Genomic DNA, 57,671 nt, shown 5'->3' on the forward strand with positions numbered 1-57,671 from the left:
GGCGCGGGTTGATCGTCCACAGCCGCTCGCGCTCGCCCGCCTCGCGCCATTTCAGCGCGCAGGGGGTACCCATCAGCCGCTTGAAGATCTTGGAGAAATGGCCGGAATGCAGCACGAGAAGGCCCATGCCCTCCCAGACGCGCCTGGCGACACGTTCGACGACGACGTCTGAGACCGCACCGTGATCCTTGTGGCCCCACCAGGTCAAGACATCGGTTTCGGCAAGCCGGGCCTCGCTCAGCCCGTGTTCCGGCTCCTGCAGCGTCGCCGTGCTCGCCGAGATGCCGGCATCGGTATTCAGCGCATTGGCGATCGTCGTATGCATGCCTTCAGGGTAGATGCCCCGGACGATCGCATTGGTATTCTCGTGGATGTTTTCACCCCACACAACGGTGCGTATAGTCACGTCTTTCTCCTTGTAGCTGAAGCGGATCGAGCCTGGGAAGGACATCGAGCCTGAAAGATCAGGCAGCCCGCATGGATTCACGTTCGAGCGCCCGGCCCGACCGGTCGAAACGGTGGATGTGACCGGCAAGTGGCGCGAGGCCAAGCGTTTGGCCCGGCTCATGTCCAGAGACGCCGGCCTCCCGCACGACAAGCGGTTCATCGGCCCCGATATCCAAGTAAACGAAGCTATCGGAACCGAGGATTTCGGAATGGATGACCGTGCCACTCCAAACCGGCGACTCCGCCGTGACGCGCACATGCTCTGCGCGCACACCGATCGTATGGCTGTGATAGGGCTGCGCCTGCCCGCCCGACAGGAAGTTCATTTTCGGCGAACCGATGAAACCGGCGACGAAGACCGAATTCGGGCTTTCGTAAAGTTCCAGCGGCGTGCCGATCTGCTCGACGACGCCGTCCCTCAACACGCAGATCCGATCGGCCAGCGTCATGGCCTCGACCTGATCATGCGTTACATAGATCATCGTCGTGCCGTGCATGCTGCGATGAAGCTTGGCGATCTCGAGCCTCGTCGCGACGCGAAGCGCCGCATCGAGGTTGGACAGCGGCTCGTCGAAGAGGAAAACCTTGGGATCGCGCACGATCGCCCGGCCGATGGCGACGCGCTGACGCTGTCCGCCGGAAAGCTGTCGCGGCAAGCGGTCCAGGAAGGACGAGAGCTGCAGCATACCGGCCGCCTGCTCAACGCGCCGGCGGCATTCGTCTCTGTTGCTCCCGGAAAGCTTCATGCCGAAAGCCATGTTGTCGAAGACCGTCATATGCGGGTAGAGCGCGTAGGACTGGAACACCATGGCGATCCCTCTCTTCGACGGCGCGTGCCGGTTTACCGTCTCACCGTCGAAAGCGAGGGTTCCCGAGGTGATGTCCTCGAGCCCGGAGATGAGCCGCAGCAGCGTGGACTTGCCACATCCAGACGGCCCCACGAACACCATGAACTCGCCCCTGCGGATCTCCATCGTCACACCCTTGATCACCTCGAAAGCGCCGAAGCTCTTGCGGATATTTTCCAATCGGATTTCTGCCATGTCCTACTCCCTCAACCCTTGACGCCGCCGGCGGTCAGCCCCGAAATGATCCGGCGCTGGAATATCAAAACAAGCACGACAACCGGCACGGTGACGATCACCGAAGCCGCCATGATGTTGCCCCAGGGAATTTCGAATTCGCTGTTGCCCGACAGCAGAGCGATGGCGACCGGCACGGTCCGCTGCGTATCCGAGGATGTGAACGTCAGCGCGAAAAGAAACTCGTTCCAGGCGGCGATGAAAGCGAGCAGACCGGTCGTCACCAGCGCCGGCCACATCAGCGGCATGAACACCTGGGTGACGATGACCCATGGCGAGGCGCCGTCGACGATCGCCGCCTCCTCGATCTCGATCGGCAATTCCCGCATGAAGGTCGTCAGCACCCAGACGGTGAAGGGCAGCGTGAAGATCACGTAGGAAAAGATCAGCGCGAAGGGCGTGTTGAAGACGCCGATCCATCGGATGAGTTCGAAGAGGCCGGCAAGAACAGCAATCTGCGGAAACATCGACACCGAAAGGATAGTCAGCATCAACAGTGCCCGTCCGCGAAAATTCACCCGGGCCAAAGCGAACGAAGCGGTGATCGAAAGCAACAGCGATGCTGACACCACGACGCAGGCGATCATCGCGGAATTTGCAAGACTGCGGACGAAGCTACCTTGGCCCATCACGGAAGCATAGTTGCCGAAGGAGATCGAGGTCGGCCAATAATCAACTTGGAAAAGGGCCGTGCCGGTCTTCAGGCTGGTGAGGATCGCATAGTAGAACGGGAAAACCGCAATGATGACGATGATCGTCACGAGCAGGTAGAAGAGTGTGTTCTTGGTGATCGAAAGCAGCATCAGCGTTCCTCCCCGCCGAGCTTGACGCGGCCGAGCCAGATATAGAAGACGGTGACGGACGCGATGATGAGGAAGAGCACCGTCGAGGCGGTGGCGCCATAGGCGAACTTATCGAAGTCGAACAGGTTCTCGCGCGCCATGACCGACATCGTCTTCGTCTGCGCATTGTTGGGCGTCAGAACATAGATCAGGTCGAAGATGCGCATCGCATCCAGCATCCGAAAAATCACGGCAACCATGATGGCAGGCCGGATAAGCGGCAGCGTCAGACGCCAGAAAACCTTGACTGGATTGACGCCGTCGATCTTGGCGGCCTCATAGATGTCTCCCGGCACCATCTGCAGCCCGGCAAGGATCAGAAGCGCCATGAACGGTGTCGTCTTCCAGACGTCGACGATCAACACGGCGATCATCGCCGTTTCGGGATTGGCGGTCCAGGCGATCTTCTCGCTGATCAGGCCGAAACCGAGCAGAACATCATTGAGAATGCCGAACTGGTCGTTGAGCATCCAGGCCCACATCTTGGCCGAAACGATGGTCGGGATCGCCCACGGAATGAGGATTGCGGCCCGAACGATTCCACGCCCAACGAACTGTGCGTTCAGCACCAGTGCGACGATCAGCCCGAGCATAGTCTCGATCGCGACGGAAAGGAGGGTGAATTTGGCCGTGTTCCAGACGGCATTCCACCAGACCGGATCGGCCAGCAACCCCCGATAGACGGTCCTTCCGCTCTTCAACGTCACCCACGACAGATAATTGGCAAAGCCGACGAATTGCGCATTGCCGAGGTCGTTGAGTGACGCATTGGTAAAGCTGAAATAGATGGTTCTGAAGAGTGGCCACCCGGCGACGATTGCCAGGATCAACAGCGTCGGCGCCAGAAACACCCAGGCCGATCGAATGCGCTCGGATCGCAGTTCCGTAGAGGCTCTGAGGTTGGAAACCCTTTGTTCGACTGCTTGTGGAGCTACGATTTCAGTCATGAAACGCCTTCCCGTTTAGCGCTGCGGAGACTGGACCGACGACCTCTCGGCCGCCGGTCCCGCTACTCACCAGGCATCGCCCTTGAGGGTCGTCAGGTCGGCTTCGAGGAGCTCGAGGTTCTCGGCAGCCGAGCCGCTGCCGGACAGCGTGTTGTGCACGGCCGTCCAGAACTTCGAGGACACTTCGTTGTACTTTACCTTGGCAGTCGCCGAAGGACGCGGCACCGCATCCTGGAAAATGGGTTTCCAGTTCGGCATGAAGGGCTGTGCGGTGGCGACATCCTTGTCGTCATAAAGGTCGCTCAGGGTCGGCAGATTGGACAGCTCGATGGCGCGAGCCTTTTGCACATTCTTCGACGCCAGGAATTTCACGAGCGCGATGGCCGCTTCCTGTTTTTCGGAATATTTCGACACCGCCAGGTTCCAGCCGCCGAGTGTCGAGGATGGCTTGTCGCCGGCGGCCGCAACCGGCAGCGTCATCACGTCGAACTTGCCCTTGACGGCACTATCGGCTCCGTTGCCGAGGGAATAGGCATAGGGCCAGTTGCGCATGAAGACGGCGTTGCCGGTCTGCCAGACGCCGCGCGATTCTTCTTCCTGATAGGCGAGCACGCCGGGCGGCGAGATCGTGCCGATCCACCCCTTGGCGCGTTCGAGCGCTGCTGCCGCCTTGTCGTTGTTGATCGAGATCGTCCCGTCCGGCTCAACGATCTGGCCGCCCCCCGACGACTTCACCCATTCCAGCGCGTTGCAGGTCAGGCCCTCGTAGGAGTTGCCCTGGAAGACATAGCCCCAGAGGTCCTTCTGGCCCGCCTGGCGTTCCTTGTCCTGAATCTCCTTGGCGGTTGCGGCCATCTCGTCCCAGGTCTTCGGCGGCTGCTTGTCATATTTCTCGAGCAGGTCCTTTCGATAAAACAGCGCCGGAGCATCGGTAAATAACGGCAGCGCCACGAGCCGGCCGTTCACAGTCTGCGAGGCGATGATCGACGAGAAGAACTGGCCGGCCACGTCTTTGGTGGCCTCCTTCAGATCAATGAACTGATCGGCAAGCTGCGGCGCCCAGATGACATCGGTCTGATAGACGTCGATATCCTTGTTGCCTGCGGCAAGCCACAAGCGATATTGCGAGAACTGCTCGCTGCTCGATGACGGCATGGTGACGAGCTTCACCTGATTGCCGGTCTCCTTCTCAAAAATCGCAAGCTGCTTGTTCAGGAATTCGACGTTTTTCCCGGTGGTGTTCGCGGCAAACGAAATTTCTGCGGCGTGGATGGGGCCGGCCGCGATAGCGAGGCCAAGCGCGGACAAGGCCAGAGCAAACTGTTTCATAATCTCCTCCCAGAAATTGAAATCGATTTGGCAAACGAAACATTGCAGAAGGCTTTGATGACGTCAAGACACCAAAACCAGCTTCTGCTGGTTGTATTTGTATGATAATAATGGCCATGCTGCGCGGAAAAGGGCGTAAATTCGGCATTTGCAGCCGAAACAGCAACGCCAAATAATTGAAATCGGTTTCAATATGAACTGAAACGGCACTTGCCCGTTGCGCATCATCAACGCATCGTCCATTGATTTCCCAGACAAAGAAGACAACGATGAAACTTCGCGAATTTGCAAAGCAGCTTGGGCTTTCTCCGACAACGGTCAGCCGTGCACTCAGCGGCTATCCGGAGGTGAGCGAAGCCACGCGCGCCCGGGTTGCAAGCGAAGCAATGCGGCTTGGCTATCGCCCCGATATCAATGCCGTGCGCCTGAAGACCGGGCGAGCCGGAGCGATCGGCGTCATGATGGGGCGTTCGGGAGAAATTCATTTCGCAGAATTCGTGTCAGGCATGGCGCAACGCCTGGAAACGACCGATACGGATATTCTCATCACACCGATTACCGCGCATAATGACGAGGACGAGATACAGGCCTACCGGCGCCTGGTCGAAAGCCGCCGGGTGGACGCCGTGATCATTCATTCGCCCCGCCCCAGGGACCCTCGGATCGAGATGCTGAACAGCTTGGGCGTGCCGTTTCTGGTCCACGGCCGCTCGGAGACCGATCACGTTCATGCGTGGCTCGATATCGACAATGAAAATGCCGTGCGCAGAGTGACCGAACACCTGCTCGATCTCGGGCACCGCCGCATTGCGATGATCAATGGGCTGCGGGGCAAGACCTATTCGATTCATCGAGAACAGGGTTTTCGGATCGCCCATCAGGAGCGTGGGCTCACCGCAGATCCCAACCTCATGGTCTGCGACAAATTCTCCGACGAGAGCGGCTTTCGCCATGCCCGCTCTTTTCTGGAGAGCGCCAATGCCCCGACCGCCATCGTTGCCGGTTCCACGATGACGGCGCTTGGTGTCTACCGCGCCGTCCGTTCGCTTGGAATGACGGTGGGGCAGGATGTTTCCGTCATCGCCCATGACGACGTCTTTCCCTATCTGACGGCTGAAAATATGGTCCCGTCGCTCTCGACCACACGATCCTCCATGCGTGCCGCGGGCACACGTTGCGCCGAGCTGACGCTACAGCTTATCGCCGGGCGCGCCGCGGACGAGATCCACGAATTGTGGCCGGTCGAGCTGATCCTGCGGGAAAGTACCGCGCCGCCGCGTTGACCGACCAACTTCCGATGCACGCGCGGCCTAGCAGCCGAAGTCCGTCAGCCGGCATCGCGCCGCACTCCACCATTTGCCCGCACCAGGGCCATCAGCATCGGGCCGATCGCAAATTCGCCTCTCTCGGTCCTCCGGGTGAGATCGCGGAGATAACCGCCGGGCGAATTGATGTGTCCGCCCCTTTCCAGAATGCAGGCGATCACCGTCGCGGCGTTTTCCGGCCCCATGCCGGCGCAGGCTTCTTCATAGGCCGAGGGGCTGACGCCGAGCATCGAGCGGACGACGACGGCAGCCGACATCAGGTCGCGCCAATTGCCGATCGTTCCACCCGGCCCATAATCGAGAATTTGCGGGCAGGCCTGAAGAACCAGACCAAGCGGGAAGGATTTCAGCGTATGTCCCGCCGCCGGTTCAGCCGCGCCGGATCTCCTGCCGCTCATTGCTCCCGCCGATGCCGGATGTCTCAATCTTTGCTCGTCCTGCGGCCCGGCGACCCGGTTAATATCGGTCGTCAGCTTCGCGCCCTGCTTCGTTTCGAAGCTTGGTTCAAGTTCAGACGTAGAATAGGGGTTTGAATTCTGTTTGTGGCGCTCAGTTTGAGACTCATTGGCGTCTATTTTTTGTGATTTTATATGTCTTTCCAGCAAGTTGACGGCTTCATCGCGCAACAGGCCCATCTCGTCGAGCAAGGAAGCCAATTCCTCGCGACCCGCCACGCGCGGAATCCTGCACACGAGATCGCGAAACATCAACGACATCTGCTCCCAGTCGCCGGGCACAGCCTCATCGAGCGCTGCTGCGATCAGCTTGGAAATATCGCGCCGGCATACGGTGAGGCGCTCCCTGGTCACCCGGATAAGTTCTCGGTCAGCAACCACCTCGGCGGCCAGGGTTTCGATCTCTGCCGCGCGCGCCAGCAGTGGCGCGACGCTGAAGCCGAAGGCCTCACCGATCTCCCCTTCCCTGTCGCGGCGCGCATAACGCTTTCCGTTCGGGCTGTCCTTGCGCAGGATCAGGCCGGCCTCGACCAGCACGGCAAGATGCCGCCGCAGCGTCGCCGGCGTCATACCCCGGGCGCGAAGCGAAAGCTGCGCATTCGAGGGAAAGACGATCAGGCCTTTCTCCTCGGAAATCTCGTCATCGGGATAGAAGGTCAGCAGCGCATCGAGCACCGTCAGCGCCCGATCGGTCACGCCAAGCGCCGGCCGCGCCTCGCAGATCGCCCTGAACAGTTTCCACTTGCTGCGTTTCATCCCCGGCTCGATCGTCTCGGCCAGTTGCTGGCTTGCCAGCATGCCGAGCGACATCGGCCGCCGCCCAAAGGGCGTCGTCACATATCCACTCTCCATTTGCCTTCACCTTCGTTCAGGCAAAAGAAAACAGTCCACCACTTTGGTGCCTAAGACGCTTGACTGTGATTCGTGGAAATGCGATTCTCGATGTGCTTAAGATCTGAGAAGGGCTTCCACGACGGCGTCGTTGGGGGCCTTTTTCTTTTGCGCGCTACGCTCCTCTGTACTTTTTGAACTCCTGGAACAGGCCTTGCAGCCGCTCCTGGACGAATTGGTCGAACCCGGGCGCGGTCTTGCCGTCGAAGACGAAAGTGGCGCCGGACCCTGTCTTTTTGACCATTACCGGCACGCCGCTGATTTCTGATTTACTCGCCGCCGGCTTCGGTGCCGCAGCCTTCTTCGTTGCCAGAACGAATGCCCGGTGAAACCGCTCGTCACTCGAAATTCCGCGCGCGTCGTCCGCGGACAACTCCGCGATGATCTTATCGACATCGGCATTTTCCAGCCGCTCGCCGAGTTCCAGCCAGCGTCGGCGGCCAATATCAGGCGCAGCGCCGATGGCGTTGATGAGCGCCAGGGGCACCTGCCGTATCACGATCAGCATTCTCGACAGCGCCGCCTTGTCGACGCTCAGCGCCGCCATGATGACGTCGCGGGCAAAGCCGCGTTCCTCGAGCCGCGACGCGAAAAGCGCACGCTCGATATAGGAGAGATTGGTGCGGGCGCTGTTTTCCTGCCCCTGGCTGACGACCAGCTGGCCGTCGGTCAGGTCGCGGACGACCGCGCGCACCCTGATGCCGATCTCTCTCGTGGCCGCCAGGCGGCGATGGCCATAGGCGACCTGATAGCGGCCCCTGGCTTCCGGATGCGGACGCACGAGGATCGGAACCTGCTGCCCATGCTCGCGGATCTGCTCGACCAGCTCGGCGAGTTCAGCCGCATCGATCGCCAGGCGGTCGCTGACGAAGGAGCCGTCGATGAGCCCGGGATCGAGCTCGACGATCATCTGGCCGGCCGCAAGCTGCCGTTCCAACTCGCTCGCCCGCTCCATCTTCTCGGTAATGTTGCCGAGCGTCTTGGTGATGCCGCCGACCGGCCCGCCACTGCGCTCCTGCGGCACGAAGCCGGCAATCGGACGATTGTCGCGCGGCGCGACCGCTTCCACCCTTGCCGGACTCGGCGCGGAAATTTCGATGAGGTTCTTGCGCGCCATCCTATCTCCTTCCCCAGGTGGAGCGAATATGCGCTTCGATCTCACCATTCACGAGGTTCAGCGACTCCAGCGCGCGATCATAGGTTCCGCGTGTGAACTGCGAACGCTCGACTTCGTAGAGTGTCTGCTTGGTGACGCCGGCATCGGAAACGGCCGTCGATTTCACCATGGCGTTGTGGAGCATGCGATTGCCGAAGATCGCCCGCATGAAGCCGGTCATCTGGCTTTGCGGCCCGTCATTCGGCTCGAACCGCGTCACGAGATAGCGCATCCAGTCATAGCTGGTGCGCCCGCCGGCCTTCTCGACGACCGACATCAATTCACTCGTCATCGTCAGGAACTGCGACATCGACATGACGTCGAGCATCTGCGGGTGAACCGTAATCAGCACCGAGGTCGCGGCGCAGAGCGCCGACATCGTCAGGAAGCCGAGCTGCGGCGGGCAGTCGACGACGACGATGTCATAAAGGCTTTCGATATTGGTCAGCACCTCGCCGATGCGGGCGAAGAACATCGTCTCCGCCGTGCCCGATGCCATGGCCTTCGGCGTCTCGTGCTCGAACTCCATGAGTTCGAGATTTCCGGGAATGAGATGCAGGTTCGGCGTATAGGTGGCGCGCACGATGTCGGCGATCGAGCGCGGATCGTCATAGCGGATCGCACCGTAGATCGTTTCGCCCTCGCCGACGTCGAACTCCGGCTGATGGCCAAACAAAGCAGACAGGGAGGCCTGCGGGTCGAGGTCGACGGCGAGTACGCGGTAGCCCCGGAGCGCCATGAACTGCGCGAAGTGGGCGGCGGTCGTGGTCTTGCCCGAGCCGCCCTTGAAATTCATCACGGAAACGATCTGGAGTTTTTCGCCCGGCCTGCGGGCCGGCACGTATTTCGGCGTCCCGTTCCGCTCGTCGAGGACCCGGCGGATCCGGTCCATGTCGGTTGCGCTATAGAGCCGGCGTCCGTTTGCCAGCGGATCCGGTCCATGGCCGTCAGCGGCCACCTGCCGGAGATAACCTTCGCCTATGCCGATGAAGGCCGCAGCCTCCGCCGGAGAAAATGTCCTGATCGTCTTTTGCGACAGAGGGGGAAAGATTTTGGCCTGATGCTGCTGAAGTTGATAGGATAACTCCTTCGCATCCGTTGCCAGAAGCGACGGAAGGTGCTCTTGATCATCTTGAAGAGCAAGACTCGGTTGCATGATCTCTTTCCTGCGTAACTGCGCAATTTTGAACGAAAGCGCTTCAGTTGCGCAGTTACTATATGCCGCGATTCGTGACCGAATTACAAATGCTTAACCAAAACGCGCATCAGAGCCGGCAAAACAGGCTCCGAAAAACGCAGGTTTGGCAGCTTGGATGGCGGTGATTCGCGCCGCCCGAGATGCCGACAGGCATGGCCTGCATGCTCAACATGCATATGAATTTCCGCGCTCCAGCCAACCGATTCGGCTCCACCCGGCCGATCGGACGTGGCCGGCCGGGGGAGTGTCGGGTTTTATTTACCCATCATCTGCTTGGCGTTATCAGGCGTAATCGCGGTGGTGTCGACTGTTACGGTTGCCGGCACCGACGAGGCGCAATCGAGTAATATCGACTTTGCCATGTCGATCGCTTCCTTCGCGCCCGTGGGATAGGTAAAGGTCGCGGACCAATCACCCTTCGCGACCGCTTCAATCCCGCCGGCAGGGCCAGGCAAGCCGTCGGTGCCGATGATCTTCACGCTCTTGCCGGCGCCTTTTGCAGCAAGCAGCGCACCGGCCGCCATCATGTCGTTGCTGGCATAGACCATCTTGATATCGGGATGAGCCTGCAACATAGCCGCGAAAGCCGTTTGCGCTTTGTCCGGCAGCCAGTCAGCTGCCTGTTCTGCAACGATCTGAATCTTAGGATTGGCCTTCACACCATCTTTGAAGCCGTTCAGCCGTTCGACGGCCGGTGTCGAACTCGGCAGCCCCTCCAGCACGGCAGCCTCGCCGCCATCTGGAAGAAGCGTCTTGCTCGTATATTCGCCGGCTGCCAAAGCAATCTTGTAATTATCGCCACCGATGAAAGCTGTGTAGTCCTTGCCGGCTTCACCGTTCGTCTTACGATCGAGTTCGATGACCGGGATACCCGCGTCCATTGCCCGCTTGACGGCAGGGGTAAGCGGAGCCGCTTCGAAAGGCGATATCAACAGGAGGTCAACCTTTTGCGTTATGAAATTGTCGACCTGTGATGTCTGAGTGTTCACATTGCCGGCCCCGTCGGCAATCTGCAGCGTAAACTGAGGGACCGCCTTGGCGGCCGCCTCCAGCTCATCGTTGACATGCTGGCGGTATGGCTCAGCGTTGTTGGCTTGCGAGAAGCCGATGACGAATTCGCCGTCTTTGGCGCAAGCCTTCACGAGCGGATCGGCAGCTTGGGCCACGCTCACAGAACCGACGCAAGAGCAGGCCAGTAGCAGGATTCGCCAGGTATTTGATGACTGAAATGTAGTCCGTATCATTGCTTTCTCCTCCACATTGATCCCGGATCCACCTTCCGGGAGGTGCCGCCACATTACCTGCCCAACCCTTCGCGGCGACGAACGAGGGATTGAAGGACTGCCGCCAAGACAATGATTGCCGCCGTGGCAAGCAATTGCATCGCTGGCGTGATGTTGTTGAGCTGCAGAATATTGGCTAAGGCACCCAGCATGATCGTGCCGGCGATCGTTCCGACCATGGAACCCGCGCCGCCAAACAGACTGGTTCCTCCAATCACCACGGCGGCGATGGCAGTCAATTCGTATCCGGTGCCATCATTGGCGCTACCGAAGTTGAATTGGCCGGCGTGGACGATGCCGGCTAGCGCGGATGCAAAGCCTGTTATGGCATAGACGGCGATCTTGATCGCCGAGACAGGAACGCCCGATATGCGGGCGGCACGCTCATTTCCGCCAACCGCATAGACGTAACGGCCGAACCGCGTTGTATTGAGAAGGATCGTGGCGATGAAGGCGAAAATCAGAAAGACGATGGTGGCCACCGGAACGACGTTGCCGAACAGACGGCCGCCCAGGATTGCGAAGATCGGCGGAGCAAGGCCTGGCCCCTCGCCATACGATATATTGATGTATTGATTTCCCGAGACCACGAGTGCCAGGCCTCGAGCAGCCTGCAGCCCCGCAAGGGTCACGATGAATGCTTCGAGCCGAAACTTGCTTGAGATTGCTCCTTGGACCAACCCGAAACAAGTTCCCATCAGGAGCACCGCCACAACCGTCGTAATTAGCCCGAAGCCACCAGAGACCATCAACGTTGCAGTAACAACGCTCGCAAGACCAAGGGTCGCCCCGACCGATAGATCGATCCCGGCGGTGATGATCACAAACGTCATCCCGATCGCGATGATGCCGGTTTCGGATACCGCGCGGACGATGTTGGCGATGTTGTCGGGCTGGAGAAACAGGATAACGCCGTGCCGGCGGGGAGAGAATATGATGCCGCCGGCAAAGACCAGCACAAGGCCGATCAGGCTTTGGAAGCGCACTATCACAGCAAGCGGATCAATACGCTTAGCAGGCTGTATCGCTGGATTGGACGTGATCTGCTGTTCGGACATCATCCCTCCCTCCCGTTGGCAGCGGCCAGAACCTCATGCTCGCCCACGCCGCCGGAAAATTCGGCAACGCTGCAGCCGTCGCGGAGAACCACTATTCGGTCGCATAAGCCGATCAGCTCCGGCATTTCGCTTGAAGCGACAAGGATGCCCAATCCGTCCGAGGCAAATTTGCGCAGGCGAGTGTAAATCTCCCCCTTCGCTCCGACGTCAACACCACGGGTCGGCTCGTCGAGAAGCAACAAGCTGGGATTGCCCAATACCTCCTTCGCAAGGACGACCTTCTGTTGATTGCCGCCAGAAAGAGCACCCACCGCGATCCGGGGGTTCTTCGGACGAATGTCGAAATTCCCGAACGAGTTCTTAATCGCATCGTCCTGTCGACGCGCAGACAACAAGCCATTCGGCGATATCCGCCGAATGATCGACATCACCAGATTGAGGCCAACAGACATACGCAACATAAGTCCGGCACCGCGCCGATCATCGGTTACGAATGCGAGACCAACTCTGCGCGCAGCGGCGATGGATCTGAGCCTTGCCGGTTTGCCGTCAATTGTAACCTCGCCCTGCCATCTTCCCGGCACGCCCGTCCCGTACAGAGCGCTCAGAAGCTCCGTCCGGCCCGCGCCCATCACACCAGCCAAACCGACAATTTCACCGCGGTGAACATCCAGATCAATTTTAGATGGGGCCCGCCACCCGGGTGACGGCCGATGCGGACGGAAGGACGCCTGCCGCATCCGCAGAAGCACATCTCCGACATGACCGGATCGAGGCGGGTAAAGCTCGCTCAATGGACGGCCGACGAGAAGCTGTACCAACTTGGCCTGCGGCGCGTTCGGTTCGGTAACGCCAGCTACTCTACCGTCGCGCATCACCGTCACTCGATCGGCAATCTGCGGGACTTCCTCAAGCCGATGCGAAATATAGACGATACCTACGCCTGATGATGCGAGTCCGCGCATGATTTCGAACAAGCGATCGACTTCCCCAGCGGTCAAGGCAGCTGTTGGCTCGTCCATAATCAGAGCACGCGACGCATAAGACAGCGCCTTGACAATGGCGACAACCTGGCGCTGGCCGATTGAAAGTTCGCTTACGAGCTGAGCCGGATCAATTGAACGGTCAATCGCTTCCAGTCTGTTGCGGGCTTCGCGCAACATCGCCTTTCCGTCCAGCATGCCGTGTCGATGGACCAACTCGCGACCAAGAAAGAGATTGGCCGCGACGCTCAAACTCGAAACGAGATCCAATTCCTGGAAGATCGTCGCGATTCCTGCGGCTTGTGCATCGCGGGGGGTGTAAAATCGCGCGGGGTTTCCGTTGATGAAGATCTCTCCCCGATCCGGCGTATGCACCCCCGACATCAGGTTCATCAATGTTGATTTGCCCGCGCCGTTCTCCCCAAGCAGGGCATGAATCTCTCCAACTTTGAGATCGAAATCCACGCCACGTAGCGCTTGAACACCGCCGAAATGCTTGGTGACCCCTTTCGCCGAAAGAACAACCTGATTATTCATGCTGCTTCTCCACACGATTGACGGATACGCAGGACTGGCGACAGGCGCACGGTCTGCCGAGGTAGATGTTTATCGCCGATCCGTTGGATCAGGAGATCCGCTGCTTTGTAACCAATCTCGTCACAAGGCTGGGCCATGAGCGTCAGGCGCGGTTCGAAATAATCCGCCCATTCGAAATCATCGATTCCGAGCACGGATATGTCCACGGGAACGCGTAGACCGCGTTCCCGAATGGCTCTCATGGTGCCGATCATCGCAAGATTATTTGAGGCCAGGATTGCTGTGGGTGGCTCCTTCAGCTCCAGCAACCGGTGCGTCGAAGCCGTGGCGTCTGCGGTGCTGCTATTGCCATTGCTGATGAAAGCAGGCGGCACCTCTATCCCCTTCTCCGCCATGGCAGCCCGGAAAGCCTTCGTGCGCTCCACGGTCGTCGCAAATCCCGGCTGACCCAGGATGATTCCGATCCGTTCGTGATGGAGTGCAACGAGATGATCGACCAGCATGCGAATAGCCGCCGTGTTATCGGTCCCGACCTGATCGAAACGATCATCGGAGAGCCTGTCGACGAGCACGCAGGGAAGATTGCAGTCGATAAGGTAGTCCAACGATCTTTTTGGATCGCCCGAAGGGGCAAGAATAATCCCATCGACGCGGCGCCGATGCAAATGCCGGACGAGCTCCAGTTCTCGATCTGGATCGTCCTGAGTGTCACACAAAAATGCGATCAAGCCTCTCTTGGAACACTCGGCTTCGATCGCGCAAATGATGTCGCTGAAATAAGGGTTCGAGATCGCGGAAATCGCCAAGCCGACTGTACCTGTCGAGGAGAGTTTGAGCGAGCGCGCAACGGCGTTTGGAATGTAGCCAATCGCGTCCACAGCCTCCATGACGAGCTTCGCCTTTTCGGGCGACACGTAGCGGGTCTTGTTAAGAACGTGCGAAACCGTGGAGACAGAAACTCCGGCCGCCCTTGCGACCGCGGAAATAGTGGTCATGCGTGCCCTCCGGCTTTCGCCAGCAGCACTACAAGGAAGCTGCTCAAATTATCCTCCCAAGCGGAACCAACTCGAACAGGCTTTCCCGGGATCCGCGAATATGATCACGCTAACGTCATCGAAACGTTTGCGCAATCGATTTCGTATGGATATCTCTCAAGCCGCACCCCCTCCTTGGAAGGAAGGTACACGTGAAAAGATGTTCCGCGTTCACGGTCGACCAATGTTGGTCATGGCTTCAATGGTCATGACATGAGCTCCAGAAACGAGCAGGCGATCAACTCTTCGCCGAGTGTGGCCGCATCTATTCCCGGTTAGCAACCACCGGCAAGGTTCCTTCGTTTGGACGACGGGATTCAGTCTGCCGTGCGGCGGAGACGAGGCGTCGCTTTGCGCGGATAGAATGCCATTGTTGGTCGATCAGGACGCCAATGAGGATCACGCCACCCATGACGGCGAAGTTCAGCGACGAAGGAATGCCGAGCAGGTTTACAAGGTTTTGCAACTCTTGCAGTAGGACTGTGCCCAGCACGACCCCGACGATCGATCCCTCACCGCCGCGGAGTGAAAAGCCGCCGAGCACGGCGGCGGCGATCGCGTAGAGCTCGTAGAACTGGCCATGGCTCGCCGGCGAGATCGAGCGCGTGTACATGGCGAAATAGATCGCCGAAAGCGCCGTAAGCAGTCCGCAGATGATATAGGCCGTCATAACCAAGCGGTCAGTCCGGATACCTGAATAGCGAGCAGCCTCTTCGTTTTTTCCAACCGCGTAAAGATAACGTCCGAAGACAGAGCGATGAAGCACCAGCCACATGGCCACGGAAATGACGACCATCGCAATGAAGGTGCTCGGAATGCCATAGAACCGCCCGGCGGTCAGAAACTCAAGCTTCGGGAAATTCTGGCCGAAAGCAAATCCCGCCGTTCCGTCGGCCGTATAGAAGCGCGCTGCCCCGCGATAGATCAGGAGGCCGCAAAGGGTGACGACGAAGGGCTGCAAGTTGAGCCGGGTGATGAGCCAACCGTGGACGGCGCCTATGACGGCGCCGAGCAGGAGAATGAGCGGCAGTGCCAGCGTCCAGGGCATATCTTGTACCGCTATGAAATCGACGAACAGTACGCCAAGAAGCGCTACGAGCGAGCCCACCGAAAGCTCGATACCGCCCGTAATGATGACAAAGGCCTGACCCATCGACAGGATGCCGAACAGACCAATCAGGTTGGCGGTGTTCGCGAGGTTGATCGGCAGCAAGAAGCGCGGGTTGATGATGGCGACGACGACGCCGACAACGACGATCAAAAGCAGCAGTCCAAGATCTTTCTTGATCATTCGAGACCCATCTCCGATACCCGTTCATAATGGCCGCGGCCGCTATTTTACGCTTTTGCCGACAGCAAGCAAAAGGACGCTTTCCTGGCTGAATTCGTCCTCTTCGAGAATGCCGGCGATCTGGCCCTCGTGCATGACGGCGATGCGGTCAGAAACGCCGATCACCTCTTCCATGTCGCTGGAGATCATCAGGATCGCGACACCGGCATCAGCAAGCGCTCGCATCAGGCCGTAGATTTCGTTCTTCGCGCCGATATCGATGCCGCGTGTCGGCTCATCGAAGATCATTACCCTCGGGCTCATCGACAACCATTTGGCTAGAACCACCTTTTGCTGGTTGCCGCCGGACAGAGTGCCGGTTCGCGTCGAAACGGAGGGCGCTTTGATCCCGAGACGAACACGCTGCTTTTCAGCGGCCTCGATCTCCCGTTCAGCGGAGACCATGAAGCGGCTAGAAATCCTGGGAAGATCGGCAAGGGTGATGTTCTGGGCGATCGGAAGATCAAGAAGAATGCCATTGCGCTTGCGATCCTCCGGCACCAGAAAAATGCCCCGGGCGACAGCGTCCCGAGCAGAACCGATCGCAATTTGGCGTCCGTCCTGCAGAATGGCTCCGCCGTAACTCCGGTCGATGCCGAAGAGTACCCTTGCAAGCTCGGTGCGGCCAGACCCGACGAGGCCTGCAAGCCCCAGGATTTCTCCGTACCTTATTTCCAGGTCAACGGGGCGGCTGGGATAGGCCTCAGTGCGCACGCCGTTTACCTTCAATGCGACCGGCCCTGGCGAACGCTGCGGCTTTGCCGTCCGGGCCGCGAGCAACCGGCCGATCATCAGCTTGACCATTTGATCATGGCCAATGTCCTTCTTGGCGAGCGTACCTACGAGCGTGCCATCGCGTAATACGACCACCCGATCTGCTACGCGCTCAACCTCGTGGAGACGGTGCGAGATGAAGATCACACTGATTCCATCCGCTTTCAGCGATGTGATGATGTTCAGCAGCCGCTCGGTTTCGGCCAGCGGCAGGCTGGAAGTGGGTTCGTCGAAGATGACAAGCCGAGCCTTGATCGACAGCGCCTTGGCGATTTCCACCATCTGCTGCTCGGCAAGAGAAAGCAACGCAACGGGTGTGTCGGCGGAAAAATGTGCTCCCACGCGCTTCAAGAGCGGGGTCACCATCTCTCGAAGCCGAGCACGATCGACAAACTTGAAAGGTCCCGCTTTCAACGGCTCACGGCCCAGGAAGATATTGGCGGCGACGTCGAGATTGTCAAAAAGGTTGAGTTCTTGATGCACAAAAGCGATGCCGGATGCGATGCTCGTCTCCACAGTAAGGTGGCGAAGCTCTGCGCCATCGAGCAGGATCGTGCCCCGATCCGGAGCGATCACGCCGCCAAGAATATTCATCAGCGTCGATTTGCCGGCCCCATTCTCGCCGACCAAGCCGATGACCTCTCCCGGCACGATGTCGAGCGACAACCCGTCAAGCGCTACGACGCCTGGAAAAGTCTTGCCAACGCCGGAAAGCGAAAGGAACGGCGTTGCAGGCGCGTTCGGTGACGGGATGTCTGAGCTATGATTCATTGCCTGTCCATGACTGCGGGTGCTGCGGCATGAAACGTCTTTCGCGGCGGGGAGTACCCCCGCCGCGAAAGAGAATTACTTTCCAGCCATGGCCTTCAAGTTGGCGGCATATTTATCGACGTCATCCTTGCCGATGATCACTGTCGGAATGATGATCAAGCCGTTGCTGGGAACACCGGACTTGTCGCCCTTGAGGTAGGCAGCCATCAGCTTCATCCCCTGATAAGCCCATTCGAATGGCTGCTGCACGACGGTTGCCGCGACAGTGCCTTCCTTGACGCCGCCGAGCGTGATCGGATCGTCGTCAAAGCCGACGACAGTGATCTGACCAAGCTTTCCGGCGTCGCGCAGCGCCTCATAGATGCGTGGCGTGTTATATGAGTAGAAGCCGACCATGCAGGTCACGTCCGGGCTGGCAACCAGTGCATCCTCGACATTCTTTTTTGCGCGTGTCTGGTCGATATCGTCACCGCGCACATCTGTCAGCTCGATCTTCGTCCCCTTAAGCCCATCCTTCATGCCCTGAATGCGTTCCTTGGCATTATCGGCTCCGAGGAGCCCGACAAAACCGATGCATTTGCCGCCATCCGGCATTGCCTTCTTCGCGATTTCAGCCGCCTGCAGACCGGCGTCGATATTGGACGAGCCAATATAAGCGACGCGGTTGGTCTGCGGCGCGTCGCTGTCGGTCGTGAAGAGGGCTGTTTGTGAGCCGATCTTGTTCAAGCCCTCGGTCTGCGTCTTGGGATCGACTGCGGAAACCATGATCCCCTTGACGCCAGCACTGACGAGGTCTTCCATCAGGCGCTGCTGGATGGCTACCGATGCCTGCTCAGGGTACTTCAGTTCCAGTTGGTAATCCGGCAATTCGGCCTGGGCCTTCTTCACGCCCGCTTCCGCGGCTTTCCAGAAGTCAGACGCGCCGTTGACGACGAAAGCAAGAGTTGGTTTGTCGGCGGCATCGGATACTGCAATCGGCGCCGCGCTCAGTACCAGCCCGGCAAGGAACAAGGCTGCATTCCGTTTCAGCTGTTTCATAATATACCTCCCGAGGGGCCGCAGTCGCATGGGCCCGTTTGCGATTTACGGCCGGCCGAATGCGCGCCCCCTCCTAAGGGCCGCCGCAAAAGCGACGAGTGGCATAGGTTCCGATCGCCCTCTGACGGTATACAAGAATCTTAATTAGTAAATAGTATTATCAATGCACATCAAAACATTTCATCGCGGGATAACTAGAATCAAGTTTTGAAGTGATGATCGCCAAGCAATGCAGGTGATCGCGCGATTGCCAGCACTTTCGGATAAATGCTAATATTAATTACCTAAAACGCAACTCCTTCCAAGATCCGGAGATCATTCCCCCGCATGCGAAAGCCTAAGACCCAAAAGAATCCTGAAATGGATAAGCCCGCCCGCGTGACCATGATGGACATCGCCGCGGCGGCCGGCTGCTCGCAGGCTGCTGTTTCCTTCGTGCTCAACGACACGCCCGGTACCCGCATCTCACAGCAGACTCGCGACCGCGTATTGGAGGCGGCGCGCGCCCTCGGCTACATGGGGACAAGCTATACCATGAAGGCCACTTATTCGGGCCTGGACAACGTGATCGGTTTCGCAGTGGATCAGCTCGCTACCAGCCCGGAAGCGATCGTCGCAATCGAGGGCGCCCGCCAAGCGTCGTGGAACACGGGCAACGTGCTGTTAGTCACCCAAACGCTGGGTGATCCTGTCATGGAGCCAAAAGCGATCAGGGCGCTGACGAACGGGGGCATATCCGCGCTCATATACATGACAATCTATACCAGAGAGGTCCAACTCCCTTCTTATGTCTACGAACTCAAGATCCCGACGGTATTGTTGAACTGCTACACGGCGGATCATGCCTTTCCAGCCGTGGTGCCAAGTGAAATCGCCGGAGGCCAGAGCTCCACCCGGCATCTAATCGCGCACGGTCACCATCGCATAGGGACGATCACTGGTGAAATCTGGATGCAGGCTGCACAAGACCGGCTGACGGGATACCGCCGTGCACTGGCGACCGCCGATATACCCTTCGATCCAGAATTAGTCGTTGAAGGCGACTGGTCGGCCGGTGCCGGCTACGCCGCTACGATGCAATTGCTTGCTTTGCAGGACCCCCCCACCGCCATTTTCTGCCAGAACGATCGCACTGCAGTGGGATGCTACGAAGCGCTCAAAGATGCCGGGCTTCGCATTCCCCAGGATATGTCGGTGGTCGGCTACGACGATGAGGAAATTTCAAGACATCTGGTGCCGGCACTGACCACTTCGGTCCTTCCGCACCTCGCCATGGGTCAGTGGGCGATTGAACATCTCAACCTTCAGACCATGCCCGGCAAGCGCTATCCAATTACGAAGCTCGAATGCTCACTGGTCAATCGTCATTCCGTCGCTGCGCCGAGGGCCAAGGCGCGGCATATCTTCGATGGGGCGCATGGGCCGCGATAGACTGGAGGTCGAGCCGGCGGGGCACTGCACCGCTGGAGCATGATCCCCGTTTCGGTCGGCATCATTCTCTGGTTGTTCAATAGAACAGGATTCACCCTTTGATGCGAAGGCCAACCGGTCAATAGTGTTGAGGCCGCGCAAAAGCTTGAGCCCCGGCTGCAGGGAGATTTATTGGAATCTGCCATAACGCGGGTCTTCGCCTCAGGAACCGGGCGCTATCAATTTCAACGAGGGGAAATAGCGGCGATAGCGGCCGACATCTCGCGTCAGGAGCGGCAGCTCCTGCACGGCGGCATGAGCGCCGATGAAGAAATCGGGAAGTACGCCGGTGCGCGTACCGCCTGCTTTGCGATATTGCGTGAAAACCTTCCCGGCAAGAAACAGGGCGGGTTTCGGCATCGGTATCATCTCGAGGGCGGCCTGTTCCACAAAGGCCTCCAGGTCCTCGATCCTCTCGTATCGAACCGCAAGTTCGGCAAAGACTACATCATTAATGAGCAGGGGACCCTCGATACTCGCAGCTTCGAGTTGCGCAATAGACCAGTCGGACCATTCCGGGTCGTCGGTTACGAGGTCCAGGAGCACATTGGTATCAACCAGGGTCACGTTTCGCCGCGCGTTAAAGCCATGATAGCGTCGGTATCCAGGCCCTTGCCGGCATGGCCGCGCAGCTTCTCGAAGCGGCTCGCCGGCCGTTTCTTGTCGGCGCGCGTCAGAACCACACTGCCGTCGGCAGCACGATGAAAATCGACCTGGCTGCCAGGAACGATGCCAAGCATGTCCCGTACAGGCTTCGGAATGGTCACCTGCCCTTTCGCAGTAACGGTGGTGGTCATAGCGAACGCCTTCTGTAATACTCTCCAAGAAGAAGGTATTACTTCGTTCGGCAAAATTCAAGATGGCCGCTAAGCCGCCATCGACCTATAGAGCCACTCGGAGAGCGTCTGGCTCCCCACGCGCGCGCCGACATGAGGCAGCAACACATCACCGCTCAGTTCAACGCCGAAATACGAGGTGGAAGGATCGGTTATCACCTGTCGCGGGTCCTCGTTCGCGGACAGATAGATGCGGGCGATTTCGTCGATGCCGAACTGTTCGGGGCCGCCGATCTCGACGATATTGCCCAAGGGATCTCCGGCTGACAATTCCGCCAGGAATGCCGCGACTTCCCGAGCCCAGACCGGCCTGATGGGGGCCGGAGGCAAACGAACGACGTTGCCTTCGGCACCGATGTCGATCACGCCGTTGATGAATTCGTAGAACTGCGTCGAGCGGAGGATCGTGTAGGGGGCGAGTCGAGGCCCTGATGAGATTTTCTTGAACCGCTTTCGCGCGAAAATAATCGCTTTCGACGAGGCACGGCGTGCCGACGACGGAGAGCGCGAGATAGTGCCGGACGCGGGCTTCCGCCGCCGCCGCGAGCAGGTTCTTCGTCGATGCCTTGAAGAAATCGAGCGCCGAACTGTCGCCAAAGGACGCGGCATTGGTCACATCGATGACGACGTCCGCTCCCGTCATCGCCGCATCGAGGCCCTTGCCGATCACCGTATCGACTCCGAGCGACAGAGATGCGGCCGTGACGTCGTGGCCCAAACGCCGCAGCTCCGCCGCCAGTTGCGTTCCGATCAGACCGCTTGCTCCCGCTATCATGATTTTCATCTCGGCATCCTCTGTTGCATCGTCTATATGCCCGCGCGGACGGAGAATGACCGGGACGCCGAACGCCTTCCATCATGCTTGAGGGTCGGATGTCCGAGACGCAGGACATAGCGGAGCCAGCCCAAAGTCTAGGATGCCGGATCGGAAAGATGGAAGGTCAGCCGGCGGTGGAGAAATCCGCCTACATCCCCGCGCAATGCATGGGTTTCCATGAGTTGCGGTTGTGGTGCGCCAGGATTACGGTTCCAGTATGAGCGCGCCGGCCCCGAAATGGAAAACAACTGCTGCAGGACATGCTGACAATTCCCTGGCTTCGCCTGTCCAGCCGGAACGATGGATGGAAAGCGTCTGGTCGCACCGCCCGCCATTCCTGCGTCTGGCGCTTTTCTTCCTCGCCTATGTGCTCGCGTGCGGCTTCGCCCAGTCGCTCGCGGTGGTGCCGGAAACCGGTATTTCCATCTGGCCTCCGGCCGGGCTGTTCATCGCGACCCTGATCCTCGCCTCCCGACCCAGCTGGCCATGGTGGATACTGGCCGGCTGCCTGGGAGAGATGTTCAGTAATGTCCTATGGTTCCATAGTCCGCAAGCTGCGGCCTTCCTGATCTATGTCGGCAACGCTCTCGAAGCGATGGTCGCGGCATGGCTCGTCAACCGGACTTTGAAGCTCCCGGTTCGGCTCGAAACCCTGCAGGAAGTGATTGCATTTGTTATCATCAGCGCCGGAATTGCGCCAACCGTCAGCGCGACCATCGGAAGCGCCACGCTTGCCTGGTTCAGCATCCAGTCGCAATCCTTCCTGACGGCCTGGCCCTTATGGTGGATCGGAGACGCGACCGGTGTCCTGATCGTGGCACCGCTTGCACTGGTTCTGTTCCACAGCTGGCCCGGCAAGACCCAACTCTCGGCAGGGCAATGGGTGGAAGCTGCCGTCCTGGCGCTGATCTTTCTCGGCGTCGCCGCTCTTTCGCTGAGTGGCTATCTCCCCTTCGCCTATATCATCATGCCGCCTCTTCTCTGGGCCGCGGTCCGCTTCGAAATCAAGGGGGCGGCAGTGTCGCTCGCTCTCCTAGCCCTGATCACCGCCGTCTCCACGATGACGGGCGCCAGCCAGTTTGCCGGCGATCCGGCGTCCCAGAAATACAACCAGGTCATGCTGCAGCTTTTCCTGGCGATCTCAGCATTCTCAGCGCTGATCGTCGCCGCCATATCGCGTCAGCATCAGCTGGCGGTGTTTTCGTTGCGTCAGAGCGTGGAAACGCTCAGCGAAAGGGAACGGGAATTATCGCAGCTCGTAGACATGGTGCCGAGCCATGTCTGGCGCCTGAGACCGGACGGCGAGCCGACCTTCTTCAACAAACGCATGATCGACTTCCTCGGCATCGACGTTGCGGATTCAGACCGGCCTGATGTGAGCCGGCTGGAGGCAGTCCTTCAAGCCATCGTTCATCCCAATGATATCGCGGCGTTCAGAGAGTCGCTCAGCCATTGCCTCGTCACCGGCGAAGTCTTCGCCATGCGCTATCGGCTGCGCCGCGCCGACGGCGTCTATCGGTGGATGTCGAGCCGCGCCGTGCCCATGCGCGATCAGGCTGAAAAAATCGTCCAATGGTACGGTCTTTGCCACGATATCGATGATCAGGTCCAGGCCGAAGAGGCCCTGCGCCGGAGCGAGCAGCAGCTGCAGCAGATGATCGATGCCGTTCCCGTCCGCATCTGGAGTGTGGAGCCGGCGGGCGGGTCGATCTACTTCAACAAACGCTACCAGGATCACTTCCGAGCGGTCATCGCCGATTTCGATGCCCTGGCCGAACCGCGCATCGACGAGCTGCTGGACCAGCTGGTGCATCCCCACGAGGCGCCCGCTGTGCGGCGCATGCTACGCAATTGCTTCGAAAGCGACGGCGGCACCGCGATGCGGTTCCGCTGGCTTGAAAAAGACGGCGTCTATCGCTGGGCCGAATGCAGGGTGGAGCCGCGGCGCGACGACGAGGGGAAGGTCGTGCAATGGTACGGCGTGTCCCTCGACATCGATGACGAGGTGCGGGCGCTGGAAGCCTTGCGCGATCGCGAGCGCGAACTCTCGCAGCTCGTGGACATGGTCCCGGTCCAGATCAGGCGCCTGACGCCGGAAGGCGAGCCGGTCTTCTTCAACAAGCGCCTGATCGACTTTTTCGGTGTCGACGTCGGAGATATGGATCGGCCGGGCATGAGCCGCCTTTCCTCAAACGTTCACACTCTCGTCCATCCAGATGATGCGCCCAGGCTGCTTGAGACAGTCCACCATTCCCTCGCCAGCGGCGATCCCTTCTCGATCAAATACCGCATGCGTCGTTTCGACGGTGCCTATCGTTGGGTCGACTGCCGCGCCGAGCCGCTGCGGGGTCAGAACGGTGAGATCGTGCAATGGTACGTGATATCGGTCGACATCGACGACGAGATGCGCGCGCAGGAGGCGCTGCGCAATCGGGAGCGGGAGCTCTCCCAACTGGTGGACATGGTCCCGAGTCTGCTCTGGCGGCTCAATCCGCAAGGCAGTCCAACCTTTTTCAACAAGCGCCTGATCGATTTTCTCGGTCTCGACGTCGCCGAGATGGAGAAACCGGGCATCAGCCGGCTCGCGGCCCTCATTGAAGTCGCCGTCCATCCCGAAGATGCTGAGAAACTCTCCGAGGCGCTCAACCATTCCCTGGTCACCGGCGAACGCTTCTCGCAACAATTTCGCCTCCGGCGCGCTGACGGCGTCTATCGCTGGGTGAAGGGCAGCGCCGAGCCGCTGCGTGACGAAAACGGGCAGATCGTCCAGTGGTACGGTCTGTCGCATGATATCGACGACCAGCTGCGCGTCGAGAAGGCGCTGCGCGAGAGGGAACGGTCGCTCTGGCAGATCGTCGAAACGCTGCCTGTGATGATCGACTGCGCGGCTCCCGACGGAGAGCCGGTCTATCGCAATCCGCAGCTTCGGGATTTTCTCGGATACAGGCTCGAAGACCTTGACGGAACCGGCAAGTCACGGCTGGCCGGCACACTCGATGCCGGCGTTCATCCCGACGACCTGGCCGATGTCAAGGAGAAATATGCCCATTCGCTCGCCACCGGCGAACCCTATGCGCGCCGGCATCGGCTGCGGCGGTTCGATGGCGATTATCGCTGGGTGGAGACGCGGGCCGCGCCGATGCGCGACGGCGAGGGCGCGATCGTGCAGTGGAATGTCATATGCCTCGATATCGACGGTGAGGTTCAGGCGCAGGAAGAGCTGCGCCGGACGCAAGAGGGGCTTGCCCGGGCGGGCCAGGCAGCGAGCCTCGCCGAGCTTTCCGCCTCGATCGCGCACGAGGTGAACCAGCCCCTGGCGGCCGTGGTGGCGAATTCCCACGCCTGTCAGCGCTGGCTGATGGCCGACCCGCCGAATATGGAGCGGGCGCAGAGAACGGTCGAGCGCATCATCCGCGACGCCAATTCGGCGGCTGAGGTCGTCGGCCGCATTCGCGCCTTGTTCAAACAATCCGCCGACAGGAGAGTTCAGACGACTCTTTCCAGCGTCATCGAGGAGGTGCGCAGCCTGATGGCCGACGAAGCCTGGCGGCGGCGCGTCCGCATCGACGTCGATGTTGACGACAGCTTGCCGTCCATCGCGCTCGACCGCATTCAGATCCAGCAGGTTCTGATCAATCTCATCCGCAACGGGATCGAGGCCCTGGACGCCACGACAAGCGACAGGCTGGTCGAGATACGCTCGCACCAGGTCGGCAATGCCGTCCAGACCGAGATCCGCGATCTGGGGCGGGGCATCGAGTTTCCCGAAAAGATGTTCGAGCCTTTTTTCAGCACGAAGGAAAACGGCATGGGGATGGGGCTGGCGATCTGCCGCTCGATCGTCGAGCTGCATGGCGGACGATTGTGGGCGGAGAAGAACCAACCGCACGGAGCGACGTTGATCTTCACATTACCCATCGAAACGAAGGCAGCGTCATGACGACCGATGACCATATCGTCTTCATCGTGGATGACGATGAACGCATCCGGGAGGCTCTCGGCGAGCTGCTGGACTCGCATGGCATACGCGCCATCGCCTTCGAGTCTGCCTGCGACTATGTGCAAGCGAACAAGCCGGATGTTCCCGCCTGCCTCATCCTCGATATCGAACTGCCCGATATCAACGGCCTCGACCTGCAGAGGCAGATCGCCGACGGCGATCATCCGCCGATCGTCTTCATCACCGGACATGGGGACATCCCCTCCTCCGTGCGCGCCATCAAGCGCGGCGCGGTGGATTTTCTCACCAAGCCGTTCAGCGATGAGGACCTCATGGCGGCAATCCAGGCAGCGATCGCCGAGGATCGGGAAAAGAGAGCCGGCCGCGCAGAACTCGGAATGCTGAGGCAACACTATCTCGAACTGACGCCGCGCGAACGCGAGGTGTTGCCGCTCGTCGTCAGCGGCCTCCTCAACAAGCAGGCAGCGGCAGAGCTGGGGATCAGCGAAGTCACTCTGCAGATTCACAGAAGAAACGTGATGCAGAAGATGGCGGCTGCATCGCTCGCCGATCTCGTGCGCATCGCGGAGAAACTGGAAATACCGATAACCCACTCGCGCCGGGTGGGAGGGAATTGAACATGAACAAGACAAGACATGTCGTGGCAATTGTCGATGACGATCCAAGACTCCTCGAATCGATGAGTGACCTTCTGGAATCGGCGGGCTATGTCGCCCGCGGCTTCTCGTCGGCAGGCTCGCTGCTCGTCAATGGGCTGTCGGACCTGGATCTGCTCATCACCGACATCGGAATGCCCGGCATAGACGGCTTCGAGCTTCGTGATCTCGTCAGGAAATCACGTCCGGAGCTGCCGGTTTTCCTGATCACGGGCCGCCACGAGATCGCGGATCAGGGCCGCGCTCAAGGCGCCGGCGGATTCTTCCGCAAGCCATTCGATGCCCAGGCCCTGATCGCGGCCATCGCCCATGCCTTACACAAATCGAGAGATGGAGGGTGACATGAGGGTTGACCAGCCGTTCGTTCGTAGATCGGCGCCTTTTTCAGCGCAGCGTGAATGTGAAGAGGATCAGCCGCTCGTCATGATCGTGGACGACGACGCATCCATTCGCGAGGCGCTGTCGGAGCTGATCCTGTCGGCCGGTTTTCAGCCGATTAGCTTTGCTTCTACCCGCGAACTGCTCGATGCGGATGTTTTGGACAGACCCGGCTGCCTGATCCTCGATGTGCGCATGCCGGGGGCAAGCGGTCTCCACCTGCAGAGCCATCTGGCTGAGAACGGCATTGCCAAGCCGATCATCTTCCTGACCGGCCATGGCGATATCCCGATGACCGTCCAGGCGATGAAAGCCGGCGCCGTGGATTTCCTCACCAAGCCGGCGCGGGATCAGACGCTGCTTGATGCCGTGACCGCCGCTATTTCAATGGACGGCGAACGACGGGCGGAAGCGGCGATCGCCAATCGCAATATCGAACGGCTGGAGACGCTGACGCAGCGCGAGCGCGAGGTTCTGCACGAAGTGGCACGCGGACGCCTCAACAAGCAGATCGCCTTCGATCTCGGCATCAGCGAGGTGACGGTCAAGCTGCATCGCAGCAATGTCATGCACAAGATGGAGGCCGCCTCAATCGGCGAACTGATCCGGGCCTGGGAAACATTGCCGGCGCAGATGCGTCAGGCTGGGGCGCGTTAGCTTTTAATCAAGGAGCCAAGAACGCCGGCTGTCCATTTGATGCACGCCGTATCCGATTCACGCCAAAAAAGACGATGCGGCGCCGGCAATGGGTTCCGACCCCGCACGCTTGCGTTATCTCTAAATTAAAGTTCGGGGATATGACATCGTGCCCGGCTTTGGTTCCCCAAAGGAGATCTCGCCTTGAACAATCAATCGTCAGTCGCGCCTTCCCCTAAAACCAATGCCTTCGACACCGAAGCAAACTTCCTGTCGGCTATCGGGAATTCCAAACGGCTTCACATTCTGCATCTGTTGAGCGAAGGAGAAATGTCCGTAACCGTCCTGGCTGACGAAGTGGGATTGAGCCAATCTTCGACGTCTCAGCATCTGGCAATTCTTCGAGACCAGGAACTCGTGCAGACGCGAAGGGCTGCGCAGACGATCTACTATTCACTTCAATCTGAAGGGGTCAGGGCAATGCTCGATACGCTCGCGGACATCTTCGGATCGCATCGCCGTACGGCGGCAGAACGTGCTCGAGCCGTCGGCGCCTAACTCCAATGGCGGAACGCTGACCTTGCCGCTCATGATTGGTCTTCAATTCTGCTGACATGCGCCTCGACCCGTCGATCGCTGATGTACGTTTGATGTTCGTTTGATGTACGCCTCCTAGACCACGGTGTGATTACGCCTCCATTGCGAATGGAGATAATGAACCACATCAGAAACGGAACGAACGGCCCGGCGCACGGAGGCGATCATGGACGTATATGAGGCAGTCACAAGCCGACGGTCGGTGCGCGGATTCAGGGACCAGCCTGTGGCGATGGAGATACTTGAGCGCGTGCTGGCCGCCGCTGCCTGGTCGCCGTCAGGATCGAACATCCAGCCGTGGAATACCTACGTGATGACCGGTGCGCCGCTGGCCGAACTCAAGACGTCAGCCGTCGAGCGCGTTGCCCATGGCGACGCCTGGGACAAGCGGCAGTATGAGATGTATCCGTCGGTGCTGAAGCCCCCCTACGACGAGCGCCGCTCCGCCTTCGGCAAGGAGCGCTACAGCGCGCTCGGCATTGCGCGAGGACTGGGAGGCGCGCCAGCGGGCAGCAATCGCCAACTGGAATTGCTTCGGCGCGCCCGTCGCCCTGTCCTGCTAAATCGACCGTGACCTGGGTCTGCCCCAATGAGGCCGACGTCGGCATGTATCTGCAGACGGTCATGTTGCTGCTCCGCGCCGAAGGACTGCACAGTTGCCCGCAGATGGCGTGGTCGCAGGTGCGCGAGACGGTCGCCGAGGTCCTGTCGCCGCCCGATGGGCTGATCCTCTTCTGCGGCATGTCGATCGGCTACGAAGACCCTGCGGTTACGCCCGTACGGGCCGCGCCCCGCTGGCCGAAACGGTCACGTTCATCGACGAATAGTTGCTTGCACTCAAAGGACAGAGACCCCGTCGAGAATTCCGCGTATGATGGTCCCTTATCATGCGGGATACTGGAGAACGCCATGACCACGCATAAAGTAGGCTATCTTATCGGCAGCCTCGCCAAGGGCTCGATCAACCGCAAGCTCGCCAAGGCGTTGGTGCGCGTCGCCCCGCCGGAACTTGAAATGTCAGAGATCTCCTTCAAGGACCTGCCACTCTATAGCTACGATTACGACGCCGACTACCCTCCGGCCGGCAGAGCATTCAAGGCGGCAATCGCGGCCGTCGACGCAGTACTGTTCGTGACGCCCGAATATAATCGATCCATCCCCGGCGGGCTGAAAAACGCAATCGACTGGGCGAGCCGCCCTTACGGGACCAACTCGTTCACACGCAAGCCGTCGGCGGTGATCGGCACGTCGCCGGGCGCTATAGGCACAGCCGTCGCCCAGCAGAATTTGCGCAGCGTGCTCAGTTTCTGCAACTCTCCGCAGATGAATGCTCCAGAAGCCTACATCCAATTCACGCCGGGGCTGATTACTGATGACGGCGAGGTCACGAACGCCAGCACCGCCGATTTCCTTCGAACGTTCATGCAGGACTTCCACGTCTTCATCGCGAGGGTTCGCTCAGTGTTGCCGAAAGACGCCTAGAGGCGCTTGGAATGGGATGGCGATGTTCCTGCAATGCCTGCAAACGTGGCCGCGCAGGAGCGGCCGCGTCATCCGGCGGCCAGCTCCGATTAGTGTGTGAAGCCCTCAGGCGAAGGCATAAGAGCCGTCCGGCCGCTTCGGCACGCGCCGTTGCCAATGGATATAGCCTTCCTCCTGCATTGCCTTCTCGTCCATTTCGACGCCCCAGCCCGGCCGGTCGGGGCGCAGTTCGAGATGGCCATCCTTCGGCAGATAGGGGTCGACGACATAGCGGGTTTCCCCCTGCCGCTTCTCGATGTCGAGGCCGCCATAGACATAGGCCTGGCCTTTTGGCAGCCGGTATTCGAGGATGCGGAAATTCTGGGCCGCAGCCGAAAAATGCACATTGACCGCCGTTGCCAGCGGCCCCATCGGGTTGTGTGGAGCAATGCCGACGAAATAGGCTTCGGCAAGCGTGGCGATGCGGCGCATTTCGCTGATGCCGCCAACGACGCAAATGTCGGGCTGGATCAGGTCGGCGCCCTTGACCTGCAGCAGCCGCAGGAATTCGTTCCTGTTATAGAGCGACTCGCCGGTGGCCAGGACGCAGTTGAGCCCCTGTTTCAGGTCGCCCCAGGCCTCGATGTTCTCTGGACGCAGCGGCTCTTCGTAGAACAGCGGATCATAGGGCGCCAGCGCATTGCCGAGTTGCCTTGCGGCGATCGGTTCGAAAATCTTGGCATGAGCATCGAAGGCAATCTCGTATTCGTCATTGACCGTCTCGCGAAGCGAGCGGAAATAGTCGGCCGAGGCTTTTACGACATTGCCCCAGCGATGGGCATGCATGTCGATACGCCAGGGGCTGAGTTTGAAGGCGGTGAAGCCCCATTCCTCCTTGAGGCGATCGAACTCGTCGCGGGCGGCGGGCGCGTCGGGGGCGGTATAGACCCCGGCATAGACCTTGATGCGGTCGCGGACCTCGCCCCCCAGCAGCTTGTAGACCGGGACATTCGCGGCCTTGGCCGCCAAATCCCACAGGCAATGGTCGAGCGCGGAAATCGCGGCAAGGCCGAGTGCACCCGGCGGGAAGCGGCTTTGCTGGATCAGCAGGTTGACGAGATAATCGACGCGTGTCGGGTCCTGGCCGGAGAGAAAGCCGTAGAGATAATCGAGCAGCGGCGGCAGCGCCTTATCGGGGCCGTGATTGTAGCATTCGCCCCAGCCCGTCAGGCCGTCGCCGGTATCGAGCGCGACGATCACGCGGGGTCGGTCCTTGTCGCGGGTCATGAACACCCGCATGCGGTCGATCTTCATCATTCTGTCCTTCTAGCGATTGAAATAACTGCGGCGCGCCACGCGCGTCTGCACGTAGAGATGCTCGTCGTAGGTTCCGGGATTGTAGGAACCGGCGGCCTCCGGCACGGGAACGGAGACGTTGCCGCCGCTCGGAAAGCGGGCGACGAATTCCTCGTCGATATCGCAGCCAAGCCCGGGGGCGTCGGGAACGGTGATCATCCCGTCCACCTGCTCTGGATGCGGCACGATCGTCTGGCGGCGGCCGTCCCAGTCATCGTCGAGCCGCTCGAGGATGAGCGCGTTCGGAATGGCGGCCAACAGATGCAAGGCTGCATATTCCGCCACCGGTCCGAGCGAGCCTGAATGCGGTGCCATCTGGATATGATGGGCTTCGGCCATGGCCGCGATCTTCTTCATCTGGGTGATGCCGCCGGCTCGGCCGGTATCGGGCTGAATTACGTCGACCAGCTCTCTTTCGATGAGCTCGCGCTCGCCAAAGATGGTCGCCGAACGTTCGCCGGCGGCAAGCGGCACATGAGCGGCGTCGCGAATGCGCTGGTAGCCTTCGAGATTGTCGGGCGCGATCGGATCTTCCACCCACATCAGCTCATAGGGTTCGAGCGCCCGCACCAGGCGGCAGGCGTCCGCAGGGGTCAGCCATGGCGGCCCGTGCAGGTCGATGGCGACGTCCATATCGTCGCCGACCGCCTCGCGCAGTGCTGCGACCTTGCGAACCGGATCGGCCACGCCACCGCACTTGATCGCCTTTATGCCGCGCTGTTTGACCGCAAGCGCGCGTTCGGGCGTATTGGCATGCGAATAGATCGGGATCTTGTCGCGCACCTTGCCGCCGAGCAACATCCAGACCGGCACGCCGAGCGCCTTGCCCTTGATGTCCCAGAGGGCCATGTCGATGCCGGTCATCGCGCCGCCTCCGACGGTGCCGAGCATGCCGTGACCCATCATTGCGATATGCAACTTCTGCCACAGACGTTCGATATGGGCGGGATCTTCGCCGATCAGGAGAGGCGCCAGATCATGGATCGCCGTCTCGATCACCCGCGGCCAGCCGGAGCATTCGCCGATGCCGGTGATGCCTTCATCGGTGTCGATCTTCAAAAACAGCCAATTTCTCGTGCCCCGCAGCTGCGTGGATGCACCGTCTCCCGACCGCTCATCCGAGGCCCATTTCGAAGGGTCTGGCTGACCGGCGTGCATGAGAAATGTTCTTATGCCGGTGATCCTCATCGCTGAGCGCTCCCGTTCTTGAGAGTGTCGGGAGCGATATAGCGGAAGCGCCGCGAACGGTCGCGGTCACGTGGATCGGGGCGCGGAATGGCCGATATCAGCGCTTGCGTGTAAGCATGCTCGGGCGTGCGGCAGACCTTCTCCGCCTCACCGATTTCGACGAGCTGACCCTTATACATGACGCCGACGCGGTCGCACATATAGCGGATCACGCCGATATCATGGCTGATGAAGATATAGGCGAGGCCGAGTTCGTCCTGCAGGCGCATCAGGAGATCGAGCACCTGCGAGCGCACGGAGACGTCGAGCGCCGAGGTCGCCTCATCGGCAACGATGACCCGCGGATTGAGGGTGATGGCGCGGGCGATGCCGATGCGCTGGCGCTGGCCGCCGGAGAAGGCATGCGGGTAGCGTTCGCGCGCCCTCGGATCGAGGCCGACCTGCTCCATCAGGTGGCAGACGCGCTCGTCGAGCGCCCTCCCCTTGGCGATGCCGTTGACGAGCAAGGGTTCGCCGATGATCTGGGAGACGGTCATGCGTGGATTGAGGGAGCCGAAGGGATCCTGGAACACCATGCGCAATTCGCGGCGCGCGGCAGCAAGCGTCTGCCCTTTTGCCGTTGCCAGGTCGATGATGCCGCCATCGGCGCGGCGATAGAGGATTTCGCCGGCAGTTGGATCGAGCAGCCGCATGATCGAGCGGCCCATCGTCGTCTTGCCGGATCCGCTTTCGCCGACGATGCCGAGTGTCTCACCGGGCAACAGCGAAATGGAGACGTCGTCGAGTGCTTTTACCTCGCCGAAATCCATCGAAAGATTACGCAATTCCAGGATTGGCGCCGCCGTCCGATCGAGCGGCGCCCGCGCCAGGCGAATCTCGGCCTTCTGCTCCAGCTTCAGCACCGAGCCAATCAACATGCGGGTATAATCGTCTTTCGGGGCGTGAAAGATCTGCTCGACCGGCGCATATTCCTTGGCGACGCCGTTATGCATGACCAAAACATCATCGGCGATCTGCGCCACGACGCCCATATCATGCGTGATGAAGAGAACGGCCATGCCGTTGGCCTTCTGCAGCCGGGCGATCAGGTCGAGAATTTCGGCCTGCGTCGTCACATCAAGCGCCGTGGTCGGCTCGTCGGCGATCAGCAACTGCGGCCTGCAGGCGAGGGCCATGGCGATCATCGCGCGCTGACGCATGCCGCCGGAATATTGAAAGGCATATCGATCCAACGCCTTTTCAGGCGCGGGAATTTCCACCTGTTTGAGCAGCGATATGGCTTCGGCGCGCGCTTCCCCCTTGCTCATCCTGGTGTGGAGGCGAAGCGCCTCGATGATCTGGTTGCCGACGGTGTGGATGGGCGACAGCGACGACATCGGCTCCTGGAAGATCATCGCGATATCGCGGCCGCGGATCGCCCGGATCTGGCGCCCGCGCGGATTGAGGCTGGTCAGATCTATGGAGCCGCCCTTCGGGTGGTTCAATGTGATCGAACCGCCGGCGATCCGGCCGGGCGCGTCGACAATCTGCAGGATCGAGCGCGCCGTCACCGACTTTCCGGATCCGCTTTCACCCACCACGCAGAGCGTCTTGCCCGGCTCGATTGTAAAGGACAGGTCGCTGACGGCGCGAAAGACGCCGGTGCGCAGGGGGAACTCGACGGTGAGGTTTTTCACCTCGAGCAGCGGCCTGCCGGCAATGGGAACGATGTCGGTCATGCCGGCCTCATTTGTTGTAGGGATCGGCCGCGTCGCGCAGACCGTCGCCGAGGAGATTGAGCGCCATGACGGCGACCACGACCGCGCAGCCCGGCAGGAAGAGCCAGGGCGCCGTGGCGATCGAGCGAATGTTCTGGGCCTCGCGCAGCAGCACGCCCCAGGAAATGGTCGGCGGCTGCAGCCCGAGCCCGAGGAAGGACAGAGAGGTTTCAGCCAGGATCATCGCCGGCACTGCGAGGGTGATCGAAGCAATGATATGGCTCGCAAAGCTCGGCAGCATGTGGCGAAAGATGATGCGGCCTTCACGAACGCCATCCAGTCTGGCGGCCGCGACGAATTCCTCGGTTCGCAGGGATAGGAAGCGGCCGCGAACGACGCGGGCAAGCTGGGCCCAGCCGGTCAGCGACAGGATGATCGTGATCATCATATACTGCAGCGTCGCCGGCCAATCCTGCGGCAGGGCGGCAGCCATGGCGAGCCAGATCGGTATCGTCGGCAGCGACAGCACGAAGTCGATTACACGCTGCATGAAGAAATCGATGCGGCCGCCGTAATATCCCGAGATGCCGCCGATCACGATACCGAGCATCAATGACAGGAAGACGCCGACGAGGCCGATCGACAGCGAGACCTGCGAACCCTGAACCGTCCGGCTGAAAACATCGCGCCCCAGCCGGTCGGCGCCGAAGAGAAGCAACGGCGTCGTCTTGTCGGGCGAGGCGATCAGATGGATGTTGGTCTTGAACAGGCCAAACACGGAATATTCATAGCCGCGCCCGAAGAACTGGACGTCGACGCGCTTCGTCGTGTCTTCCTTGAAGATGGCGGCGAGCGTTTCCGGATCGCGGCTCAGCTTCATCGGATAATAGTGCGGACCGAAGGAAAATCCGTTCTCGGTATCGATCAGATGCAATTTCTGCGGCGGGTGGAAGGTCGCCCGCGCATTTTGCAGGTTCGGATCGTTGATGGTAAAGAAGCCCGGAACCAGGGCAACGATGTACATCATCACGGTGACGACGAGCGCCACCATGGCCAGTTTGTGGCGGCGAAAAGCCCACCAGATCAGCTGCCACTGCGATGCGACGGCGGCGCGATCCGGCTGAATGTTTGTAACGGCGATGTCGGCCATATCAGGCTCCTATTCCAACCGGATGCGGGGATCGACCAGCGCAAGCAGGATGTCGCTGATCAGAGAGCCTATCAGCGTCAGCGCGCAAATCAGCAGAACGAAGGCGCCGGCCAGATACATGTCCTGGGCCATCAGTGCCTGCAGCAGCAAGGGGGCGGCCGTCGGCAGGTTGAGGACGATGGCGACGACGACCGAGCCGGAGATGAGATTGGGCAGTAGCCAGGCAATCGTCGAGATGAACGGATTGAGCGCGATCATCATCGGATATTTCATCAGCAGGCGGAATTCCGAGAGCCCCTTTGCCCGTGCCGTCGTCACGTAAGGCTTCGGCAGCTCGTCGAGCATGTTTGCGCGCATGACGCGGATGAGGCTCGCCGTCGAGGAGACGGCAAGGATGACGACGGGAAGCCAGAGATGCGAGAAGAGATCGCCCATCTTGGCAAAGCTCCAGGGCGCATTCTCATATTGTGGCGAAAACAATCCACCGACGTCCTGGCCGAATTCGACCGCTGCGATATACATCAGCACCAGCGCCAGGAGGAAGGACGGAACGGCCAGACCGAAGAAGGTGAAGGCGGTGAAGAAATAGTCGCCGATCGAGTATTTGCGCACCGCGGAAAAGACGCCGATCGGAAGAGCAATCGCCCAGGTGGCGATCAATGTCGAAAGAGCGAGAACCAGGGTCAGCGCCATGCGCTCCCAGATCAGATCCGACACCGGCTGCTGCCATTCGAAGGAAATGCCGAAATCGCCGCGCGAGAGGATGCCCCAGATCCATTTGAAATATTGGATGAGCATCGGGTCATCGAGTCCGAAGCGTTCACGCAATTGTGCCGCGGTGTTCTGATCGACGATCTCGTTGGAAGCCGCCAGCGTCGCAATATAGGTCGTGACGTAATCGCCCGGCGGCAGCTGGATCAGCACGAAAGCGAGGAAGCTGACGGCAAAGAGCGATGGAATCATCCACAGCAAACGTTTGGCGATAAAGACCAGCATGGGCGCCTCTTGCATTGAGTACCGCCCTCGGGGCTAACCGGCTCTCATCGCCGGCAAGGCATCGGAAGGCGAACCGAAGAAAGCGCCGTACCGTCGGTACGGCGCTCGATCAAAATCAGCTCGTGAAGGTGAACTGCTGCGGCATCGCAGGTCCCGGATTGGGCCAGGACCAGCTATCCGGCTGCTTCTCGGGAACATTGCGCAGATTATTGCGGATGATGCCGAAGCCGCCAACGGCGAGGCAAAGTCCGACGGTCTCGAATTCCTCCGCGGCGATGTCGAAGATCTGCTTCATGATCGCGCCGCGTTTGTCGAGATCGGCCGTCGAACGCGCTTCGTCGAACAGCTTCATGCGCTTCTTCTGGCTTTCCGGCGGCTCCTCGCCGCGCGCGCCGTTAGACGTATACCAGAGCGTCCACGGAATGGCGTAACGCGAACCCTGCGGATGGAAAGCGAAGAAATCGCGCGGGTCAAGCATCGGATCGAGACCACCCGGCCCCGGCCACACCTGCGCATCATGGGCATTATCGTCGCCGCGGGTATAATAGAGGGCCCGCTCGATCGTATTGACCTTCATGTCGATGCCGATCTGCGACCAATGCGTCTTGACCAGCTCCAGGGCATCGACGAGATCGGGATAAAGCGTCGGAATGACGTCGACCGAGAAGAACACCTTCTGACCGTCGGGCCGAACGCGAAAGCCGTCCGGCCCCTTCTTATAACCGGCCTGATCAAGCATCGCGCCTGCCTTTTCAGGATCATATTCGGTGAATTGGCGCGCATATTTCTCATGATACCACGGATGGGTCGGACGCGGCCCGGCCTGGTAGGGCTCGCTCTGCCCGAAATAGACGATATCGATAAGCTCCGGGCGATTGATGCCGATCGAGAGCGCCTGCCGGAATGACTTGTCCGCAAACATCTTGCGCATGGCAGGATCTTTGTGGGTGATGTTGAAGTAGATCTGGCACTGCTGCGAGGCCGAAGGCACGAGCGTCAGCAGGCGATAATCGCCCTTCTGCATGTTCTGGGAAAGCGTCGGCTTGTTGGCCAGCACGCTGATGTGACGTTCCTGAATATCGATCTTGCCCGAGATGACGCTCAGCATCAGCGATTCGACGTCCTGGGAAATGCCGAAATTGATCTCATCGATGTAGGGAAGCTGGTTGCCTGCCGTATCGACCTGCCAGAAATAGGGGTTCCGGGCCATGACGACGCGCGTGGCGCCGCCGACATAAGGCTCACTGACGACCCAGGGATCGAGGGTCGGCTTGTCGACATTGCCCCAGCGTGTCGGGATCTCGATGTCACCGCAGCGGCTGCGGAAGAGCTCCGTCCAGCTGGTGACGCCCGCCTTCTTCGCATCGGCCTCGATATTGGGATTGTATTTCGGCAGGAACTGGCTGCAGTAATGCTTCGGGAAGAGCGTCGGATGCTGGCCGAGCGGCGTGGCGAGATTTTCGAGGTAAAGCGCGTTCGCCGCCGCAAAGGTGAACTTCACCGTATAATCGTCCATCTTCTCGACGGTGACCGGCTTGCCGGCGACAGCAAGCTGCGCCGGTGTCGAGCTGTAGAGTTCGGTGTTCTTGACGCAGTCTTCGATCGCGAAAACGACGTCGTCGGCGGTAAAGGGATGACCGTCTGACCAGCGCACGCCTTCGATCAGATGGAAGGTGAATTGCGTTGCGTCGTCGCTGACTTCCCAGCGCTCGGCAAGGTTCGGCTGCACGGCGGTGAATTCCAGATTCCAGCGCACGAGGCTCTGGTTGCCGACCATGCGCAGGATGCCGTTATGGTCGGATGAACCGCGCAGGCCGCGGCGCAACGTGCCGCCATAGGTGCCGACCTTCTCGAACGGCGTTACCACCATCGGCTTCTTCGGCAGGCGCTCGGCCAGCGGCGGCAATTTGCCGTCCTTGACCAGTTGCGCCAGCGCAGGCGCTTCGCCGCCGGCGGCGAAGGCGCGACCGGCGATGGACAGTGCTGCAGCACCAGCCATGCCGCCGAGAACGGCGCGGCGGGTGACACCGCGAGACAGAATTTCATTGGGCATCGATTCCTCCCCTTTTATGCCGGCACAGGCTTGTCCCGGCTGGTGCGGCGGGCTCCCGACCTGCCGTTTTGCGCCCTCCTCGGCGCTGGAACGAAACCATAGACACGTTCCCAAATGATTACAAGAGTTGACAGATAATTACAGATTCTATAGCACATGCCGTATCAGACACAACGCCAAGCCGTTGGCAATCCTGCGTTGGATAGAGAAAGAAGACAGATCTGTCAGAAGCTGTATACAGGCCGCATCGCGGCCGGTGACGGCGCGGCGCCATCCCGGCGCATGGTCGAGAAGGCATATCCGGCTTCTGCTCGCCGGGCGAAGAGCCGACGGGGCGAATTTGCCACTTGGCGGGGGAGAAAAGAGCGATAATGACGTTTGCACTTGATGCCGTTTCGAACCGGGGCGCAACGCGCTTCAGCGACATCATCTACGAGAAGATCGTGGGGATGATCGCGGACGGCAATTTCCCTGTCAACGAGCGGCTGCCGTCGGAGACCAGGCTTGCAGCCGATTTCGGCGCATCGAGACCCGTCGTGCGCGAAGCGCTCGAACGCCTGAGAGCCGATGGCCTCGTCGTTTCCCGCAAGGGCTCTGGCTCCTATGTCCGGCAGCGGCCGGATTCGTCGATGCTGAAAATGGTCCCGGTCGGCTCGCTTGCCGATGTCCAGCGGTTCTTCGAATTCCGCGCCGGCCTCGAGGCCGAAGCTGCGGAGCTTGCCGCGCGAAACTGGCAGCCGGCCGACAAGGAGCGGATCACTGAGGCGCTTCTTGCAATCGAACAATGTTTGAGGAACGGCGAACTCGGCGCCGACGAAGACCAGGCCCTGCACGACGCGATCGCGATGGCGACGGGAAATCAGTTTCACATCACCGTGCGTGAATGGTTCAAGCCGCATTTCGCCATCGGCCATTCCGTAACGCGAAGCCTGAGCCTGAAACGGACTCCGGAGCAGATCCGCAGCGTTCAGGACGAGCATGCGGTCATCGTAGAGGCGATCTTCGCACGTCGGGAAATCGAAGCGCACGACGCGATGAAGAGACACATACTGAATGCGCGCGCCCGCATGTTCCAGGGGGTTTGAGCGACAATGGGAGGAAGGACGATGAGACGGATCGCCATAACGGGTGCCGCCGGACGTGTCGGGACGCTGTTGCGCCCGTTCCTCCGGCAGCATGCGGAGCATGTCCGCTTGATCGATATTCGCGAGCCTATGGACCTGGCCGGAAATGAAAGCTTCGTCCGCGCCGATCTGTCGAAGCTCGAAGAGGTAACGGCCGCTTTGCGCGGCGTCGACGGCGTCGTTCATCTCGCCGGCATCGCCAGCGGCGTCGATATAAACGCTATTTTGCAGGCTAATGTCCTCGGCACCTACAATCTCTATGAGGCCGCCCGGATCAACAAGGTCGAGAGGATGGTCTACGCTTCGAGTAACCATGCGACCGGCTTTTATCCCCGCGGCGAGGTCATTTCACCGCTCGATCCCATGCGACCGGACAGCCCCTACGGGCTTTCCAAATGCTGGGGCGAACTGGTGGCGGGACTCTATTACGATACGTCGGGCATTCGCTCCCTATCCATCCGCATCGGCAATGCCGGCACCTATCCCAACAGCGAACGCACGATCGCAATCTGGATCAGCGCCCGGGATCTGGCGCAATTGGTGCGGATCGGCCTCACCCATCCGCAGATCGCCGCGACCGTCGTTTATGGCGTTTCCGATACCGACACGAAATGGTGGGACAACGATCTGGCGACGCGGCTTGGCTACCAGCCGCAGGACCGGCCGCGTGATCACGCCCATATCGAGAACGGCGCGGAAGGGCGGGTCGCCCGCGCATTCCAGGGCGGCGGCTTCTGCGAATACAATCACGATGGCAGCATCCGCATGCGCGATGCCGAAGGCCTCGTCAAAGATCCGGAGACAGTCTCGTGACGGCACCCCGCATCGTTGAGCCGAAGATCCGTCCTGTCCTGCAGCAACCGCTGACGGTCGGTGAATCGCCGGTATGGGACGAGGAGACCGGCGCGCTCTGGCTCGTCGATATCCTGGCGCCGGCGCTCGTCCGGCTCTCGGCCGAAGGCAAAGCCGACCACTTCGACATGCCTTCCGCGATCGGCTGCCTCGGACTATGCCGCGACGGCAGGATCGTCGTCGGACTCCAGACGGGCGTGCATCTCTTCGATCCCGTCTCCCGCCAGCTTGAATTTTTGTGCGATCCCGTGGGACGAGAGATGATCGGCCGCCTCAACGACGGCAAGGTCGGGCCGGACGGCCGCTTCTGGGTCGGCTCGATCAGCGAGGCCAAGCCGCAGGTGAATGATGCGGCGCTCTTCAGTGTCGGCGCCGACGGCAGCACGCGGACCGTCGCAACGGGGCTGACGAGTTCCAACGGCCTTGCCTGGTCGCCGGACGGCCGGCGGATGTATCACTCCGACAGCCGGCAGTGTTTTCTGCAAGCCTTCGATTTCAATCCCGAGACGGGCGAACTCGGCGGGGGACGCCGCCTTCGCAGTTTCACCGAAGAACAAGGCCGGCCGGACGGAGCGACCACCGATCGCGACGGTTTCTACTGGAGCGCCGGCGTCTCCGCCGGCCGCCTGAACAGAATATCGGCCGACGGCGAAATCGTTGAAATCTACATTCTGCCGGTCGCAGCACCGACAATGCCGTGTTTCGGAGGCCCTGATCTCAGCACCCTCTACGTCACGAGCCTGTCGAGCGACCGCACCGGACGTCTCGAGGCGGGGACGGTCATTGCCTTCGATGTCGATGCGGAGGGGCTGCCGCCCTTCCGGTTCGGCTGACGATCACTGGAAGAAGAGCCAACGGGGGAGAAAAATGAGCATCGCGATCATGCGCAAGGCGCTTAGGGGCGTGTCGGGCGTTCCCGTCACGGCTTATGATGCCGGGGGCGAAGTCGAGCCCCGGATTACCGCGAAGGTCTATGCGCGGGTGGCCGCGGCCGGCATTCACAACATCGTCGCGGCCGGCAATACCGGAGAATTTTATGCCCTGACGCCGCAAGAGATCCGGATCGTCCACGAGGCGGCGGTATCGGGTGTGGATAGCCGGGCGCCGGTGACGGCGGCGATCGGCCGGTCGCTGCGCGAAGCGACCGGCATGGCCAGGGATGCGGCCGCGATCGGCGCCTCCGCAGTCATGTCGCATCAGCCGGTCGATCCCTTCGCGGCGCCGTCGGCCCAGATCGATTATTTCTGCAATCTCGCCGATGCATCCACTCTGCCGCTCGTCGCTTACGTCAGGGCCGAGGGTTTCAGCGTCGCCGAGATCGTCCGCCTCGCCAATCACGGCAATATTGCCGGCATCAAGTTCGCCACGACAGATCTGATGCTGCTGGCGAGGGCGATCCCCGCCGCCGATCCCAAAGGCGCGTTGTTCGTGTGCGGCCTGGCGGAGAGCTGGGCGCCGACATTCACCGCGGCCGGCGCGCGCGGCTTCACCTCGGGCCTCGTCAACGTCGCGCCGAAGCTGTCGCTCGCCGTCCATGAAGCGCTTGAGAAGGGCGACTTCGCCGCGGCGAGAGCAATCGTCAACAAGCTCGAACCCTTCGAGCGGATGCGCACCAAGTTCCGCAACGGCGCGAACGTCACCGTCGTCAAAGAGGCCGTCACCTATTCCGGCCTCGATGTCGGCCCGGTACGCGTGCCAGGATTGCCGCGGCTCGACGCGCAGGATCGCGACGAGCTGCATCGGCTGCTTCGAGGCTGGGAGACCGAGGGCGATATCCAAACGGACCGGCAGGACGTGAAGACGGCCGGCTAATTCAAAACATCATTCCCGCAAGCAACAGGATTGGGAGGTCTTGAGATGCTGAAACAGCTACTGACGACGATCGCAATGACAGGCGCGCTGATGGCGGCGCAGCCGAGGCTGGCGGCATCGCCGCCAGCATGCTGTTAATCGGGACGAATCTGACAGGTATCCGCACGCTCGATCCGGCTCAGAACAACGCCCGCACGGTGTCCGAGCTGATCTCGAACCTCCACGACAATCTCGTGGAGCTGTCGCCTGATGACCTCAAGACCCTGAAACCGATGCTGGCGACGAAAACCGTCCCTCGATGGTCCGCCAGCGCACGACCCATGACACCCCCAGTTTTATGTGAAGATGTGCCGGTCTCGCGAGACAACCAGAGTGACATTTGGCCGGCGCACAATGTATCAGTGCGAACATTACTGCGAAGCTGTCACCCGCTTCGATCAAAATTCCTATCCGGCGTATTTCTCAGCTCGAATACTCGAAAGGCGTCCTCCCCCGTGCCTGCGCTCGTTCTTCCCAGCCGCCCTTTATCGCTTACACCTGATGTGATCTCCACGCCGCGGGCTTACTTCTGGGCCACTCCCGTCATCGCGGCACTGGCGGTGTTTATGGTCACTTGGCAAGCGCCCGGCGTCATCAGGGATTTTCAGGTCAGCCAAAATCCGTTGACCCTTGAGAATGGTGACGTCCAAAATGGGAGATGCACGACACGCAAGGTCTTCTTTACGGACTGTGAGGCGCGCCTCGTCTACAGTTACGACGGACGCAACTACGACACGGAAGTCCAAGTGATGTTCGTCGATTTTCATACCGGCGATTATGAAACCGGCGTGGTGATCTCGGCCGACCATCCGGAATTGGCGACAATGAGCCTCGGTCTGGACAAGCTCTGGAACCGGATCATAACCCTCACCGTATTTGCCCTGTTTCTTGGCGGCATGAGCCTTGGAACACTGTTCCAGGCGTTGCGGATCTGGCGTGTTAAACGGCAGCTGCGCCAACCGGCGTTCTTGGATACCATACCGGTGGAAATTGCTGCGTTTGATCGCAAGCGCAACATTCTTTCCGTTACCTACAATGACAAGATCGCCAACGATCGGACTGGTCGATCAGCCTACACCCAGATGAAGGGAGGTCAGGAGCCTTTGATTGTGGGGGAGGCAAACGGCAAAGCCGTGGGCTTGGCGGTCCGGCATGGCAGGACAGCGCTGCCAGTGCTTCTGGATGATCGTCTGCAACGTATCGAGCTGACGGATGACGAGCGAAAGTTTGCGCTTGCGCCATTCGCACAGCACGGCGATGGACAGACTGTGCCGGTCTTGATCGGCAAGCGCGGGAAAACAATGTCGGTCGGCGCGCGGCTGCGGCTGTTTTTTGGCACCCTCCTCTTGATCCTCGCCGGCTTCATCGGTTTCTGGCTTTGGTACGTGACCAGTGCCAGCACACCTTTCCAGTCGCCGGGGATGGATATCAACAACCTCATGCCGACGCCGTTGAACAAATGGGGATGCCTTCAATTGCGGAAACGGTTCGGTCAGGATCGCGCCCCGTTCGGATGCGTTGCGGACGACTATACAAGCTGGAAATACTGAAGGCGGTCAGATCTCCGCGTTTACGCTCAACTCGACGGAAGTGACGAAGCCGAGAAAAAACAGCGCGCCGTCGGGCTTGCGCCAGGGCACAGTCGCTCACCCTGTCACCCATGTGAAATTCAACGCAGGTGTTTCAAACGGATGGTTGACATCGGCCGCGTTAAGGCCGAAGCCGCACGCACTCGGCCGTGCATGCGCGGCCGTTTTTGCGAGGATATGAGGAATGAAGACGAAGGCGGCCGTCGCCAATGCCGGAAACCTGATCATGACGGGCGTCGTGCTGATGCTGCTCGGCGATCTGCTGTTTGCGTTGAACGATGCGATGGGCAAGTGGCTGGTGACGAGCTTTGCCGTCGGTCAGGTGTTGGTGATCCGTTCGGTCGGCGCTTTCATCCTGCTCGGGCCGATGATCCTGCGGCAGGGACCGATGGCGCTCTTCCGCGTCGAGCAGAAGGGCTTGCAGTTCATGCGGGTCGTCATGGCGACCGGCGATGTCGCACTGTTCTACGCCGCCGTCGCCTATCTGCCGCTCGCCGATGTCATGACCTTCTACATGGCCGGACCGATCTACATTGCGGCGCTCTCGCATTTCTTTCTCGGGGAAAAGATCGGCTGGCGCCGCTGGCTCGCCGTTCTGGTCGGTTTTGCCGGCGTCGTCATCGCGTTGCGTCCGTCGACGGCAATGCTGTCGCTTCCCTCCCTCTTCGGCCTCGCTGGCAGTTTGGCCTTTGCCCTATCGTTGGTGATGAGCCGCTATCTCCGCTCGACCAGCGACACCACGCTCGTGACATGGCAGACGGTTGCGGCGCTTGCCACCGGCATCGCACTCAGCATAGGCCACTGGCAGCCGGCAACACCCATCGACTGGTCAGGCATGCTGCTGCTCGGCATCGTCGCCACCTGCGCGCATCTGCTGATCACCCGCTCGCTGAAGCTCGCGCCAGCATCGCTGCTGGCGCCGCTGCAATATACGCTGCTGCTCTGGGCAATCGTGCTGGGCTATATCTTCTTCAACGATATTCCCGATATGCAGATCGTCGTCGGCGCCGCAATCATCGTCTTTGCCGGCCTGTTCATCTTCCACCGGAAGAACCTGAAGGAGACGGTGCCGGCGGAGGCCGTCCCCCCGGACGGCCATTGACGAACCGCATCGGCATTCAGGAATGCGTCTTGCCCGTAAGGATCTACTCTTGCTGGCGCTGCTCCGAATGGCACGGACATATCGCCCGGATATATTCGACTGTCGTTTGCTCGTAAGACTCTTGGCTTTGTCCGATGCGGACTGGACAAGCGTCCTCAGTTCAAGACAAATTGTTCGCCATCCCCTCGTCACGGGAGCCGCGTCTCCGGATAAATACGCCTTCTCGGCCCTCGTCACATGACTGGGACACCGAAATCATCGATTGACCTTCAACAAGGATAGGAAGGCGTCATGAGTTTCAACAACAGCCAAAGTGCGTCAAGATATTCAGGCCGCGGACGGCGGCAAGCGCCCCTGCTCGTTCGGATATTTTATCGGGCTGCAAAGGCTGTCTTCTGTCTAGCGTTTCTGCTGGCGACCATATGGGCCTCTCTCGCGCTATTCTATCGTCTGCCCGTTTCCGTGCTGGTCCGAGAGGTCGCAGCAGGAGTCCTCGCGTTGGTCGGTGTTGCCGCGGCAGTTTCCATAATCTGGAAGCCACGCCCCATGGTTGTCCTTCCGTTCGTCCTATGTTTTGCAGGCATCGCCGTTTGGTGGACCTCAATAAAGCCGCCAGTGACGGCCGACTGGGCGGGAGACGTCGCCAGGCAGGTGACAGGCACGGTCGACGGCAACATCCTCACGCTGACCAATGTCAGAAATTTCGCCTGGAAAACGGATGGCGGTTTTGTGGAGAAATGGGAGTCGCGCACCTACGACCTGAACAAGCTCAGGAGCCTCGATTTGTTCATGTCCTATTGGTCAGGGCCTGAGATGGCGCACATGATCCTGAGTTTCGGGTTCGATGACTACCAATACCTGGCATGGTCGATCGAGGTGCGGAGGACGGCCGGGGGTAAATTCTCTCCGATCGGCGACCTCTTCAAAAGCAATCCCCTCGTCATTATCGCGGCCACCGAAAGCGACGTCATTCTTGTCCGATCCAACATACGCGGCGAGGACGTTCAGCTTTTTCGCATGCGCGTTCCGCCGGCCAATGCCGCTCGGCTTCTCCTGCAATATGTGAGCGATGCGAACACGCTCGCCGAACACCCGCGCTTCTACAACTCGCTCACCACCAACTGCACCACGACTGCCGCTAAAATGATGCGGGCCGTCGGCGCTACATTTCCGTTTGATTGGCGGCTGATCGTGAACGGTTACCTTCCGGAATTCGCCTATGACCGGAAAGCGCTCGATATGAAGCTGCCTTTTGAGGAATTGAAAGCGGCGGCGCGTATCACCGCACGGGCAAAGGGTGCCGCCGCCTCCGAGGAATTTTCGAAAGAGATCCGCGAGGGTGTGCCTTCACCGGGCGATTGAACAGCGCATCGGCCTGAAACTCCGAATCGATGGCACGATGCCGCCCGAAATGGCTGACACATTCGCCGTCATGGCCTAATCCTCATCCCCGGGCGGCGGCTCCCAGCCGAAGACGCTGCGGCCGCCGAAATCGGCGGATTGGCGGAATTCGCCGGCGATGATCTCCTTGAGATCGGGACCCGTGACATAGCGTTCCATCTGCCGGGATTGATCGTCCAGGCGCTTCAGCGCCTGCAGTTCCTCCTCGCGCCCGAGCCTGCCCTTGCGCACCGCCGATTTCATCACGTCGATCGTTTCGTCATAGACCTTGAGCGGCACCGGGAAGGGATGTCGATCCTTGCCGCCGTGGGCGATGGAGAAGCGTGCCGGGTCAGAAAAACGGCAGGGCGCGCCGTGTATCACTTCCGCCACCATCGCCAGCGCCTTCACCGTGCGGGCGCCGACACCTGGAACGAGGAGCAACTCCTGAAAGTCCACCGGTCCGCGGTCCGCCGCAGCCGCCATATTTCCATGCAGGCGCCGCATGTGGACATCGCTCTCGCGGACATCATGATGAGTGGGCATGACCAAATGCGGCAGCATCGGCTGTTCGGCAGGTTCGAGCGCCGGCTCCTCCGCACGCATCAGCGCGGCCGCCTCACGGATGATCCTGTCGGGGCCGAGCGTTGCCAAGAGGTCGAGCTGACCACGCCGTGAGCGCTCGGCGCGTTTATCGGCGAGATTGACAATTTCGCCCTGACTTCTGCCTTCAATTGCCGCATGCGGCGAGTCGACGAAACTTTCGAGTCCTTCGGAGAGCCAGTGATAACGCCGGGCCTGCCGCCGGTCGCCATTCATGCCCTGCTGCACCACTACCCAATGACCGTCATCGGCGACGATGAAGCCGTGCAGATAGAGGTCGAAGCCGTCCTGCAGCGCGGCGCTGTCGACCTTGGCGATGAGCCGGCTCGTCGTCGCCAGCCCCTCCCCGTCGAGGCCGACGCGCTCGCCGATCGAGACCAGCTCTTGCGGGGTCTTGCGCGAATGCGCGCCTCGGCCGCCGCAGACATGCAGGCCGAGCTCGCCGGCGCGCGGCTTCAGCCCGCGCTTCAACGCACCGAGAACACTTGTCGTAATGCCGGAGGAATGCCAATCCATGCCCATGACCGCGCCGAAGGACTGGAACCAGAAAGGGTGGGCAAGCCGGCGCAGAAATTCGTCGCGGCCGTAGTGATGAACGATCGCCTCGGTGATCAGCGTTCCCAACCGGGTCATCCTGTCGCCGAGCCAATGCGGCACACGTCCCCCGTGAAGGGGAAGATCGGCGCTGCCTGCCCGCTGTGACATCTCGTTTCCTATATCCTCGCTGTTCGACCCGCTGTGCGGCGACGGCCGGGATCGGGAACCCGGTGAATTTCCAGGCGTTTGTTTTCAGTCAAAACGGCCGAGGCAAACATGACCGCATTCGAAACCATTTCCGATCAACCTTACCTGACCCGAACAAAAGCGCAACATCGGGGAGGCGAAAAAGAGGGGAGTGCGGCATTTCGGCTCCAGGGACGCGCGGAAAAAGCCGCCTTTCTAATCAACGGCAACAAATATTTTGCCGAAGTTTCAAGGGCGTTGCGGCAGGCCCGCCGCAATGTGTGGATCATCGGATGGGACTTCCATCCCAATATTCGATTGGAGCCCGAGAAGTCGGACGAAACCTTGGCGGACCTGCTGCACGCACTGGCGGCGGAAAATCCCGAACTCGAAATACGCATTCTTATTTGGGCGCTCGGGCCGATCTACTCGGACAAATCGATAGATCTACTTCGGAAGAAGAATTTCCCCAAGAATGCCAGGATCGATCTGCGTTTCGATCTTCAGGACGCGTTGCGCGGCTGTCATCATCAGAAACTCGTCTGCATCGACGACGCGGTCGCCTTCATCGGCGGTATAGACATGACGTCGCGGCGATGGGATACCAGGCGCCATCACGCCAAGGACAAGCTGCGGCGCGACCCCGACGGTGCCCCCTACGATCCGCTGCACGACGTGCAGGCGATGGTTACGGGCGATGCCGCCCGGCTGATCGGCGATATCGCCAGGCGGCGCTGGGAAAACGCCACCGGCGAAAAGCATCTGCCACTTGCCGGCAGCCTGTCCTTCGCCTGGCCAGACGATCTCTCGATATCGCTGCAAGACATCCCGGTCGGTTTCGCCCTCACGGAGCCGGAAACCACCTGGCGCACCGGTATCGGCGACGGCATCGCATCGACCCTGGAGATCATCGCCCGAGCGCGGCGTCAACTCTATATCGAGGCGCAATATCTCGCCTCCTTCCGCGTCGCCGACGCCATTGCCGCACGGTTGCAGGAGGAGGACGGGCCCGAGGTGGTCGTCATCTGCACGCGCAGTTCTCACGGGCTGATCGAAAAGCTCGTCATGGGCAGCAATCGCGACCGTGTCATCCGCCGCCTCAAACGCGCCGATCGCGCCAACCGCCTGCGGGTCTGTTACCCCGTCGTGCCCGGGCCGAAAGTGCCAGGGCCTGAGGCGCCCGGGCAGTCGGCGCAGGCAGACAGCGAGGTCGAGGTGCTCATCCATTCGAAATTGATAATCGCCGACGACGAACTGGTCCGCATCGGCTCTTCCAATCTCAACAATCGCTCGGAAGGGCTTGATTCAGAATGCGATCTGCTGTTCGAGGCTGAAACCGGCGAGCATCGCCGCGCGATCGCGGAGCTGTACAATCGGCTTCTCGCGGAATATCTCGGAGCCGCTCCCGAGGCTTTCGCGGCTGCCTACGCGCAACGCGGTTCGATGATCGAGGCGATAGACGCGCTGAACCAGGGGGCTCGCGGCCTCAGGGAATTTGCCGTCGAACTGTCAGGCAAAGTCTCGCCGATCACAGGTACGGCGATCGTCGACCCCAGCCGGCCCTTTCTGCTCCTACACCGACTGGGCCTCGGCGCGCTCCTCCGCCTGTTCGCCCGCACTGCGTGACCGCCGGAAGATGAATTCGCTGACGAGGAGAAGTGTCGTGCCCAGCGTCAGCGGGATGAAGAAATAAGCGCAGCGGAAAGCGATCAGCGCGCCGATCGAGGCCTGCTGCGGCACGGCGTAGGAGACGGTCGCCTCCAGCACGCCGAGGCCGCCGGGGACATGGGTTGCCAGGATCGCCGAATTGGCGAGCACGTAAGCCGTGACGGAGCGGAAGAAGGCAACGTCGCCGAAGGTCGCGAGCATCTGGTGCAGGCAGGCGGACACCAGCATGAAGTTGATCGTCCCAACGCCTACCTGCGCCACCGCGATCGGAAAGCGCGGCAGTTGAAACGACCACCGCCACAGCCGCAGCTTGCCGCGGATGAAGAACGCCAACCCCGCGTAGACGGCCGGCACGGTCAGAGCCAGCAGCCCGAACACCCGGGTGCTTGCCGCATCGAGACGCAGCAGACGTGCCGCGTCAGCGGGATTGACGATCAGGGCAAGGCCGCCGAGCGTGATGAGGCCGAGCCCCACTGTGACACCGCAGAACAGGATGATCTTCGCCACGTCCTCCGTCGTCAGTCCCCAGCGGGAATAATAACGATAGCGGAAGGCGCCGCTACTCAGACCTGCAAAGCCAATATTGTGACCGAGCGAAAGGCTGATGAATGAGGCGAGCAAGACCCTCCGGTAAGACAGGGATTTGCCAAGGGAACGGATCGCCAGCAGGTCGAAACAGCTGAGGCATAGATACGATGCCGCCGCGAAGAGCAACGCGGTGGCGAAGGTCGCAAACGGTATGCCGCGGACCGATTGGACGATCTGCTCCAGGCTGTACTGGCGGAAAATCCGATAGAGAAGAAAGCCCGCGACGCAAAGGGCGGCAACGAGCAGTCCATTCCAGATTATGGTTTTCAGATTCATCGATTGTCCGTTTCCGAAGTGCGAGCCCCACGGCTCGATCATTTGGAACGATCAAAAGAGTTCTGTGTTCCCCTGGGGGAGAACGAGTCCCGTCTCTCGAGGGGAGATCAGCTTCAGCGGACCTATGCCGGATAGATCGATCAAACTCCTAACTTATAACGTTCACAGCTGCATCGGCAACGACCGGAAGCTCGACCCCGGGCGGATCGCTTCGGTCATCGCCGAGGCTGAAGCCGACATTGTCGCCCTGCAGGAGGTCGACGTCCTCAGGCGCAGGACCGGCGGCGTCGACCAGGCCCATGCAATCGCTTCCCTTCTAAAGATGCAGGCTCATTTTCACCCTGCGCTGTCGATTGCCGAGGAGCAATATGGCGATGCAATCATCACCGCGTTGCCAACCGGCGCGGTCAAGGCCGGTCCGCTGCCCTCCATCGGCGAAGCGAGGGGCGCATTGTCCGTCGAAATATTGCTCGGCGACAGGAAGTTGCTCGTGGTCAATACTCATCTCGGCCTTCGAGGGCGCGAGCGCATTCGGCAGATGACGACGCTCTTGAATTCCGGCTGGCTGCGCGGTCCGTCGGACGAACCGGTTCCAAGCATTCTCTGCGGCGATTTCAACGCCATTCCGTCATCGGCGACTTACCGGCTTGCCGCGCGCTCATTGACCGACGCCCAGCTCGCAGGCAGCGATGCGCCGAGAGCGACCTTCCCCTCCCGCTATCCGCTGATGCGTCTCGACCACATCTTCGTCACCGAAGACCTGGTCGTCCAACGGGCAATAGTGCTCCAAAGCCGGCTGACGAGGGTCGCCTCCGACCACCTCCCTCTTCTTGCAGAAATCAGTTTCGCCTGATCATTCGCCAGCGGCGGTGGAGTCTCCGGCAGAAAACGGCATTCAACGTTCACCCATAGCGACATTGAAACGAATATTTCACGAGTTAGGCGTTATGAAATATTCATTCCGCGATCCCATAGGTGTCGGGACGGAGACGGATAGAGTCGATTCGAGCGGATCGGGACCTTCACTCGAGATCGGCTGTTTCCTGCAGGGGTGGAGGGGTTTGATGCTGGGAAGGCTGTTATCGCGGGTTCGCATCCAGACGCAGGTGATGCTGTTCATCATTCCGTTCATCTTGAGCATCATGGCCGTGGGCGCGACGGGTTTTTATGCATCGAGTCTGCTTCAGGGGCGGATGGATATTTCCAACTCCGTCCTGCAATCCTTGAGCGGCTTTCGCAATCTGTCGGCGGCAATGGCCGAGTTCCTCGCCAATGCCACGCAGGAAAACCGGGAGGCCGTCAACGCCAGGCTTGCCGACCAGCGCAGCCTTCTGAAATCCGGCATCGAGCGGCTCAGCGCAGATCATAGTGGTCAGCAGGAACTGGAGCAGGTGCTCTCTTCCATTGACGGAATTGCAGCCCGCATGGATTTGCTGTGGCAGCTTCAGGAGAGCAGGGCAGCGCTGCTCACCGATCTTCAGAAAGCCCAGAGCGTCGTCGTATCGTCTCAGACAGATATTGTCGAAGGGACCAAGGCTCTCCAGCGTACCGCCGACCTGCAGGAAGATGAATCCCGCAACACCCTCGCCGACGCACAGCGTATTTCGGACTTCGCGTCCTTCGCCCAATTGCTGAACGACAAGGCCCAGGCCGCAGGCACGATTGCCAGGCCGGATATGGAGCAACTCGCCCGGCAGCAGCGCATCGTGGGAATGGCCCTTGGCGGCGAAGCGCCGGATGCCAAAAAGGCGATCGACGACGCCGTCGCTTCCCTGAAGCCGCTCGTCGAAACCTCTGGCCAGACCGATGAACGCGCAGCCGCGCTTAGCGATAAAACTGGCCAGATCGTCGGCAGCCTGCCCGAATTGCGGGTGGTCGCCACACGGCGGCTGAAGGCCGTGACCGACAAGGCGGCCGAGACAGCCAAAATGGTCGAGCGCGCCAAGACCAGTCAGAGAGATGGTCAGAAGCTGACGACCTCGGCTTACGTGATCCAGATCGTCCTGGCGAAGCTGGCGCTGGCCCCGACGGACGCCAATCTCCAGCGGCTTTCGCAGGAGATCACCGCCGTCAGAAAAGGTCTGGACATGCTGGTTTCCAATGCCGGCGGCGTTACACAATTCGACAATCTCAAACCGAAGCTTCTGCCGGCGCTGGACAAGATGCAGAAATCCGCTGCCGACCTCGTCCGCATCAGCGCGCAGCGCCAGGACGAATTCCGTGCCGCCGCCGCCGATGTGGATCGGATGTGGTCCCAGCTGACGGCTTTCGCCGAAATGCAGCGGCAGAACGCGGCCGACGAACGCGATGACGCCAACTCCATGTCGCTTGGAACAACGATCCTCGGCGTGGTGATCGCAATTCTCGCCGGCATCGGTCTGACTGTGACGCTTAAAGGGCCGATCAATCAGATCACCTCGGCAATGCGGCGACTGGCGGACGGCAGGCTGGAAACGTCGATCGTCGGCGAAAGCCGCGCCGATGAAATCGGCGACATGGCTCGTGCGCTTGGTGTCTTCAAGAACAATGCGATCGCCAAGGTCGAGATTGAGGAGCGCAGCGAGATCGAACGGACGAGGGCCGAGGAGGAAAGGCACCGTAATGATGAGGAGAAACGCGCTGTCGAGCAGCAGATCGATTTTGCTGTGACGGCACTGGCCGAGGGGCTCGGGCGCCTGGCGCGAGGCGACATCTCCCAGACGATCGCGACGCCGTTCTTCGGCCGGCTGGAGCAACTTCGTAACGATTTCAATTCGTCGCTGCTTCGTCTGCAGGAAACGATTGACCAGATTCGCACCAACACGCGGATGATCGAGGGCAATGCCGGTCAGATGGATCTGTCCGCCAGCAACCTCGCGAAGCGCACGGAACAGCAGGCCGTAGGGCTCGAAGAGATCGCCGCCGCCATCGAGGAGATTACAACGACGGTTCGCTCATCAGCGGCCTGCGCCGACGATGCCCGTGAGATTATCACGGATACCAAGAAGACCGCCGATTCTTCATCCGAGGTGGTAGCCAGCGCCATCGAGGCGATGAGCAAGATAGAGGCGGCTTCCAACGAGATCGTGCAGATCATCGGCGTTATCGATGACATCGCCTTTCAGACGAACCTGCTCGCGCTCAATGCCGGCATCGAAGCGGCCCGCGCCGGCGAGGCCGGCAAAGGTTTTGCGGTCGTGGCTCAGGAAGTCCGCGATCTCGCCCAGCGCTCAGCGGAGGCCGGCCAACGGATCCAGCAACTCATCGGACGTTCGCGAGCCGAGATCACCAACGGCGCGCGGGTCGTTCGCGAAACGAGTGAGGTCCTTGAAAGCATTTCCGCAAAAGTGGTCACCGCATCCGAGCAGATGGATGTCATCGCCCGCTCGAGCCGGGAGCAGTACAACGCGCTGCACGAGGTCAATTCTTCCGTCAACAGGATGGACCAGATGACGCAGCAGAATGCCGCCATGGTCGAGGAAACCAGCGCGGCGACGAAGGAACTTGCCGATGAGACCAGAACGCTCCTGCAGCTGATCGACCAGTTCCAGCTGGATCAAACGGAGGCACGCCGGGTTGCCGCTGCATAGAGCATGTCGCGCAAAAGTGTGCAGCGGTTTTGCAATAACGACATGCGTAAGCACAAGGACGCAAAGCGCGGCAGACGAATCCGAAAGATCGCGACGCGCTTTAGGCCCATCCCATCCTACCCTCGCGATGGTCACGACGCGCGGGTGCGTCAGTGATGGCTGTAGAGCGGCGGCGCCACCTCTTCGTCGGCCAGCTCCGGGTAGAGGTACCTGCGCGTGCGGGCGAGTGCCTCCGCCTCCCGGCGGTTCCGCTCCAGCAGCGCGGCAGTAACATCCTTGTACGGTTCGCCCTCCGATAGGGCGACGCGGACAGTTCCGCCCTGCGAGAGGAAGTCGCAGAACGACCGTACCGAGCGAAGACGCGTGGTAATCTCGACGTAGCGATCGTCATGTCCAGCCATGTTCGCCTCCGTTTAAAGCGGTAGGATGTTACGAACACTTCGGCGAGATGATGGCGTCCCTTCATGATTAAGGAACCGGCGCGCGATCTCACGCAGAACCATCTGTGCCTGCCACATCACCGCCGAGCGAGCTTTCTGTTCATCGCCGCGACGGCCAGGGGGAGCGCCGTTGTCGCCACAGTTCCCCAAGGCAGGCGCTTCAAACCCCTGGTGATGACGAAGGCACCCGCCATCGCGCCGGCGAGCTTCAGCCAGGGCTGATCGCCAAGCTGGGCATGGGCGCTGGAATCAGCCCACCGGAGGTTTTCGGTGACAACGGTCGCGGCCTGGCGTCTGATTCCATGAAGACGAGCCTGCAGAATTTCGAGTTCCCACCTCAATTCCTGCAGCCGGCTTTCCAGGATGTGTTCCCCGGAGGTCCGCACCGGTTCTCCCACGTGATCTTCGGTCGGAGCGGACACATCTCTGCCCAATGTGGCAAAGTAGGCGCGGTATTCGGCCTCGCTCGCGAAGCCCTCACGCCGAATGAGATCCGGATTGATGGCTGGTTCCTCTCCATTCGGCATTGAAGCGGCGGCATCGCCTCGGTTATTTTCGGCGCCGAAGGCGGCGGCCTGATCCTTGAACATGTTGCGTCTCCCATTGGTTCCTTTCGGCAGAACGCTCGATGGCTCTAAATGATCCGCGCGCCGATGAGGCTGGCAGCCACCCATATCGCGGACGTCACCGGCACGATGCGCTGAAGCGCTCAGGGCGAAACGCCGCCAGCAGCGGATGGCGGCGGCCCGTGGCGATCTCATCCGCCAACAGCTCGCCGGCAATCAGGCCAAGGGTGGCGCCGCTATGACTAAAGGCGACGAAGTAACCCGGGATCGAGGACAGCTCGCCGAAAACAGGCTCGCCATCGCCAGGAATAGGTTTCGGACCGACCCCATAATCTTCGATCTCAAGGACCGGATTGCCTTCGAGGACTTTCGACGCTTCCCGCAGCAGTCCCTGCAGCGTCGATTGCCTGACATTGTAGCTGCCGTCGGGGTTGACGCCTACCTCTTCCTCCGACCAGGCGGAATCGAGTGCGAAGCCCCCATTGGACATCGGTCGAATGGCAACACGCGGCGTGTTGAGCACGGCCTTCAGCGGGTGGCGGATCGGCTTTGTCCTGACGAGAAGGGCGACAGGCGTTGCATCCTCGATCTGTTGGCCGGCCTCCGCAACGATTGCGGGAACCTCGCTGCCTGCAGCGAGCAGCACGGCGTCGGCGTCGTGGCGCGTGCCGTCCGGTGTGACCACGCAGCTGGCACGCCCGTTGCTGACATCGACCGCCGCGCGTCCGGCATCCGTGATGATCTCGCCGCCCAGCGCTTGGAATTCTTCCGAAAGCCTACCAATCAGGGATGGAAGATCGACCCACCCCTCCCCCGGATTGAAGATAGCGCCTTGCGGCGTCACAGCGCTTGGGTCGACGCCGGGCGTTACCGCAGCGATCTTCTCCGGGGTGAGCCATTGTGCGTGATAGCCGAGGTCACGTTCATAGTCGAAGACTTCGGCGATCTCGTTGCTCGCGTCGTCCGCGTCCCAGGTCAGGCCGCCGTCGAAGCGCAACCACGGCGCATCGGGATATCGAGCAGCCAGCGTACGATAGCGGTCAATGCCTGCCAGACGCAGCCGGTGATAGGCATCGGAGCGCTTTCGCGCCGAGTTCAGCCAGGCGAGCGACCGGCCGGAAGCCCCGTTGGCAAGGGGGCCGTCATTGATGAGCATGGTATCAACCCCGAGCCGGGCCAGATGGAGCGCGGTCGAGACGCCGAAAATCCCGCCGCCGATGACAACGACCTTCGAAGGTTTGGTGGAAGCATTCATGTCGGGTACCCTGTTCCTGCTCTTGCTTGATCGAACCGAATTTGCACGCCTTACGGCTGGCGCCTCAGAGAACTTCCGCAAGGAAGCGCTTCAGCCGTTCGCTTCGCGGATTGTCAAAGATCTGCTGCGGCGAGCCGGCTTCGACGATACGGCCCTCATCCATGAAGACCACCTGGTCGGCGACGCGGCGGGCAAACCCCATCTCATGCGTCACGACTGCCATCGTCATGCCCTGACGACCGAGCCTCGCCATCAGGTCGAGCACGCCCTTCACCAATTCAGGGTCAAGCGCGCTCGTCACCTCGTCAAACAGGATGATCTCCGGATCCATGGCCAATGCCCGCGCGATCGCGACGCGCTGCTGCTGCCCGCCGGAGAGGCCTGCCGGCCGGTGATCCCGGCGCGCGGCAAGACCGACATCGGCCAGGCGCGCCTCGGCGACGCGCCGCGCCTCCTGCCTCGGCATCTTCTTGATCTTCGTCAGTGCAAGCATGACGTTTTCGAAAGCGGTGTGGTCGGGAAAGAGGTTGAAGTGCTGGAACACCATGCCGACCCGACGACGGAGCTTTTCCGGCTTCATGGCCAGGATGCTTTCGCCGTCGAGCCGTATGTCGCCACCCTTCGGTTCGACGAGCCTGTTCATGCAACGCAGCAGCGTCGATTTTCCCGAGCCGGAAGGGCCGATGATGCAAGTGACGGTTCCGGCGGCGATATCGAGATCGACACCCTTGAGTACCTCGAGCTCTCCGTAAGCCATACTCACATCTCGGATTTCAAGCGTCCCGCCCTTGAAATGCTGATTATCGCAGCTCGCGACGCCGGTGATGGAGTGGGGGCCCACCGCCGCCGCAAGCTCGGTCACCTCGACCAATCCACTCCCGGGACCGGGACCCCGCCCCTGTTTTCCCAATCGCAGCCTCGCATCGATGTAATTGACGAAGTGGGTCAGCGGCACGGTGATCACGAGGTAGAAAACACCTGCCAGGAGCAGTGGCGACAGGTTGCCGGTTACGACCGCGTGGTCTTGCCCGACGCGGAAAATCTCCCGCTCTGAGGCGAGCAATCCGAGGAAATAAACAAGGCTCGAATCCTTGACGTTGCCGATGAACTGATTGACCAGCGCCGGCAGCACGCGCCGCACACCCTGCGGAATGACGATCAGGCGCATGCCTTGCCCATAGCTCATGCTGAGCGCCCGGCAGGCTTCCATCTGGCCGCGCTCGACGCTTTGGATGCCCGATCGAAAAATTTCGCCGATGTAGGCGCCGGCAATCAGGCTGAGCGCCAGTATTCCGAGCGGGAATGGCGACGGGCCGAAGATATCCCGTCCGATCCGGGCAAAGCCCTGGCCGATGATCAGGATCGTAACGATGGCCGGCAGCCCGCGAAAGATATCGGTATAGATGCGCGCCGGCAGCCGCAGCCAGCGAGACTGAGAGATGCCCATCACGGCAAGAACCATGCCGATGACGACGCCGAGCACGGTCGATGCCGCGGCAAGGATCAGAGTATTTTTCAGGCCGACACTGATCATGCTCGGCAGCACGTCCGCCATCGCGCTCCAATCGAGGAAGCTGCGGCGCAGATTGTCTATCCAGTTCATCGTGATCCCCGTGAGGCCTTGTCGGGCATGCAGCCGCCGAGACTAGGCCGTCCGCCTCGGCGGACGGCCTGGCGCCTCATTTCTTCGGCAGATATTGGTCCGGCATCGGTGAGCCGGGGAACCACTTCTCATAGAGCGTCTTCCAGGTGCCGTCCTGCATCGCGTCGTGAAGGGCACTGTTCAGCGCCGTGCGGAAGGCGTCGTTTCCCTTCCTGATCACGAAGCCCGCCGGCGCATCGAAGGATGGAATGTTGACGGCGACCTTCAGCGCAGGATAGCGTTCGCCATATTGTTTGGCCGCCTCGTAGTCGAGGAAATGCGCATCGATCGTGCCGTTGTTGAGCGCGGCGACGGCGGAATTGTTGTCAGGAAATTTAACGAGATCGGTCTCACCGAAATTCTTGGCGGCGTAGACTTCCTGCAAGGTTCCCTGCACGACACCAAGCCGCTTGCCCTTCAGCCCGGCCGCGTCCTTGATGGCACCGTCCGACGTCAGCACAGAGAGATAACCGGCGAGATAGCCGTCGGAGAAGTCGACGGTCTTCTTGCGGGCTTCGGTGGTTCCGATCGCGGCGACGGCAACGTCGAACCGCTCGTTCGCCACCGATGGCAGGAGGGCGGAAAATTCCTGGCCGGTGAATGTCACCTTGTCTTTCTGAAAGCCGAGCCTAGACACGACGTTGAGAAACAGTTCGATGTCGAAACCGGTGAACTGGCCGTCCGCGGTCGCAAACGTATAGGGCTTGGCAT

At 60.5% G+C, this 57,671-nt stretch carries 48 protein-coding genes and 3 pseudogenes (1 of these 51 running past the window's edge); 20 read left to right on the plus strand and 31 right to left on the minus strand.

The features are described from left to right. The 5 genes from HJB91_RS21945 to HJB91_RS21965 form a co-directional block, all read right to left on the minus strand. A partial coding sequence (locus HJB91_RS21945; RefSeq protein ID WP_221123427.1) for a ThuA domain-containing protein occupies positions 1–406 on the minus strand: 406 nt, incomplete at its 3' end. Positions 407–464: 58 nt separating this feature from the next. Then, on the minus strand, positions 465–1,490 hold the full coding sequence (locus tag HJB91_RS21950) for an ABC transporter ATP-binding protein (RefSeq protein WP_221155889.1): 1,026 nt from the start codon (positions 1,488–1,490) through the stop codon (positions 465–467). 11 nt (positions 1,491–1,501) lie between these two features. Further along, on the minus strand, positions 1,502–2,332 hold the full coding sequence (locus tag HJB91_RS21955; RefSeq protein WP_221147420.1) for a carbohydrate ABC transporter permease: 831 nt from the start codon (positions 2,330–2,332) through the stop codon (positions 1,502–1,504). Then, the gene (locus tag HJB91_RS21960) at positions 2,332–3,318 is read right to left on the minus strand and encodes a carbohydrate ABC transporter permease (RefSeq protein WP_221147419.1); all 987 of its coding nucleotides are present in this window, start codon (positions 3,316–3,318) and stop codon (positions 2,332–2,334) included. The genes HJB91_RS21955 and HJB91_RS21960 overlap by 1 nt, the downstream gene beginning before the upstream one ends. A 66-nt stretch (positions 3,319–3,384) precedes the next feature. Continuing rightward, positions 3,385–4,647 (minus strand): ABC transporter substrate-binding protein, encoded by a 1,263-nt coding sequence (locus HJB91_RS21965; protein ID WP_221147418.1) that lies wholly within the window; start codon positions 4,645–4,647, stop codon positions 3,385–3,387. 269 nt (positions 4,648–4,916) lie between these two features. Between HJB91_RS21965 and HJB91_RS21970 the strand changes: the two genes are divergently transcribed. Further along, complete coding sequence (locus HJB91_RS21970) at positions 4,917–5,930, plus strand: substrate-binding domain-containing protein (protein WP_210631900.1); 1,014 nt, start codon at positions 4,917–4,919, stop codon at positions 5,928–5,930. Positions 5,931–5,974: 44 nt separating this feature from the next. Here HJB91_RS21970 and repC read toward each other — a convergent pair whose 3' ends face one another. From repC to HJB91_RS22020, 10 genes are all read right to left on the minus strand, one after another. Further along, positions 5,975–7,279 carry a plasmid replication protein RepC gene (repC, locus tag HJB91_RS21975; RefSeq protein WP_221155890.1) on the minus strand — a complete coding sequence of 435 codons (1,305 nt, stop codon included), beginning with the start codon at positions 7,277–7,279 and terminating at the stop codon, positions 5,975–5,977. A 154-nt stretch (positions 7,280–7,433) separates the two neighbouring features. Continuing rightward, positions 7,434–8,435: a plasmid partitioning protein RepB gene (repB, locus tag HJB91_RS21980; protein ID WP_210631898.1), complete on the minus strand. Its 1,002-nt coding sequence runs from the start codon at positions 8,433–8,435 to the stop codon at positions 7,434–7,436. 1 nt (position 8,436) lies between these two features. Further along, entirely contained in the window at positions 8,437–9,630 is a 1,194-nt protein-coding gene (gene repA / locus HJB91_RS21985) for a plasmid partitioning protein RepA (RefSeq protein ID WP_210631897.1), read from the minus strand. Between the two features lie 296 nt (positions 9,631–9,926). After that, positions 9,927–10,916 carry a substrate-binding domain-containing protein gene (locus tag HJB91_RS21990; RefSeq protein WP_221147425.1) on the minus strand — a complete coding sequence of 330 codons (990 nt, stop codon included), beginning with the start codon at positions 10,914–10,916 and terminating at the stop codon, positions 9,927–9,929. Positions 10,917–10,969: 53 nt separating this feature from the next. Beyond that, complete coding sequence (locus tag HJB91_RS21995; protein WP_210632205.1) at positions 10,970–12,013, minus strand: ABC transporter permease; 1,044 nt, start codon at positions 12,011–12,013, stop codon at positions 10,970–10,972. Next, positions 12,013–13,533, minus strand: a complete 1,521-nt coding sequence (locus HJB91_RS22000; protein ID WP_210631896.1) for a sugar ABC transporter ATP-binding protein — start codon at positions 13,531–13,533, stop codon at positions 12,013–12,015. The genes HJB91_RS21995 and HJB91_RS22000 overlap by 1 nt, the downstream gene beginning before the upstream one ends. Continuing rightward, positions 13,530–14,528 (minus strand): LacI family DNA-binding transcriptional regulator, encoded by a 999-nt coding sequence (locus tag HJB91_RS22005; protein ID WP_210631895.1) that lies wholly within the window; start codon positions 14,526–14,528, stop codon positions 13,530–13,532. Before HJB91_RS22005 ends, HJB91_RS22000 begins: the two co-directional genes overlap by 4 nt. Before the next feature lie 304 nt (positions 14,529–14,832). Further along, positions 14,833–15,858, minus strand: a complete 1,026-nt coding sequence (locus HJB91_RS22010) for an ABC transporter permease (RefSeq protein ID WP_221147415.1) — start codon at positions 15,856–15,858, stop codon at positions 14,833–14,835. A gap of 42 nt (positions 15,859–15,900) precedes the next feature. Continuing rightward, positions 15,901–17,442, minus strand: coding sequence for a sugar ABC transporter ATP-binding protein (locus tag HJB91_RS22015; protein WP_221147414.1), 1,542 nt, complete (start codon positions 17,440–17,442; stop codon positions 15,901–15,903). 75 nt (positions 17,443–17,517) lie between these two features. Further along, positions 17,518–18,480, minus strand: a complete 963-nt coding sequence (locus HJB91_RS22020) for a sugar-binding protein (RefSeq protein ID WP_210631892.1) — start codon at positions 18,478–18,480, stop codon at positions 17,518–17,520. Between the two features lie 327 nt (positions 18,481–18,807). Here HJB91_RS22020 and HJB91_RS22025 point away from each other — a divergent pair, with 327 nt between their 5' ends. After that, positions 18,808–19,911: a LacI family DNA-binding transcriptional regulator gene (locus HJB91_RS22025; protein ID WP_210631891.1), complete on the plus strand. Its 1,104-nt coding sequence runs from the start codon at positions 18,808–18,810 to the stop codon at positions 19,909–19,911. A gap of 201 nt (positions 19,912–20,112) precedes the next feature. Here HJB91_RS22025 and HJB91_RS22030 read toward each other — a convergent pair whose 3' ends face one another. The 3 genes and pseudogenes from HJB91_RS22030 to HJB91_RS22040 form a co-directional block, all read right to left on the minus strand. After that, a complete protein-coding gene (locus tag HJB91_RS22030) occupies positions 20,113–20,517 on the minus strand; it encodes a type II toxin-antitoxin system VapC family toxin (protein WP_210631890.1) in 405 nt (134 codons plus the stop codon). Then, positions 20,514–20,747, minus strand: coding sequence for an AbrB/MazE/SpoVT family DNA-binding domain-containing protein (locus HJB91_RS22035; protein WP_064693019.1), 234 nt, complete (start codon positions 20,745–20,747; stop codon positions 20,514–20,516). Before HJB91_RS22035 ends, HJB91_RS22030 begins: the two co-directional genes overlap by 4 nt. Before the next feature lie 69 nt (positions 20,748–20,816). Further along, positions 20,817–21,570: pseudogene (locus HJB91_RS22040) on the minus strand (SDR family oxidoreductase). Between the two features lie 337 nt (positions 21,571–21,907). Between HJB91_RS22040 and HJB91_RS22045 the strand changes: the two are divergent. The 7 genes and pseudogenes from HJB91_RS22045 to HJB91_RS22075 all read left to right on the plus strand — a co-directional run bounded on the left by HJB91_RS22045 (position 21,908) and on the right by HJB91_RS22075 (position 29,313). Continuing rightward, positions 21,908–25,543, plus strand: coding sequence for a PAS domain-containing protein (locus tag HJB91_RS22045; RefSeq protein WP_221155891.1), 3,636 nt, complete (start codon positions 21,908–21,910; stop codon positions 25,541–25,543). Further along, positions 25,540–26,181: a response regulator transcription factor gene (locus HJB91_RS22050; protein ID WP_210631887.1), complete on the plus strand. Its 642-nt coding sequence runs from the start codon at positions 25,540–25,542 to the stop codon at positions 26,179–26,181. The genes HJB91_RS22045 and HJB91_RS22050 overlap by 4 nt, the downstream gene beginning before the upstream one ends. A gap of 2 nt (positions 26,182–26,183) precedes the next feature. After that, complete coding sequence (locus HJB91_RS22055; RefSeq protein WP_210631886.1) at positions 26,184–26,561, plus strand: response regulator; 378 nt, start codon at positions 26,184–26,186, stop codon at positions 26,559–26,561. A gap of 1 nt (position 26,562) precedes the next feature. After that, positions 26,563–27,255, plus strand: a complete 693-nt coding sequence (locus HJB91_RS22060) for a response regulator transcription factor (RefSeq protein ID WP_210631885.1) — start codon at positions 26,563–26,565, stop codon at positions 27,253–27,255. Between the two features lie 183 nt (positions 27,256–27,438). Next, the gene (locus HJB91_RS22065) at positions 27,439–27,792 is read left to right on the plus strand and encodes a helix-turn-helix transcriptional regulator (protein ID WP_210631884.1); all 354 of its coding nucleotides are present in this window, start codon (positions 27,439–27,441) and stop codon (positions 27,790–27,792) included. 205 nt (positions 27,793–27,997) lie between these two features. Continuing rightward, a pseudogene (locus tag HJB91_RS22070) lies at positions 27,998–28,658 on the plus strand (nitroreductase). Positions 28,659–28,740: 82 nt separating this feature from the next. Then, positions 28,741–29,313 (plus strand): NADPH-dependent FMN reductase, encoded by a 573-nt coding sequence (locus HJB91_RS22075; protein ID WP_210631883.1) that lies wholly within the window; start codon positions 28,741–28,743, stop codon positions 29,311–29,313. 105 nt (positions 29,314–29,418) lie between these two features. Here the strand turns inward: HJB91_RS22075 and HJB91_RS22080 are convergent, their stop codons facing one another. From HJB91_RS22080 to HJB91_RS22105, 6 genes are all read right to left on the minus strand, one after another. Continuing rightward, positions 29,419–30,606, minus strand: a complete 1,188-nt coding sequence (locus HJB91_RS22080) for a mandelate racemase/muconate lactonizing enzyme family protein (RefSeq protein WP_221155943.1) — start codon at positions 30,604–30,606, stop codon at positions 29,419–29,421. A 12-nt stretch (positions 30,607–30,618) separates the two neighbouring features. Beyond that, entirely contained in the window at positions 30,619–31,836 is a 1,218-nt protein-coding gene (locus HJB91_RS22085; protein ID WP_221155892.1) for a mandelate racemase/muconate lactonizing enzyme family protein, read from the minus strand. Then, positions 31,833–33,554, minus strand: coding sequence for an ABC transporter ATP-binding protein (locus HJB91_RS22090; protein ID WP_221147410.1), 1,722 nt, complete (start codon positions 33,552–33,554; stop codon positions 31,833–31,835). The genes HJB91_RS22085 and HJB91_RS22090 overlap by 4 nt, the downstream gene beginning before the upstream one ends. A gap of 7 nt (positions 33,555–33,561) precedes the next feature. Then, complete coding sequence (locus HJB91_RS22095) at positions 33,562–34,683, minus strand: ABC transporter permease (RefSeq protein ID WP_210631880.1); 1,122 nt, start codon at positions 34,681–34,683, stop codon at positions 33,562–33,564. Positions 34,684–34,692: 9 nt separating this feature from the next. Further along, positions 34,693–35,679 carry an ABC transporter permease gene (locus HJB91_RS22100; RefSeq protein WP_210631879.1) on the minus strand — a complete coding sequence of 329 codons (987 nt, stop codon included), beginning with the start codon at positions 35,677–35,679 and terminating at the stop codon, positions 34,693–34,695. Positions 35,680–35,794: 115 nt separating this feature from the next. After that, a complete protein-coding gene (locus HJB91_RS22105) occupies positions 35,795–37,732 on the minus strand; it encodes an ABC transporter substrate-binding protein (protein WP_221155893.1) in 1,938 nt (645 codons plus the stop codon). A gap of 371 nt (positions 37,733–38,103) precedes the next feature. Between HJB91_RS22105 and HJB91_RS22110 the strand changes: the two genes are divergently transcribed. From HJB91_RS22110 to HJB91_RS22145, 8 genes and pseudogenes are all read left to right on the plus strand, one after another. Continuing rightward, positions 38,104–38,817, plus strand: coding sequence for a FadR/GntR family transcriptional regulator (locus HJB91_RS22110; protein ID WP_210631877.1), 714 nt, complete (start codon positions 38,104–38,106; stop codon positions 38,815–38,817). A gap of 21 nt (positions 38,818–38,838) precedes the next feature. After that, a complete protein-coding gene (locus HJB91_RS22115) occupies positions 38,839–39,669 on the plus strand; it encodes an NAD(P)-dependent oxidoreductase (protein WP_221155894.1) in 831 nt (276 codons plus the stop codon). Next, complete coding sequence (locus tag HJB91_RS22120; RefSeq protein ID WP_221147406.1) at positions 39,666–40,541, plus strand: SMP-30/gluconolactonase/LRE family protein; 876 nt, start codon at positions 39,666–39,668, stop codon at positions 40,539–40,541. Before HJB91_RS22115 ends, HJB91_RS22120 begins: the two co-directional genes overlap by 4 nt. A 34-nt stretch (positions 40,542–40,575) precedes the next feature. Further along, on the plus strand, positions 40,576–41,520 hold the full coding sequence (locus HJB91_RS22125) for a dihydrodipicolinate synthase family protein (RefSeq protein ID WP_210631874.1): 945 nt from the start codon (positions 40,576–40,578) through the stop codon (positions 41,518–41,520). Between the two features lie 45 nt (positions 41,521–41,565). Next, positions 41,566–41,834, plus strand: a pseudogene (locus tag HJB91_RS22130) (ABC transporter substrate-binding protein); the annotation flags it as partial. A 180-nt stretch (positions 41,835–42,014) separates the two neighbouring features. After that, positions 42,015–43,109: a hypothetical protein gene (locus HJB91_RS31160; RefSeq protein WP_221155944.1), complete on the plus strand. Its 1,095-nt coding sequence runs from the start codon at positions 42,015–42,017 to the stop codon at positions 43,107–43,109. A 223-nt stretch (positions 43,110–43,332) separates the two neighbouring features. Next, positions 43,333–44,250 carry a DMT family transporter gene (locus HJB91_RS22140; RefSeq protein ID WP_221155895.1) on the plus strand — a complete coding sequence of 306 codons (918 nt, stop codon included), beginning with the start codon at positions 43,333–43,335 and terminating at the stop codon, positions 44,248–44,250. Positions 44,251–44,796: 546 nt separating this feature from the next. Further along, positions 44,797–45,612 carry a DUF4105 domain-containing protein gene (locus tag HJB91_RS22145; protein ID WP_259669051.1) on the plus strand — a complete coding sequence of 272 codons (816 nt, stop codon included), beginning with the start codon at positions 44,797–44,799 and terminating at the stop codon, positions 45,610–45,612. A 75-nt stretch (positions 45,613–45,687) separates the two neighbouring features. Here HJB91_RS22145 and HJB91_RS22150 read toward each other — a convergent pair whose 3' ends face one another. Further along, a complete protein-coding gene (locus HJB91_RS22150) occupies positions 45,688–46,938 on the minus strand; it encodes a DUF763 domain-containing protein (protein WP_221155897.1) in 1,251 nt (416 codons plus the stop codon). Positions 46,939–47,046: 108 nt separating this feature from the next. Here HJB91_RS22150 and HJB91_RS22155 point away from each other — a divergent pair, with 108 nt between their 5' ends. Then, positions 47,047–48,582 (plus strand): phospholipase D-like domain-containing protein, encoded by a 1,536-nt coding sequence (locus HJB91_RS22155; RefSeq protein WP_221147401.1) that lies wholly within the window; start codon positions 47,047–47,049, stop codon positions 48,580–48,582. On the opposite strand, the gene HJB91_RS22160 is transcribed toward HJB91_RS22155, so the two are convergent. After that, positions 48,529–49,488 carry a lysylphosphatidylglycerol synthase domain-containing protein gene (locus tag HJB91_RS22160; RefSeq protein ID WP_221155898.1) on the minus strand — a complete coding sequence of 320 codons (960 nt, stop codon included), beginning with the start codon at positions 49,486–49,488 and terminating at the stop codon, positions 48,529–48,531. The two genes, HJB91_RS22155 and HJB91_RS22160, sit on opposite strands and share 54 nt — an antisense overlap. Before the next feature lie 124 nt (positions 49,489–49,612). On the opposite strand from HJB91_RS22160, the gene HJB91_RS22165 reads away from it, so the two are divergent. Next, positions 49,613–50,341: an endonuclease/exonuclease/phosphatase family protein gene (locus HJB91_RS22165; protein WP_210631868.1), complete on the plus strand. Its 729-nt coding sequence runs from the start codon at positions 49,613–49,615 to the stop codon at positions 50,339–50,341. 211 nt (positions 50,342–50,552) lie between these two features. Next, the gene (locus HJB91_RS22170) at positions 50,553–53,057 is read left to right on the plus strand and encodes a methyl-accepting chemotaxis protein (protein WP_221155899.1); all 2,505 of its coding nucleotides are present in this window, start codon (positions 50,553–50,555) and stop codon (positions 53,055–53,057) included. 149 nt (positions 53,058–53,206) lie between these two features. Here the strand turns inward: HJB91_RS22170 and HJB91_RS22175 are convergent, their stop codons facing one another. The 5 genes from HJB91_RS22175 to HJB91_RS22195 all read right to left on the minus strand — a co-directional run. Continuing rightward, the gene (locus HJB91_RS22175) at positions 53,207–53,458 is read right to left on the minus strand and encodes a hypothetical protein (RefSeq protein ID WP_210631863.1); all 252 of its coding nucleotides are present in this window, start codon (positions 53,456–53,458) and stop codon (positions 53,207–53,209) included. Between the two features lie 116 nt (positions 53,459–53,574). After that, positions 53,575–54,087 carry a hypothetical protein gene (locus tag HJB91_RS22180; RefSeq protein ID WP_210631862.1) on the minus strand — a complete coding sequence of 171 codons (513 nt, stop codon included), beginning with the start codon at positions 54,085–54,087 and terminating at the stop codon, positions 53,575–53,577. A gap of 94 nt (positions 54,088–54,181) precedes the next feature. Next, the gene (locus tag HJB91_RS22185; protein WP_210631861.1) at positions 54,182–55,318 is read right to left on the minus strand and encodes an FAD-binding oxidoreductase; all 1,137 of its coding nucleotides are present in this window, start codon (positions 55,316–55,318) and stop codon (positions 54,182–54,184) included. A gap of 64 nt (positions 55,319–55,382) precedes the next feature. Next, positions 55,383–56,921 (minus strand): amino acid ABC transporter permease/ATP-binding protein, encoded by a 1,539-nt coding sequence (locus HJB91_RS31165; RefSeq protein ID WP_221147397.1) that lies wholly within the window; start codon positions 56,919–56,921, stop codon positions 55,383–55,385. Positions 56,922–56,997: 76 nt separating this feature from the next. Then, positions 56,998–57,671, minus strand: partial view of an ABC transporter substrate-binding protein gene (locus HJB91_RS22195; RefSeq protein ID WP_210631859.1) — the 3' portion only. Its footprint extends 154 nt past the window's final position; 674 of the gene's 828 nt are visible here — the last part of the coding sequence; its start codon lies off the right edge, out of view; it ends in the stop codon at positions 56,998–57,000.

The organism is Rhizobium sp. NLR10b (assembly GCF_019685435.1).
In the GTDB taxonomy this organism is placed as follows: Bacteria; Pseudomonadota; Alphaproteobacteria; order Rhizobiales; family Rhizobiaceae; genus Rhizobium.

Coding starts and splice junctions, on each gene's coding strand:
- HJB91_RS22155 (WP_221147401.1), top strand. CDS start 47,047: ATGACCGCATTCGAAACCATTTCCGATCAACCTTACCTGACCCGAACA.
- HJB91_RS21995 (WP_210632205.1), bottom strand. CDS start 12,013: ATGTCCGAACAGCAGATCACGTCCAATCCAGCGATACAGCCTGCTAAG.
- HJB91_RS22175 (WP_210631863.1), bottom strand. CDS start 53,458: ATGGCTGGACATGACGATCGCTACGTCGAGATTACCACGCGTCTTCGC.
- HJB91_RS22055 (WP_210631886.1), top strand. CDS start 26,184: ATGAACAAGACAAGACATGTCGTGGCAATTGTCGATGACGATCCAAGA.
- HJB91_RS31165 (WP_221147397.1), bottom strand. CDS start 56,921: ATGAACTGGATAGACAATCTGCGCCGCAGCTTCCTCGATTGGAGCGCG.
- HJB91_RS22160 (WP_221155898.1), bottom strand. CDS start 49,488: ATGAATCTGAAAACCATAATCTGGAATGGACTGCTCGTTGCCGCCCTT.
- HJB91_RS22170 (WP_221155899.1), top strand. CDS start 50,553: ATGCTGGGAAGGCTGTTATCGCGGGTTCGCATCCAGACGCAGGTGATG.
- HJB91_RS21970 (WP_210631900.1), top strand. CDS start 4,917: ATGAAACTTCGCGAATTTGCAAAGCAGCTTGGGCTTTCTCCGACAACG.
- HJB91_RS22050 (WP_210631887.1), top strand. CDS start 25,540: ATGACGACCGATGACCATATCGTCTTCATCGTGGATGACGATGAACGC.
- HJB91_RS21990 (WP_221147425.1), bottom strand. CDS start 10,916: ATGATACGGACTACATTTCAGTCATCAAATACCTGGCGAATCCTGCTA.
- HJB91_RS22090 (WP_221147410.1), bottom strand. CDS start 33,554: ATGACCGACATCGTTCCCATTGCCGGCAGGCCGCTGCTCGAGGTGAAA.
- HJB91_RS22110 (WP_210631877.1), top strand. CDS start 38,104: ATGACGTTTGCACTTGATGCCGTTTCGAACCGGGGCGCAACGCGCTTC.
- repA (WP_210631897.1), bottom strand. CDS start 9,630: ATGCAACCGAGTCTTGCTCTTCAAGATGATCAAGAGCACCTTCCGTCG.
- HJB91_RS22045 (WP_221155891.1), top strand. CDS start 21,908: ATGGAAAGCGTCTGGTCGCACCGCCCGCCATTCCTGCGTCTGGCGCTT.
- HJB91_RS22015 (WP_221147414.1), bottom strand. CDS start 17,442: ATGAATCATAGCTCAGACATCCCGTCACCGAACGCGCCTGCAACGCCG.
- HJB91_RS22060 (WP_210631885.1), top strand. CDS start 26,563: ATGAGGGTTGACCAGCCGTTCGTTCGTAGATCGGCGCCTTTTTCAGCG.
- HJB91_RS22100 (WP_210631879.1), bottom strand. CDS start 35,679: ATGCTGGTCTTTATCGCCAAACGTTTGCTGTGGATGATTCCATCGCTC.
- HJB91_RS22140 (WP_221155895.1), top strand. CDS start 43,333: ATGAAGACGAAGGCGGCCGTCGCCAATGCCGGAAACCTGATCATGACG.
- HJB91_RS22180 (WP_210631862.1), bottom strand. CDS start 54,087: ATGTTCAAGGATCAGGCCGCCGCCTTCGGCGCCGAAAATAACCGAGGC.
- HJB91_RS22145 (WP_259669051.1), top strand. CDS start 44,797: ATGGTTGTCCTTCCGTTCGTCCTATGTTTTGCAGGCATCGCCGTTTGG.
- HJB91_RS22000 (WP_210631896.1), bottom strand. CDS start 13,533: ATGAATAATCAGGTTGTTCTTTCGGCGAAAGGGGTCACCAAGCATTTC.
- HJB91_RS22020 (WP_210631892.1), bottom strand. CDS start 18,480: ATGAAACAGCTGAAACGGAATGCAGCCTTGTTCCTTGCCGGGCTGGTA.
- HJB91_RS21950 (WP_221155889.1), bottom strand. CDS start 1,490: ATGGCAGAAATCCGATTGGAAAATATCCGCAAGAGCTTCGGCGCTTTC.
- HJB91_RS22185 (WP_210631861.1), bottom strand. CDS start 55,318: ATGAATGCTTCCACCAAACCTTCGAAGGTCGTTGTCATCGGCGGCGGG.
- HJB91_RS22075 (WP_210631883.1), top strand. CDS start 28,741: ATGACCACGCATAAAGTAGGCTATCTTATCGGCAGCCTCGCCAAGGGC.
- HJB91_RS22005 (WP_210631895.1), bottom strand. CDS start 14,528: ATGACCACTATTTCCGCGGTCGCAAGGGCGGCCGGAGTTTCTGTCTCC.
- HJB91_RS22095 (WP_210631880.1), bottom strand. CDS start 34,683: ATGGCCGACATCGCCGTTACAAACATTCAGCCGGATCGCGCCGCCGTC.
- HJB91_RS22115 (WP_221155894.1), top strand. CDS start 38,839: ATGAGACGGATCGCCATAACGGGTGCCGCCGGACGTGTCGGGACGCTG.
- HJB91_RS22125 (WP_210631874.1), top strand. CDS start 40,576: ATGAGCATCGCGATCATGCGCAAGGCGCTTAGGGGCGTGTCGGGCGTT.
- HJB91_RS21955 (WP_221147420.1), bottom strand. CDS start 2,332: ATGCTGCTTTCGATCACCAAGAACACACTCTTCTACCTGCTCGTGACG.
- HJB91_RS22080 (WP_221155943.1), bottom strand. CDS start 30,606: ATGAAGATCGACCGCATGCGGGTGTTCATGACCCGCGACAAGGACCGA.
- HJB91_RS22025 (WP_210631891.1), top strand. CDS start 18,808: ATGCGAAAGCCTAAGACCCAAAAGAATCCTGAAATGGATAAGCCCGCC.
- repB (WP_210631898.1), bottom strand. CDS start 8,435: ATGGCGCGCAAGAACCTCATCGAAATTTCCGCGCCGAGTCCGGCAAGG.
- HJB91_RS22165 (WP_210631868.1), top strand. CDS start 49,613: ATGCCGGATAGATCGATCAAACTCCTAACTTATAACGTTCACAGCTGC.
- HJB91_RS22035 (WP_064693019.1), bottom strand. CDS start 20,747: ATGACCACCACCGTTACTGCGAAAGGGCAGGTGACCATTCCGAAGCCT.
- HJB91_RS22105 (WP_221155893.1), bottom strand. CDS start 37,732: ATGCCCAATGAAATTCTGTCTCGCGGTGTCACCCGCCGCGCCGTTCTC.
- HJB91_RS21965 (WP_221147418.1), bottom strand. CDS start 4,647: ATGAAACAGTTTGCTCTGGCCTTGTCCGCGCTTGGCCTCGCTATCGCG.
- HJB91_RS22010 (WP_221147415.1), bottom strand. CDS start 15,858: ATGATCAAGAAAGATCTTGGACTGCTGCTTTTGATCGTCGTTGTCGGC.
- repC (WP_221155890.1), bottom strand. CDS start 7,279: ATGGAGAGTGGATATGTGACGACGCCCTTTGGGCGGCGGCCGATGTCG.
- HJB91_RS22085 (WP_221155892.1), bottom strand. CDS start 31,836: ATGAGGATCACCGGCATAAGAACATTTCTCATGCACGCCGGTCAGCCA.
- HJB91_RS22150 (WP_221155897.1), bottom strand. CDS start 46,938: ATGTCACAGCGGGCAGGCAGCGCCGATCTTCCCCTTCACGGGGGACGT.
- HJB91_RS21960 (WP_221147419.1), bottom strand. CDS start 3,318: ATGACTGAAATCGTAGCTCCACAAGCAGTCGAACAAAGGGTTTCCAAC.